We start from the raw sequence: 56,260 nt of genomic DNA, 5'->3' as shown, positions 1-56,260 counted from the left end.
GTTGCGGCAAATCGACATTGGCACGTTTATTGACCATGATCGAAGACCCGACGGACGGCGAATTGTATTACAATGGACAAAATTTTTTGGTTAATGACAGTGAAACTAAAAAATTACGCCGTAAGAAAATCCAGATTGTATTCCAGAATCCGTATGCCTCGTTAAATCCTCGTAAAAAAGTCGGTACGATTTTGGAAGAACCGCTGTTAATTAATACCGCATTAACGCCGGAGCAGCGGAAAGAGAAAGTATTGGCGATTATGGCACAAGTGGGTTTGCGCGCTGAATTTTATGATCGCTATCCGCACATGTTTTCCGGCGGGCAGCGCCAACGTATTGCCATTGCGCGCGGTTTGGTGCTGAATCCGGATATTGTGGTGGCGGATGAACCGGTTTCTGCACTGGATGTGTCGGTGCGGGCGCAAGTGCTCAATCTGATGATGGATCTGCAAAACGAACTGGGACTTTCCTACATCTTTATTTCGCATGATTTGTCGGTGGTGGAGCATATTGCAGATGAGGTGATTGTGATGTATTTGGGGCGTTGTGTGGAGCAGGGGACAACCGAGCAGATTTTCACTAATCCGCGCCATCCTTACACGCAGGCATTATTGTCCGCTACGCCGCGCCTTTCTGCAGAAAAACGTCGTGAACGGATTAAACTGAGCGGCGAATTGCCGAGTCCGTTGAATCCGCCGCAAGGCTGTGCGTTCAGTGGGCGTTGCCGTTTGGCGGAAGCGCGGTGTTTTCAATCAAAACCTGAGTTGCGGCAGTACCCTGACGGTAGTCAAATCGCCTGTTTCGTTGTCGAATAACCTGCTGTTTTTTTATGGCATAAACCGCACTTATTCTGTTCGAATAGGGCGGTTTTATTTTTTCATTAAAAAATATTGCATTTTTTTATATAAAATTTAAATCAATCGGCTTTTGTTTTGATTTTTTGTTTGTATATTGCATTAAATCTTGATGATTGTTCAAGTTAAGGTTTAAAATTATATCCAATTAACAACTAAAACTAATAAAAATTAGACGGAGTATAATTATGTGTGGATTCGTTTTCGCATCCGAACAACAAATGTCACAACCGGATTTTAAACGTGGTTACGATAACATTTTTCACCGCGGCCCGGATCATCAAAGCTTAACAACGGAAGAAAGCGGTTTATGGGGATTCCATCGCTTATCGATTATGGATTTGTCGAATAACGGCAACCAGCCGTTCAAACACAACGGCTATGAACTGATTTGTAACGGTGAAGTCTATAATTTTGAAGAATTGAAAGCGCTGTTAAAGGATAAATTTGAATTTAAATCCGACAGTGATTGTGAAGTATTGATTCCGTTATATGAGCGTGTCGGTTTTGAAGTTATGGTCAAAATGCTGGATGCCGAGTTTGCGCTAGTGCTATTTGATAAGCATGGCGATCAAGTGATGGCGGCTCGTGATCCTATCGGTATTCGTCCAATGTTTTATGGCTATGAGAAACAGAGTGGTAAAATTGCATTTGCTTCCGAAGCCAAAGCGCTGGTTGAATTTTGCCGTGATGTTCAACCGTTTCCGCCGGGTTATTATTATCAAGACGGAAAATTTACCCGATATAATGATATTGCGGATCCAAAAATGGTATATGACCATGATATTCCGACAATTGCCAAAAATATCCGGGAAAAACTGGAAAGTGCGGTTATCAAGCGTTTACATGCCGATGCACCGTTGGGCTTTTTATTAAGCGGCGGGTTGGATTCTTCATTGGTCTGTGCCATTGCGCAGAAGAATTTGAGTAAACCGATTAAGACGTTTGCCGTTGGTATGGAAACCGATCCGATTGACTTGAAATATGCCAAAGAAGTGGCTGATTTTTTGGGAACGGATCATACCGAAGTGATCATGACCAAAGATGATGTATTGAATTCACTGGAAAAAGTGATTTGGCATCTGGAGACTTGGGATATTACCACTGTCCGTGCCAGCATCGGTATGTATCTGGTGTGTAAATATATTCGAGAAAATACAAACTTGAAGGTGCTGTTGACCGGTGAAGTCAGTGATGAAATCTTCGGCTATAAGTATACTGATTTTGCACCGAGCGCCGAGGCCTTCCAGAAAGAAGCACAAAAACGTATTCGTGAGCTGTATATGTATGACGTGCTGCGTGCTGATCGCTGTTTGGCTGCGAATTCACTGGAAGCGCGTGTGCCGTTCGGTGATCTGGATTTTGTCGATTATGCGATGAGTATCAATCCCGAGAAAAAAATGAATGTGTACGGCAAAGGTAAGTATTTGTTGCGTCACGCTTTTGAAGGCATGGATTATCTGCCGGACAGTATTTTAATGCGTGAAAAAGCAGCATTCAGCGATGCTGTCGGACATTCAATGGTGGATTACCTGAAAGCCTATGCCGAAGAAAAATATACTGACCGGGATTTAGCGTCGGCGAAGAGTAAATATACTTATGGTACGCCGTTTACTAAAGAATCTTTGTTGTATCGTGATATCTTTGAAAAATTCTATCCTGGCAATGCCGGCTGGATTAAAGATTTCTGGATGCCGAATAAAGAATGGGAAGGCTGTAATGTCAACGACCCAAGTGCCCGAGTATTGGGAAATTATGGGGATAGTGGGAAGTAATAATATTGCTGGTGCAAAGAAAGGTTAGCGCTTTTTAGGGCGGTAACCTTTTCTTTATAAATTATTTTTTTAGTTTTCTGATAAATTGTTTATTATGCATAAAGCGATTAAATCGCGCTTTTAAGTTAAAGTATTCTCTTCTGAGTTTTGATATTAGAGTAAGGCTTTTCCCCTGCTTGCCTCGATTATCTTCACCAATTGTTGATGCTATATTACTGTCGCTAATACATGCCGGAGATATGGCAAGATTTTCAACACCATTTTCATAAAATCTAGCCATACTGTCATCAACCGGATATAACCATTCATCCATTGCCTCAAGAAATTTTTTGGCAGCTTTGGGGGATATTAAATATCCCGTGGCACAAATATAATCTTTGAAATATTTTTCAATCGAAAATTGCCCTACTTTACCGCATTGGATATGTTTCCCTCCACGACTTGATTTATGCAGCCAGATAAAGTCATATGAAGTTGATATTTCATCAGCTTGTATGTAAAACGCATTGAAATATTTTGTCAAATAGGCATCATCTTCTAAAATGATAATTGGATTATTATGTTGAACACATTTTTCCCAAAGTAAATAATGGCTGGCAAAACACCCTAGTTCTCCTTTGGATAAGGTTCTTCCTTTTATAAAAAAGTGTTTTTCTGCATTATATTTTTTGAATAAGGGATGAGGTTGATTTCCATTAATTGCCGGAAACAAATGGTAGTCAATATCCAGCTGTCGGAATTGCCGGGCAATAGATTGAGCTCTGTCTTTTGAACTTTCCAGATTAATCACATAAATAGGAATTGTCATGATTTGGTTACCATATGAATAGGTTGTCTGTAATGATAAAGCATAGCGTAAATAATTGCATTCAGCATATAATAAAACATCGCACTTTCTTTCATTGTTAAAAATACATCACTTAAATTATAGGAGAGAAATGTGAGAATATTTATAATGCCCAATAATGAGATTAGCTTCTCGTAAGATGAATTTGCTCTATAGAAATGAGCTGAGAAATGTATCAAAGGAATAAATAAAATAGCCAATAATGCAATCAATCCAATACTGCCGCGGAAGAACATCTGTTCAAGGAATTGATTATGTGCATGTGTTAAGTGCGGTGCAAGGGTATAAGGTATAACAATTCCTTGCGCTATCTGTTGTTTTTTCGCATCAAACATTCCCTCTTTTCCCCAGCCGAAGACAGGCTTTTCCAGAAAACCATACCAAGCGCTTTTCCATAGTTCAAAACGCATTCCGATAGAGGTGGTTTTTTCAGTTTGTTCGGTATAGTGAGTGATATCATATATCGCTTGGTGATATCGTTCGCTAATTCCTGTTTGCGGTGAGAGGGTTAATATAGCAATCCCAGTTAGAATACAAATACCAATGACTGGAATTAACTTTTTCAGTGATTTCCAATAAATAACAAATAATAAAAGAATAATAAATGGAAATATTAGCCAAGAGCCTCGGGAGCCGGTAAAAAAACCGGCTAAAATCCCCATTATTGCAGCAAATCCGCTAAATAATGCATTCTTATACTGCTGTTGGCTTAGATGATAGATTGAAATGGCACAACAAAGCATGGCGATTGTCATTATTATCCCTCCGGTAATAACAATATGTACTGCGCCATCGGATAGTGCTCTGAAAGTCCCTAGAAAAAATTTATCATAAATAGCATGGCAGCCGACTAAAATAGCACTGATAGACAAAGAGAAAGATAATATTTTGAAGTCAGGTCTGAAATATAAAAATAAGATTAAAATGGGAATAGTCAGTAAGGCTAACATTTCTGCTTTAAATGAAGTCGGGATTTTATCGTGATGAATAATGGCAATCATTAAAGCAACCAGAAAGTAACCGCTGCAGGCTATGACATAGGTTCTAATTTCAGGCGTTAGTTTAAAGATTTTATTTTTTTTAAAGACCAAAAATAATAATGCGATTATCAACAATATTAGTGGCGCAATATAGTAAGATTTTTTAATGAGTAATAAGGGAGTGAAGAAAAGGAAAATGAGAGAATTAATAATTATTGATAATCTAAGATTAGAATTATTTAACATTTTAAATCCTAATTATAATAATGCTACTTTGATTCTGGGATAAAAGTAGCATTTTTAATCACTAAATATCCAAATTCGCTTGTAAGGCGTTGCTTTCGATAAAGTCACGGCGTGGTTCGACCTCATCCCCCATCAGGGTGGTGAACAGTTGATCGGCGGCTACCGCGTCTTTAATCGAGACTTGTAACATATGACGGGCGTTCGGATCCATGGTAGTTTCCCACAGTTGATCCGGATTCATTTCTCCCAGCCCTTTATAGCGTTGGATACCGAGGCCGCGACGGGATTCTTTCACCAGCCACTCGACAGCCTGCTCAAAAGAGAATACCGCCGTTTGGCGTTCGCCGCGGACTATATAAGCGCCGGGTTCAATCAAATTGCGTAGTTGTTCGCCCAATTTGACGATCCGCTTATATTCTGAGCCTTCAAAAAACTGGAAATCAAGATGATAGTCAGTGTCGATACCATGGGTTCGTACTGTCAGCACCACTTCGTGCAAATGGCGTTCTTGATTGTAAACGGTGCGGATTGAATAATGACTGCCGCCGATTTCTTTACTTTGCAGTGTCGCCAGCAATTGTTGTGCCCAATAGCCGGCTTCCGTTTCATTTTTCAGTAATTCGGCATTTAAGGTTGGTGCGTACACTAATTCTTTCAAAAGTGCGGTCGGATAATGGCGAGCTAAGCGGTTGATCATTTTGTTGACGTTGTTATATTCGCTGATTAATTTTTCCAACGGCAATCCGCTCATGACCGGGGCGGAATCGGAAATATGCAGGCCGGCGCCGTCGAGTGCAATCGCCAGTTCATATTGAGTCATCGCTTCATCATCTTTAATATATTGTTCCTGTTTGCCTTTTTTCACTTTGTACAGTGGAGGTTGGGCGATGTAGACGTAGCCTTTTTCAATCAGTTCCGGCATTTGGCGATAGAAGAAGGTCAGCAACAAGGTACGAATATGCGCACCATCGACATCGGCATCGGTCATGATGATGATTTTGTGATAACGCAGTTTTTCCGGATTATATTCATCACGCCCGATCCCACAGCCAAGTGCGGTGATCAGCGTTGCAACTTCCTGTGAAGAAAGCATTTTGTCAAAACGGGCTTTTTCTACATTCAGAATTTTCCCTTTTAACGGCAAAATCGCCTGATTTTTGCGGTTACGCCCTTGTTTGGCAGAGCCGCCGGCGGAATCCCCTTCCACGATATACAGTTCAGACAGTGCCGGATCACGCTCTTGGCAGTCGGCCAGTTTGCCCGGCAAGCCGCCTAAATCCAACGCACCTTTACGACGGGTCATTTCACGGGCTTTGCGTGCGGCTTCGCGGGCACGGGCGGCATCAATGATTTTTCCGACAATAATTTTGGCATCATTCGGATTTTCCAACAGATATTCTTGCAATCGTTCGTTCATTGCCGATTCCACCGCACCTTTGACTTCCGACGATACCAGTTTGTCTTTGGTTTGTGAGGAAAACTTCGGATCAGGCACTTTCACCGAGATAATCGCCACCAATCCTTCACGGGCGTCATCACCGGAGGTGTTGATTTTCGATTTTTTATTGTAGCCTTCGTTTTCCATATAGTTGTTCAGGGTGCGGGTCAGTGCGGCACGGAAGCCGGCTAAGTGAGTACCACCGTCACGTTGTGGAATATTATTGGTAAAACAATATAAATTTTCTTGGAAGCCGTCATTCCATTGCAGCGCAACTTCAACACCGATGCCGTCTTTTTCATTTTCACCGGAAAAATAAAACGGTTGTTGGTGAATTGGGGTTTTATTTTTGTTTAAATGTTCAACGAACGCACGGATACCGCCTTCGTATTTGAAGTGATCCTGTTTATCGGTTCGTTTATCGATCAGCTTGATTGACACGCCGGAATTCAGGAACGACAGTTCGCGCAGGCGTTTTGCCAGAATTTCATATTGGAATTCGATATTGGTAAAAATGATCGGGCTTGGCCAGAAGCGTACTGCCGTACCGGTTTGTTCGGTTTCGCCGATCACGCCCAGCGGCGCTTCCGGTACACCTAAATGATAGGTTTGCTCGTGAACTTTACCTTCACGGCGAATAGTCAGCAATAATTTATCCGACAGCGCATTGACCACTGAAACCCCCACGCCGTGCAGGCCGCCGGAGACCTTATAGGAGTTGTCATCGAATTTTCCGCCGGCGTGTAACACCGTCATGATCACTTCTGCGGCGGAAACGCCCTCTTCGGCGTGGATACCGACCGGAATGCCGCGGCCGTCATCTTGTACCGAGACAGAATTGTCGGTGTGGATAGTGACGATAATATCTTGACAATGTCCGGCCAGTGCCTCATCAATCGAGTTATCGACGACTTCAAATACCATGTGATGCAAGCCGCTGCCGTCATCGGTGTCCCCGATATACATTCCCGGGCGTTTTCTGACTGCATCCAGCCCTTTCAGGACTTTGATACTGGAGGAATCATAGGCATTTGAAACATGATTATCAGACATAATTTTTCTCGGTTTTTTGTTCAAAAATTTCAATGATTATAACAGATTTTGAGGGGTTTAACACGGGCTAATTTATGGAGTAAAGTGCGGTCAGTCGTGTTGTTTCAATATGCCGTGTTGTAATTTAAACAATGTTCCGTCGGCCAGTGGCATTTGCTTGAGCTGCTCTCGGGTGATGGCGGTAACGAATACCTGCGAACCGCTCTTTTGCAGGCGTTCGGCAAGCAGGCTGCGTTTGTACCGGTCCAGTTCCGAGGCGAAATCATCGAGTAAAAACAAACAATTGCGCTGTGTGGTGCGGGTCAAATGTTCGCCTTGCGCTAGACGTAAGGCGCACATCATCAATTTCAGTTGACCGCGCGATAAAACATCGTCCACCGGCAAACCGTTGGCTTTAAAGCGGAAATCCGCTTTTTGCGGGCCGGATACGGTGTAACCGATATTTTTATCACGTTCAAAATTCTGCGCCAATAATTCGGCATATTCGGTATCTTGATCCCACCCTTGATGAAAACCGACTTGAATTGCCTGCTCAGGCAAAAACAGGCGGCAGCTCTGTTCTATCTCGGGAGAGAGCGTCTCGGCATATTCCCGCCGCCAGTCGCTGATTTGATGGGCGAGCAGCGACAGTTCGCCGTCCCAGATTTTTAGCGGGGCATAGTGAGCGGTTTGTTGTAGCGCAGCATTGCGTTGTTTCAGCAGGCGGCGCAATCTCGTCCATAACGTATAAAATTCGGCTTGGTGATGAAACAGCCCCCAGTCCAAAAAGGCGCGTCGAAAAGCCGGACCGCCGTTCAGCAAGGTCAAGCCTTCGGGTGAAATAATCTGTATCGGCAGTAATTGTGCCAAATCGGCGATTTTATTGCCGTCTTCGCCGTTGATTTTGACGACCGTATCACCCTGTCTGGTTTTTTGTAACCCCAATGCCCAGTCATGCTGTTGTTCGCTGATGCGGGCGTGGAGGGTAAAGTGCGGTTGATCATGGCGGATAATCCGTTGGCTGACCGCACTTTTGAATGAACGTCCGTGCCCGAGATAATAGACGGCCTCCAGCAGGCTGGTTTTGCCGCTGCCGTTATTGCCGACAATAAAATTGAAGCCGGGATTCGGTTCAATATCCACGGCTTGCAAATTGCGAAAATCGGTGACGATTAAGCGGGAAAGTGCCATGACAAAGGCTATCCGTTATAAACGCATCGGCATGATCACATATTCGGCGCTGGCTTCATTGCAGTCTTCGATCAGGCAGCTGGAATTGGAATCGCTGAAGCGGAACCGCACTTTGTCGCATTTCAGGGCATTGAGTACGTCCAATAAATAGCTGACATTGAAGCTGATTTCCATCTCGTCATTATCATACTGAATGTCGATCACCTCTTCGGCTACGTCTTTTTCGGCATTGCTGGAGGTGATGCCCATTTGATTCAGACTCAGTGCCAACCGCACGCCGTGAATGCGATCGCTGGAGAGAATGGCGGCACGGGAAAAGGCTTGTTTCAATGTTGCCCAATCGGCTTCGATAATGTGATCGGCATTGCGCGGTAAGACTCGGCGATAGTCGGGGAAACGACCGTCGATTAGTTTGGAGGTAAACACAGTGTGTTCAAATTGAATGCGAATATTACTGGTGCCGATCTGAATCCGGACATTCTGTTCCGGTTCGTTTAACAGACGGTTGAGTTCCAATACGCCTTTACGCGGTACGATCACCGCATGGTTCGGCAACGATTGTTCCAGTGCGATAGTGCAGACCGCCAAGCGATGACCATCGGTGGCGATGGTGCGTAACAGATTGCCTTCGGTTTCAAATTTCATGCCGTTCAGAAAATAGCGAGCGTCCTGATTTGCCATCGAAAATTGGGTGGCGTCAATCAGGCGGTGCAGGGTTTGCTGCGGAACGGAGAAATCCACTTCGGCGTGCCAGTCGGTCAAGGTCGGGTATTCGTTTGCCGGCAGGGTGGAAAGCGTAAAACGGCTGCGACCGCTGCTGACAATGGCGCGATCATCTTCAAAGGTAACGTTAATTTCCGCTTCGTCATTAAAGCTGCGGCAAATATCGAGAAATTTTTTGCCCGGAATAGTATAAAAGCCGTCTTGAACCGCACTTCTCAGTTGGGATTGGGTGGACAGTTCCACTTCCAAATCGGTTCCGGTCAGAATCAGGCGCCGGCCGTCCACTTGCAGCAGCAAATTATGCAAAACGGCCGTCGGTGGGCGGGAATTTAGCACGCCGCACACTTGCTGTAGTGGTTTAATCAGGTTTTCCCGAGTGATAGAGAATTGCATATCAACCTCTTTTCTTTTGCTGTTTTTGTCGATGATGATTATCTTGCTGTGATGATTCGGAATTATGCCGACAGCGTACGAATTAAATTGGAAAAATCTTCTTGAATATTATTGTCTTTTTCTCGTAAATCCGCAATGGTGCGGCAGGCATGCAACACGGTGGTGTGATCGCGATCGCCGAAAGCCTTGCCGATTTCCGGTAAACTGCGGTTAGTCAGCTCTTTTGCCAGCGCCATTGCCAATTGGCGCGGGCGGGTGACGGAGCGGGAACGGCTTTTTGATTTTAAATCGGACACTTTTATTTTGTAATATTCGGCGACGATTTTTTGGATATTTTCAATTGTGACTAATTTATCTTGCAGCGCCAGCATGTCTTTCAGTGCTTCTCGCACCAGATCAATGGTGATATGTTCCCCTTTGAAATTGGCAAATGCCCGCACACGGTTGAGCGCCCCTTCCAGTTCTCGCACATTTGTGCGTAGTTTTTGCCCGATAAAAAATGCGACTTCTTCCGGCAGTAACATGCCGCTTTCTTCCGCTTTTTTCATTAAAATGGCAACCCGGGTTTCCAGATCCGGCGGTTCGATAGCAATGCTCAAGCCCCAGCCGAAACGGGATTTCAGTCGATCTTCGATTTTGTCGATCTCTTTCGGATAACGATCCGAGGTTAAAATAATTTGGTGGTTACTTTCAAACAGCGCATTAAAGGTGTGGAAAAACTCTTCCTGCGTCCCTTCTTTATTGGCGAAGAATTGAATGTCATCGATCAGTAATGCATCCAGATTGCGATAGAATTTTTTGAAGTTGTCGATTTTATCGTTGCGCAGGGCTTTCACCATTTCTTGTACGAAGCGTTCTGAGTGCATGTAAACTACTTTGGCATCGGGATTGTCAGCTAAAATACCGTTGCCGATGGCGTGTAACAAATGCGTTTTGCCCAAGCCGGTGCCACCGTATAGATACAGCGGGTTGGAATCGGAGCTGCCCGGATTGTCCGCCACTTTTTGGGCGACGGCACGTGCCATCTGGTTGGATTTTCCTTCCACAAAATTATCGAAGGTATGTTTGAGATTCAGGTTGCTGCGAAACGGCTTGCTTTCGGTTTGTTCGGGCTTGCTCGGCTCGGCAACGGGATGTTGTGGCTTGAGATTGGTTTGCGGCTTACTGCCTTCTATCAGTCTGACGCTGAATTGCGGGTTGCCGGAAAGAAAGCGGCTAATCTCTTTGATTTGGCTCAGATAACGTTCTTGTACCCAGCTGATGACAAAGCGGTTCGGCGCATACAGTACCAATATTTCGTTGTCGAGATCTGCCTGCAACGGACGCAGCCAAGTGCTGAAATCGGTCGGGGATACTTTATCTTGTAAGTGCGAAAGGCAATCCTGCCAAAGAGAAGACACGCGTGACGCTCCAATAAATTGATTTCGGTGAAGAAACGGTATAATGATAAATAAGCGGTAATCATACAATAAACCACGGATAAAATCCGTAATCAATGTCGAAAAAATCCGAAAAAAACCGCTTGCATTTTGCGGACTTAATTTTTATCAATCGCTTGTGCTGTCCGAGGCGAAGTTGAACGAATTATTTTTGTACGATTTTGATGCGGACGGTCTAAGGCGGCTTAATCCTATTCGGCGGCGAATGCCGGTGGATAGGATAAGGTAAAAGTAGAGCGAAGCTGAATTTTCTTTCAACAGGGGAATTAATGACGACGATGAAGTCACTTAATGAAACTATCGGCTATTTACAGTCTGTAAACAAGCGCATACTGAATTTGGTGTAAACTATTTACCGCTATTCGTGACGGGAGCGGCATTGCGGGAAATAATTTACGCCTTTTTATGAATCGCAATTGACTTGGGCGTAATTTGTGATTAAAATTCGGTTCCTTATTTTTAGGTACTCGTCTTTCTTGTTGGGAATCGGTACGATGCCTGAATTACCGTTAAGAAACCTTTATTAAATAATAAGCAGAGATTAGTTATGAAACGTACATTTCAACCATCAGTATTAAAGCGTAGCCGTACTCACGGTTTCCGTGCCCGCATGGCGACTAAAAACGGCCGTCAGGTATTGGCACGCCGCCGTGCTAAAGGTCGTAAGCGTTTATCCGCTTAACCGACCGCACTTCCAGTGTGATTAAGCACAAATTTCTTCGGGAGTCGCGTCTGTTGACTCCCGAACAATTCAAATTCGTTTTCCAACAGCCTGTTCGGGCGAGTCGACCTGAAATCACCATTTTAGCCAGAGCCAACCAACTTGCCATTCCCCGCTTGGGATTGACCGTTGCCAAAAAACATCTGAAACGTGCCCACGAGCGCAACCGTATCAAGCGTCTTTGCCGCGAATATTTCCGTTTGCACCAGCATGATCTGCCGGCCATGGATTTTGTGGTGGTGGCGAAAAAAGGGATCGGTGAATTGGATAACCGCACTTTAACCGACATTTTAGGCAAGTTATGGCATCGTCATCGTCGTTTGGCGCAAAACTCTTAATTTTGCTGATTAAGTTTTACCGTTTGGCGATCAGCCCGATGTTGGGGCCTCGTTGTCGTTTTAACCCGACCTGCTCGCAATACGGGTTGGAAGCCGTTCAAATGCACGGCGCATTAAAAGGTGGTTGGCTTACGGTGAAACGTGTATTAAAATGTCACCCTTTAAGTGCGGGTGGTGACGACCCCGTTCCGCCGAAGTGCGGTGGCGGGAAAAGCCGCACACATTCGACATCTAACCAATACAGAGAAAAATAATGAATTCAAAACGCAGTTTATTAGTTATCGCTTTACTGTTTATTTCGTTTTTAGTGTATCAGCAATGGCAAATCGACTATGTATTGCCGAAACCAGCCGGGCAAGAAACGACGACAGTGAATAACAGCAGCGACACGCCGAGTGCCTCCGGTTCGGTAATGAGCGGTATTGACAGCCGGACAACAGGGCGTGTGATTACGGTCGAGAACGATGTATTGAGCCTGAGAATCGATACCTTAGGCGGTGATGTGATCGATTCCGATTTGCTGAAATACGATGCGGAACTGAATTCAAACACCCCGTTTTCACTGATGCAAAACGATGCCGATTTAGTTTATGTCGCTCAAAGCGGTTTGGTCGGTAAAAACGGCATTGATACCCCTGCCGGTCGTGCGCAATACCAATTAAACGGTGATAATTTCAAATTGGCAGACGGGCAAGATCAGTTGCAGATCCCGTTGACCTATGAAAAAGACGGGCTTCAGGTCATTAAAACCTTCACTTTGACGCGCGGCAGTTATGCCGTTGATGTCGATTATCAAATCACTAACCAAAGCGGACAAAACGTCGAGCTGCAACCGTATGCGCAAATCAAGCACACCTTGATCGATCATTCGACTAATCTGGCGATGCCGACCTATACCGGCGGTGCTTATTCTTCTTCTGAAACCAATTATAAAAAATACAGTTTTGAAGATATGCAGAAAGCCAATTTGTCGATTGCCACCAAACAAGGCTGGGTTGCTTTGCTGCAACACTATTTTGTGACCGCCTGGGTGCCGAATCAGCATGAGGACAATCAGCTTTATACCAGCACTAATAAAGATTTCGCCTTTATTGGTTTTCGTGCGCCGACAGAAGTGATTGCCGACGGTGCAAGCCAGACTATCAGCAGCAAATTGTGGACCGGTCCTAAACTTCAAGATCAAATGGAAACCGTTGCACCGAATCTGGATTTGACTGTGGATTACGGTTGGGCGTGGTTTATTGCCAAACCGCTCTTTTGGCTATTGCAATTTATCCAAAGCCTTGTATCCAACTGGGGCTTGGCAATTATCGGCGTTACGATTGTAGTGAAAGCGATTTTGTACCCCTTGACCAAGGCGCAGTACACCTCAATGGCGAAAATGCGTATGCTGCAACCGAGAATGCAAGAATTACGTGAACGTTTCGGTGATGACAGACAGCGCATGAGTCAGGAAATGATGAAAATGTACAAAGAAGAAAAAGTGAACCCGTTAGGCGGTTGTTTACCGATTCTGTTGCAAATGCCGATTTTCATCGCCTTGTACTGGACCTTTATGGAAGCGGTCGAGCTGCGCCATGCGCCGTTCTTCGGCTGGATTCAAGATTTGTCGGCACAAGATCCGTACTACATTCTGCCGTTATTAATGGGCGGCTCGATGTTCCTGCTGCAAAAAATGTCGCCGACACCGGTAGCGGATCCGACTCAACAAAAAATCATGACGTTTATGCCGGTGGTGTTCACTTTCTTCTTCCTGTGGTTCCCTGCCGGACTGGTGTTGTACTGGTTGGTTTCCAACGTGATTACGATTATTCAGCAGCAGCTGATTTATCGCGGACTGGAAAAGAGAGGGTTGCATTCTCGCGGCAAGAAATAGTTGATTTGTAGTTTGCAACAAAATTCGGCGTCCCTGAGTGGACGCCTTTTTGCTATACTCAATCCGTAACGGAAAGTGCGGTTTATGCAAGGAAAGAAGATGACAAAAGAAACCATCGTAGCGCAAGCCACTGCGCCGGGACGGGGAGGCATCGGCATTTTACGGGTGTCGGGGCCGAAAGCGGTTGAGGTGGCACAAACAGTATTGGGAAAATGCCCTAAGCCGCGTATGGCGGACTATCTGCCGTTTAAAGATAGTGACGGAAGCGTGTTGGATCAGGGGATTGCGTTGTATTTCAAAGCACCGAATTCGTTTACCGGCGAAGATGTGTTGGAACTGCAAGGACACGGCGGACAAGTTGTATTGGATTTGCTGTTAAAACGGATTTTACAAATCGACGGCATTCGGATTGCCCGACCGGGAGAGTTCTCCGAACAAGCTTTTTTAAACGACAAACTGGATTTAGCGCAAGCCGAGGCGATTGCCGATTTGATTGACGCCAGTTCAGAGCAGGCGGCACGTTCGGCGTTGAAATCGCTGCAAGGTGAATTTTCCAATAAAGTCAATCAGTTGGTTGATTCAGTGATTTATCTGCGAACCTATGTGGAAGCAGCAATCGATTTTCCTGATGAAGAGATTGATTTTCTGGCGGACGGCGTCGTTGAGACGCGCCTGAACGATATTATTCAACAGTTGCACCATGTACAGGCTGAAGCCAAACAAGGTTCGCTGTTGCGTGAAGGCATGAAAGTGGTGATCGCAGGGCGGCCGAATGCCGGCAAATCCAGTTTACTGAATGCCCTTGCCGGGCGGGAAGCGGCGATTGTGACCGATATTGCCGGCACGACGCGTGATGTGTTGCGTGAGCATATCCACATTGACGGTATGCCGTTGCATATTATTGATACCGCCGGTTTGCGTGAGGCAACCGATGAAGTGGAACGAATCGGGATTGACCGTGCTTGGGCGGAAATAGAACAGGCCGATCATGTGTTATTGATGATTGACAGTACGACGACTACCGAGCTGAATCCGCATAAAATCTGGGCGGAATTTATCGAACGTCTGCCGGCTTCAATGCCGATTACAGTGATTCGTAATAAAGCCGATCTCAGTGCGGAAAATGAGGGGATTGAACGGCATGACGGTTATACCACGATCCGTTTATCCGCCAAAACCAAGTGCGGTATTGATTTGTTGCGCGAACATCTAAAACAGTCGATGGGCTATCAAACCGTGACTGAAGGCGGTTTTCTTGCCCGCCGCCGCCATTTGGAAGCGTTGCACGCAGCCGCTGAACATTTACAGCGTGGCCATCTGCAACTGACACGGTTTTATGCCGGTGAACTGTTGGCGGAAGAGTTACGCATGGTGCAGGATGCCCTAAGTGACATTACCGGTCAATTTACGTCCGATGATCTGCTGAGTAATATTTTCAGCTCGTTTTGTATCGGTAAATAGCGTTAAAAGCAGGATTACAGTGATCACCGCACTGTATATGGTTAATTGATAGTTTCCACTTCGCGCCGGACAAAATCGGATTGACGGTGTTCAATCAACCATTGGTCATTTTGCTTGAGCAATTGATCTTGATAAATAACATACAGGGTGGTTTTGATCGGTTTTTCCCCTTTTGTGTTGATCAAAATGACACGGCAATACGAGGTCGCTTCGGCTTTATCACCGTTCAAGCGAATGGTTTGCTGCCCGTTTTGGTGATAAACCACTTGGAATTGTGCAAGAAAATCAGAAAACACCGTTTTCATTTGCTCTCGCCCCTGCAATAGTGATGTCCGCTCTCCGTCAGTAAAAGATTCGACAATTCCGTTCTCTGTGAATAGCAACACTTGCTTGTCGATTTCCTTACTATCCGCCAAATTAGAAAACTCATCGACAACCTGTTTAATGGTCATGCGATCCGCCATCATATCAAGTCGGGCAATTGTACTTTTTTGTACGAACCACATATAAATACACACCGTGAAAACAGCAAACAACAGAGTCATAAGTATGGTGTTTTTCATAGCTTTTTTCCTTATAAATCAATATGCATCGTAAAAGCGCAGATTTTGTGAATTTTATTGTTGTCTGTTTGTTATTTTGCCGTCATAACCGCAGACTAAATTCCATGATCGATTATAGCAAGCCAGCCATTATGGGAAGGCGATACGGCTGTATTATTTTGATAAAAGGCGATTTTGTATAAAATATAAGTATTATTAAATTTGGTAAAGCAAATTTTGTGGTAATACCTGATCTTATTTTGTTGGAAAAACCGTGAGTAGCGTTGATTATACAACAGAATATGTGCCATTAGTTCACACATATTTTATGCCGTAGCGGAAGTGGACAATGTATTTATGCTGATCGCATCATTGATTTTACCGAAAATCAGATTTCGGTTTTGTTGCCGTCGACTGATGTTAGCCAAGTGCGGTTTTCTGCCGATGCTGAGGTAAGGTTTTTGCATCTTTCGGTTGAATTGCTAAAAATTGCAACTTTTGCTATGTTTACCGCCTGACTTGTCTTGAAATAATCCGGTAGAGTATGAAATTGCTGATTTCCAACCAGCACGGGGCGATTGTGATGGCGTTATTGCCGTTTTTGTACGGCATGTTGTCGTCACATATTGTCTGGCAACACCTGTTTTTATTGGCGGCATGGTTTTGTCTGTATCTGCTCACATATCCGTTTTTCAATCTGTTGAAAGGGCGCAATCCGGCGCTCAATCTGCAGTGGTGCCGGCGCTATGGGTTGACCGCACTTGTATTGTCGTTGCCTGTCCTTTGGCATAATTGGCGGATATTGTATTTCCTGCTGGCGATGTTGCCGTTCGGTCTGCTGACTATTTATTATGTCAAACAAAAAGACGAGCGGGCGTTGGGCAATGACTTGGCGGCGATAGTGATTTTTGCTTTGGCCGGAATGGCGGCATATTATTTTGCCGACCGCACTTTTGATTTGCAAATCTGGCGGGTGTTTCTGTATCCGACGTTGTTTTTTATCGGTACGACACTGTATGTAAAAAGCGTCTTGCGCGAGCGTAAAAATCCGCGTTATTTACAGTGTTCAATCGGCTTTCATCTGTTACTGGTTGTGATTGTTGCCGGTTTCGACTGGAAAACCGCACTTTGTTTTGTGCCGTCGCTGTTGCGTGCGATTGTTGCGCCGCGTTATAAATTGTCGGTGATGCAGGTGGGATTATTGGAAATGGCGATTTCGGTATTGTTTTTGCTGGGGATATTGCTGGTGTGATACTTTAAGTGCGGTTGGTAAGGCGATTTTTTATGGCTGAGATTCTTGATTTTGAAGATATTTAAGCCGCCACCGTGCGCAGATAGGAGTCAAAGTGCGGTGGCGGTTTGAGTTTAAATCACCGGTTCGACTGTCATATTACCTTTGATTTGGCAGCTGCACGCCAGTACATAACCCTGCCGAACTTCTTCTTCGGTTAATGGGCCGTTGGTGCTGATCTCATATTCGCCCTGTAACACTTTGGTTTTGCAGGAACCACAAATGCCGGTGCGGCAGGCCGCGATCACCGGTACATCATTTTCTTCCAGTGCGCTTAACAGTGAAAGCCCAACCGGTACAGCTAAAGTTTGCTCGCCCAAAATACCATGGACAGTTAAACTGACTTGTTTACTGTTATCCGTCATGCAAACTTCGGTTGAGGAGTGGAATTGTTCTAAGAAAAACCGCGCTTTCGGCACGCCTAATGCTTCAGTGATGTCGCGAATATGTCGCATATAGCTTTCCGGACCGCAGGTCAGAACGGTGGCGTCAGCGATGTCCGGCACGAGTTCCTGTAACATATCTTGACTGATTCTGCCGGCGTAGAAACCCTCGCTTGCCCCTTGTGAGGAGTTCATGTGCAGCTTCAAGTGCGGGTATTGCACTTTCATCATCTCCCATTCACGTTTAAAAATGACATCTTTCGGCGAATGAACACTATAAAAAACGGTAAGTTTGGCGTGCGGACGATTGACACATAACCAGCGCACCATTGAAATGATTGGCGTAACACCACATCCGCCGGCAATCAGCAAGTAATTATCACTGGCAATTTGAGCGCAGGTAAACTCGCCTTTTGGATCAGATAACCATAAGGTATCGCCGACTTTCACATCACGAGTCAACCAAGTCGAACCGACTCCATTTTCAATGCGACGTACGGTTAATGTAATATAACGGCTGAGCCCCGGGGTAGAAGATAGAGTATATGCTCGCACAATATCAGGCGTATTTTTTATACTGACTAACGCATATTGTCCGGGCTCGTATGGATAAAAATCCTGTGCGATGAGTTCAAGGGTATAAACATCATCTGTTTCCTGAATAATATTATTTACCATCATTTCATTCAGGCAAAAGGAATTTGGGTTCGACATAAAAAATCCTACAATAGTAATAAACAAAAGTGCGGTCAGGTAAAATAGACCGCACTTTTCGTTAACGTGATAACATTTTGGCGAAGATTATCTCGCCAACGCTTCCTGCATATCTTGTTGTGGATTGGTTAATCCGCGTAAGCCGAATTTTTCATTCAGAATGGCAAGCAAGTTGTCATTCAGGAATGCCGGTGCGGTCGGGCCGGTGTAAATATCTTTTACGCCCAGCGCCAACAGTGTCAGCAGAATCACAATCGCTTTTTGTTCGAACCAAGACAGCACCAGTGTTAACGGCAGATCGTTGACGCCGCAGCCTAATTTTTCGGACAGATTGACCGCCAGCATAATTGCAGAGTAGGCATCGTTGCATTGTCCGACGTCCAATAAGCGCGGCAAGCCGCCTTCCAGTGTGCCGAATTCCAATTTGTTGAAACGGTATTTGCCGCAGCCTAATGTCAGCACCACGCAGTCTTGCGGCACGTTGCGTGCGAATTCGGTGTAATAGCTGCGTTCACCGACACTGCCGTCACAGCCGCCGACTAAAAAGACGTGGCGTAATTTTTTCTCGGCAACCAGATTAATAACGGCATCGGAAGCATCTAACAAGGTTTGACGACCGAATCCGACGGTAATATTGTGTTCGATTTCGCTATATGGAAAGCCCGCCATTTCTTTTGCTTGTTTGATCACTCGGCTGAAATCGCGATCGTCCAAATGGGTGACGCCCGGCCAGCCGACAATGCTGCGGGTGTAGATACGATCGGCATATTTGCCGACATTCGGATCGATAATACAGTTGGAGGTCATAATCACCGGCCCCGGGAATTTGGCAAATTCACGTTGCTGATTTTGCCAACCGCCGCCGTAGTTGCCGACCAAGTGCGGATATTTTTTCAATTCAGGATAGCCGTGCGCCGGCAGCATTTCACCGTGGGTATAGACATTAATGCCGGTTCCTTCGGTTTGTTCCAGTAAGGCTTTTAGATCTTTCAGGTCATGGCCGGAAATCAGGATGCATTTGCCGGCGATCGGTTTGACGTTGACCGTGGACGGTGCAGGGTTGCCGAATGCAGCGGTTTCGCCTTTATCCAGTAAGCCCATGACGTTGAAGTTCATACTGCCGATACCGAGCGCATTTTTCAACAGGGTGTCAATGTCGGTCGGATTTGTGCCTAACCATGACATATATTGGTGGAATTCCAGATAGACCTGATTATCGAACTGACCCAGAACATGAGCGTGTTCCATATAGGCTGCGGCGCCTTTTAAGCCGTACAGACAAAGCATTCTCAAGCCGTGAACTTCTTCGCTGATCTCATTGATATCTTTATTCAAGGCGAAATCATCGGCTTGTGCGGTCAGGGTGGCAATATCGTTGCCGTTTAGTTTCAGGTGCGCTAACGGATGTACGCTGTCGGTGCTCGGATTGACTTCACGGCAACGTTGAATCAGCTCATCACGAAAGGCTTCGGCTTGTTGGGCGTATTGTACGATACGTTGTGAATCAAAGTTCACATTGGTCAGGGTGGAGAAAAACGCCTGTGCGGTGAAGGCATCAATTTCATTATCGATAATCGACAGTTCGCGCGCTTTGATCGCCCAAGTGGACAGACTGTGCAGCACGGCGATCAGTAAATCTTGCAAATCGGAGGTTTCCGCTGTTTTGCCGCACATTCCCTGTGAATAGCTGCAACCGTTGCCGACCGGGGTTTTCATCGTTTGTTCGCATTGGATACAATACATAATTCAAATTCCTTATTGATAGCGTCAGTAGACATAGTGAGTAAATCAAATGTTAATTCGTTTTAACGACGGTTATCATAAATGGAACAATTTTATAAAAGAAGTATTTTATATGCCTATTTAAGTTTTCTTTGATTTAGATCGTATTTTGTTTTTAATGAGAATTGATACCGGCGGTATCAGATCAAAATGTATACTGAGACGAGGAAAATTTGTGGGATCATGCAAGAAAAACCCCTTAAAACAGATTGGTTTTAAGGGGCGTAAAATAGGGGATTATTGCGATGCACCCGGCGCAAGCACGTTCGGGACGACTAACTCGACATCGCCTTCAGGCACAGGGATTTGCGGGAATGTTTTGCCTTCTCCCTGTTTGATCAAATCGGCAATTTTGTCGGCCGGTTCGGTCAGGTTCATGGCTCGGTAAGATTGTTCCAACAGCGGTAATGCCTGATGGGTCGCTTCCGTATCAGGATAATTGTCCAATAAACCCAATACGCGGTTTACCGTGGCGACATAAGCGTTGCGTTTGAAATAAAATTCGGCGACACGCTGCTCGTGACGTGCCAGTGCGTTACGCAAATAATTGGCGCGTACTGCGGCATCGGCGGCATATTGGCTGTTTGGAAAATGCTGCTGTAAGGTTTCAAAATTGTGCAGGGCGTTGGTCAAGGTTAGGGGATCACGCAAGGCACGGTCGGTTCCGAAGGTTTTTTGCAGGAAATGATCGCCTAATTCGGTATTGATTAAGCCGGCCAGATACAGGACGAAATCCAAATGTTGGCTGTCGCTGTGCAAGCGCAGGAAGCGTTCCGCATTGGCGAGCGCCAGCGTGTATTCGGCATCTTTATAATTGGCATAAATCAGCCCCAATTGGGCTTGTTCGGCATAGGCGCCGAAAGGGTAGCGGCTATCCACGGCATCCAGATAGCGAATGGCTTCAGAATAGTTTTCATCTAAAAGATAGGTGTTGGCTCTGCTGTACAGCGCTTCTACCGGTAAATTGTCAACTTCTTTGCTGTCGGAAGAACAAGCCGTCACCGTAAATGCGGTCAATAACAGCAAGGCGAGTGATTTTAATTTATTCATAAATAACAATCCTGAATATTTTCTGGCGAAAACCGCAGGACTGAATCACAGAAGCGGTTTTCAAGCTAAGTTTGGTTACTTCACTGTCAACTTCAGTTACAATGACAGTCATAATCTTGTTGCGCCTTGTATTTTAACCATACTGGGCAAATAAGCAAATTAGAATTAAATGGATTCGATTTTTATTTATGACAAAACAACTACAATTAACCGCACAAATTCAATTACATCAACTGGGGCAGAGGCTGGATCAGGCGCTGGCGGAGTGCTTTCCCGATTATTCCCGTTCACGGATCAAAACTTGGATTGAACAGGATCTGGTGCGGGTCAACGGGCAAATCGTCAATAAACCCAGAGAAAAAGTCTATGGCGACGAACAGATTTTGATTGAGGTTGAGCTCGAAGAGGAAAACCGTTTTGTGGCGCAGGATATTGCCTTGAACATTGTGTATGAAGATGATGATATTCTGGTGATCAATAAACCGAAAGCGTTTGTAGTACATCCGGGGGCGGGCAATCCTGACGGAACAGTGCTGAATGCGCTGTTGTACCATTGCCCGCAAATCGCCGAAGTGCCGCGTGCCGGAATAGTTCACCGTCTGGATAAAGATACGACCGGGTTGATGGTGGTAGCGAAAACGATTCCGGCACAAACGCGTTTGGTATACGCCCTGCAAAAACGGCGAATTACCCGTGAATATGAAGCCGTAGCCTACGGCATCATGACCAAAGGCGGGACGGTGGATCAGCCGATGGCAAGACATGCCGCCAAACGTACTCAGATGGCGGTGCATCCGATGGGCAAACCTGCGGTTACGCATTACCGTGTCATGGAGCGCTTTCGCAATTATACCCGTTTGCGTTTGCGACTCGAAACCGGGCGAACCCATCAGATTCGGGTGCATATGGCTTATATTGCTCATCCGCTGTTGGGCGACCCTGTTTACGGAGGACGCCCGCGCCCGCCAAAAGGTGCCGATGAAGCATTTTTACAGGTTTTACGCCATTTTCAGCGCCAGGCTTTACATGCGGTAATGCTGCGTTTAGAGCACCCGATTAGCGGTAAAGAAATGGAGTGGCACGCGCCGGTGCCGGACGATTTTGTTGAACTGGTCAATGCGCTTAAGCACGATTATGAGCAACACAAAGACGAGTTGGATTATTAATGGAATGGATTAAAGCCGATTGGCGTTTGCCTGCCAATATTAAAACCTTATCAAGCCAACGCAGCGGCGGCGTGAGTGTTTCACCTTATGACAGCTTTAATCTGGGCAATCATGTCGGTGATGAGGCAAGTGCGGTGACGGCAAACCGACTTTTATTGATTCAAGAAGGCAGCCTGCCGCAAGCACCGCTTTTCCTGAACCAAATTCATAGTACCACAGTGATTGAACTGCCGACGGAAGAGGCACTGCCTGATGCCGATGCGGTTTACACCAATCAAGCGGAGCAGGTGTGTGTAGTGATGACTGCCGACTGCCTGCCGGTGTTGTTTGCGTCGGAAAACGGCAATGAAGTGGCGGCGGCACATGCCGGTTGGCGCGGTTTGTCCGATGGTGTGTTGGAAGCGACAATCGGCAAGTTTGCCGCTGAACGGTCGCAAATTCATGCCTGGCTGGGGCCGGCAATCGGCGCCGGTGCGTTTCAGGTCGGGCAAGAAGTGCGGTCTCGTTTCATTGCACAAGATCCTCAGGCTGAAACGGCTTTTGCCGCGGATCCGAACCAGCCGCAAAAATATTTGTGTGATTTATACCGGCTTGCCCGACAGCGCTTGATAAAGTGCGGTATCCGCCATATTTACGGGGGGGAATATTGCACGTTTACACAAAAAGAACGGTTTTTTTCCTATCGTCGGGACGGGAAAACCGGACGTATGGCAAGCCTGATTTGGTTTGAGTGAAACCGCTAATTTAGATTTGACTTTTTGCCTTATAGCCCTTATGGTTAGGGAATGTTTTAACAGCTTATTTATGACTTGGGAGAGAATAAATGCAACAACGAATTGTGACGGATGTCCGCCGTACTGAAGAATCGGTTCTGGCGACCAACAAAGTATTGCGCAATACCTATTTCTTACTGGCACTCAGTGTGACGTTTTCGGCGGTTGTCGCTTATATTTCGATGGCGATGAATCTGCCTTATCCGGGGCTGTTGGTGTTATTGGTCGGTTTTTACGGCCTGTTGTTTTTAACCAACAAACTGGCAAACAGCCCGTTGGGCATTTTGTCGACCTTTGCGTTCACCGGTTTTCTCGGATATACCCTCGGGCCGATTCTGAATATGTATGTCGGTGCCGGAATGGGTGATGTCGTCGTGTTGGCGCTTGGCGGCACAGCGGCGGTGTTTTTTGCGTGTTCGGCTTACGTATTGACCACCAAAAAAGACATGTCTTTTTTGAGCGGCATGATATTTGCGCTGTTTATCGTGTTGGTGATCGGCGTGATTGCCAATATCTTCCTGCAACTGCCGGGGCTACATTTGGCGATCAGCGCATTGTTCGTGGTGTTTTCTACTGCGGCAATTTTGTATGAAACCAGTAATATCGTGCATGGCGGGGAAACCAATTATATCCGTGCCACCATCAGTATTTACGTTTCGCTGTATAATTTGTTTATCAGCCTGCTGAGTTTGATTGGTGCATCACGCGATTAAAATTGGCGTTTGTTATCACAATAATTGCTTTAATCATTTTCTTATGCCCCTGAATAGGGGCATAATTGTATCTGTTGCGGAGGTAGAAAACGATGCAGATTGAAGGCAAAAATATTGCCACCGATAAAGACGGATATTTATCGGACATTGCCCAATGGAGCCCGCAGGTGGCGGAAGTGTTGGCTCGGCAGGAGCAGTTGACGCTGACCGAGGCGCACTGGGAAGTGATTTATTTTGTGCGCGAATTTTACCAAGAATATAAAACTTCACCGGCAATTCGCATGTTAGTGAAAGCGATGGCGGATAAACTGGGGGTGGATAAAGGCAACAGCCGTTATTTGCAGCGTCTGTTTCCGCAAGGGCCGGCCAAGCAGGCGACCAAACTCGCCGGCTTGCCGAAACCGGCAAAATGCCTATAAAGTGTCGGATAAACCGAATATCCTTATTAGAAAAAGGTGTAAAGAAATTAAAATCACATTAATTGATAATTATTATCATTTAAAAGGGGTGGCTTTATTGATATAGTTTGATTGGGGCAAACGGATTGCCTTGCACGTTTAACGATCTATCAATAAGGAGCAAAAAATGGATAAAAGCATGAAAAATTTTGTAGCCGGTCTGGCATTAAGTGCGGTACTGATATTTTCGGCACAGGCGGCAGAGAAGCCGTTTAAAGTGATGACCACCTTTACCGTGATTCAGGATATTGCGCAAAACGTTGCCGGAGAGGCGGCGATAGTCGAGTCGATTACCAAGCCGGGCGCGGAGATCCATGATTATCAAGTCACCCCGAAAGATGTGATCAAGGCACAAGATGCCGATCTGATTTTATGGAACGGCTTGAATCTGGAACGCTGGTTTGAGCGTTTTTTTGAAAATATGCCGCAGAAAGCGGTTGCGGTTGTAACGGAAGGGATCACTCCGTTGCCGATTTCCGAAGGGGCGTATCAGGGCGCGCCGAATCCTCATGCTTGGATGTCACCGAGCAATGCCTTGATTTATGTGGAAAATATTCGCCGTGCACTGGTTGAACATGATCCGCAGCAGGCGGCAATTTATAATCGTAATGCGGCGGCCTACAGTGAAAAAATTCGAGCGCTCGACAAGCCGCTGCGCGAGAAAATTACGGCAATTCCGACGGAAAAACGCTGGTTGGTCACCTCTGAAGGCGCATTCAGTTATTTAGCGAAAGATTACGGATTCAAAGAGCTGTATCTATGGCCGATTAACGCCGAACAGCAAGGCTCGCCGCAGCAAGTGCGGTTTGTCATTGATCAGGTTCGTCTCAACAAGATTCCGGTCGTCTTCAGCGAAAGCACGGTGTCCGATCGTCCGAGCAAACAAGTCGCCAAGGAAACCGGGGCGAAATACGGCGGCGTATTGTACGTGGATTCGCTGTCACAAGCCGATGGTGCCGTGCCGACGTATTTGGATTTACTCCAAGTGACCGTTTCAACCATTGTAAAAGGATTTGAATAACCATGTATCGATCGACCAGTACGGAGGCGGACAATAATAGCACGCTATTGGACGTCTGTGACGTGAGTGTGCGCTACAGTAACGGGCATACCGCACTTCATGATGTTTCTTTCCGTCTGCAAGGGGGAACAACCTGTGCTTTGGTCGGCGTTAACGGCAGCGGCAAATCAACGCTGTTTAAAAGTTTGATGGGCTTGGTGAAGCCGCTGCAAGGTTCGATTCGTTTACATGGGTTGCCGGTGAAAAAAGCCTTGAAACAGAATTTGGTGTCGTATGTGCCGCAAGCGGAAGAGGTCGATTGGCAGTTTCCGATTTCGGTTTATGACGTGGTGATGACCGGTCGTTACGGCTACATGAATTTTCTACGGATTCCGTCAGCGGCAGACAAACAAAAAGTCGAACTGGCGATGCAGCGGGTGGATATTTCTCATTTACGGGATCGCCAAATCGGCGAGTTGTCCGGCGGGCAGAAAAAACGGGTGTTTTTGGCGCGGGCGTTGGCGCAGGAAAGCCGAATTATTCTGTTGGACGAGCCGTTTACCGGCGTGGACGTCAAAACCGAAAATGCGATAGTCGAGTTACTCGGGCAATTGCGCAGCGAAGGCCATTTAATTTTGGTGTCAACCCATAATCTCGGCAGCGTACCGCACTTTTGCGATCAGGTGGTGATGATAAACCGAACCGTGATTGCGGCAGGGAGTACCGCAACGACATTTACCCAGAAAAACCTGCAATTGGTGTTTGGCGGCGTATTGCGCTATCTCACACTGGGGGGCGAGGTGCTGCATGACGATGAGGATAACCGCACTTTGACGGTCTTGACCGATGATGAACATCCGGTGGTGTTCTACGGTGAAAAAGATGCGGAATTAGCGCCGACCACATCTGCCGCCGCAAACAAAAAAGCGGATTGTTAGCCTATGTGGGAACTGTTATTACAGCCGTTCGGCTACGAATATATGCTCAAAGCGATTGTTATCAGCGCGATGGTGGGGGGCGTTTGTGCATTTTTATCCGCTTATTTGATGCTGAAAGGTTGGTCATTAATCGGCGATGCGCTGTCACATGCGGTCGTTCCCGGCGTTGCCATTGCCTATGCGCTGGCAACGCCTTATGCCGTCGGCGCTTTTTTATCCGGTTTATTGGCGGCGTTGGCGATTTTATGGGTAAAATCACTTACTAAATTACGCGAAGACGCGATTATCGGTTTTATTTTCACCACTTTTTTTGCTTTAGGGCTGTTTATCATCTCCCTAAATCCGACATCGGTCGACGTACAGTCGATCATTCTCGGTAATGTGTTGGGCATTGCCGATGAAGACGTGCTGCAAGTCGGCATCATTATTGCCGTTTGTGTGGCGTTTTTATTGGTTTTCTGGAAAGATTTGTTGTTGGTGTTTTTTGATGAAAGCCATGCGGTTTCGGTCGGTATTTCGCCGTTACGCTTAAAAATTCTATTTTTTACTTTACTGAGTGCGTGTGTTGTAGCGGCATTGCAAACCGTCGGTGCGATTTTGGTGATAGCCATGGTGATCACGCCCGGTGCTACCGCTTATTTACTGACGGATCGCTTTGGGCGGCTAGTCTGTATTGCAGTGTTTTTGGGCGTTAGTACAAGTGCGGTCGGGGCTTATTTGAGTTATTTTCTGGACGGTGCGACCGGCGGTTTGATCGTCTTTTTGCAAACGTTACTGTTTTTGGCGGCATTTTTCTTTTCACCAAAGCACGGCTTGCTGAGACGAGCGGGAACACGGAGGAAAAATCATGCTTAGCACGCTTGTTAACTGGTTTTACGAGCCTTTTTCCTTTCCGTTTATGCAACAGGCGCTGTATACCGCACTTTTAGTGGCGGTGGTTTGTGCGCTGTTATCCTGCTATCTGGTTTTGAAAGGTTGGTCGTTGATGGGCGATGCCATTTCACATGCCGTGCTGCCGGGTGTGGTGCTGGCTTTTTTGCTCGGCTTACCGTTAACCGTCGGTGCATTTTTTTCGGGCATTTGCTGCGCTCTGGCAACCGGATATTTGAAAGAAAACAGTCGATTAAAAGAGGATACCGTCATGGGGATCGTCTTTTCCGGCATGTTTGCTCTCGGGCTGATTCTGTTTGTGAAAGTGGAAACGGATCAGCACCTAAGCCATATTCTGTTCGGCAATCTGCTCGGGGTGACGAATGATGAATTTCGCCTGACATTCTGGATTTCGTTGCTGACGTTTGGGGTGGTTTTCCTTAAACGCAAAGATTTTTTGCTGTACTGTTTTGATCCGATTCAGGCATCGGTTGCGGGGCTGTCGGTTCGAACACTGCATTATTTACTGTTGGTTTTACTGGCATTGACCATCATCAGCGCCATGCAGGTGGTCGGGGTGATTTTAGTGGTGGCGTTGTTGATTTCCCCCGGCATTACGGCATTTTGCCTGAGTAAATCGTTCAATAAAATGTTGATGATTGCCATCGGCGTTTCGATTTTTTCAACCCTGATGGGGACGGTGTTCAGCTATCATCTCGATTCGGCAACCGGACCGACTATTGTGTTGATGCAATCCGTCTGTTTTATTTTCGCATTGGTTTATCGTGCTTTCCGCCAACACGGCAGTCAAGTGCGGTCGGCGGTTGTCGACAATAATGCCGCTTAATGCTCGATTTCGAAACGAGTGAAACGTTTCTTGCCTTGATAAGACTGTTCCAAAACACGGTCAACACGGGCGGATCGGGGGCCGCCTTGTTGTAGCCAGCGGCGTAGGGAATCGACTTGGGCGCCGTCCCCTTCGGCAATCACCAATACACTGCCGTCGGAGAGATTACGGACATTGCCTTTTAAGCCCAATTCGCACGCTTTGCGCCAAGTGAAATAGCGGAATCCGACTCCTTGTACGATTCCGTGCACATTAAATTGAAGCCGTAAACCCATAAGCCCTCCTTAATTTGGATAAAAATAACGGTTAGCTATTTTATTTTACAAGGTTTTGGCATAGGATAGGCACAACCAATTTGGGTTTTTGTAAAAAATTCGATATTCGTCGGTTTTTACGGATTTTTCTATCATTGAGGAAATAACATGAAATTAGCTCATTTAGCGATTAGCGCTGTGGCGTTGTTGACCGGCTTCAGTGCGGTGGCGGCTGAAATCAGCACATCATCTAATGTAGAAATTTTGGCATTGGACGGGCAAAAAGCCGGTGGCGGTTTATTGAAACAGAATAAAACGGCAACGGTTTCCGATAATGAAACGCATCAGGTTGTGGTGCAAGTGGCGGAAATTATCCGTTCAGGTTCCGATCGCCGTTTATTTGAATCGTCACCGGTTGTGGTTAAGTTTAAAGCGGGCAGCGAGAATATTCAAATTCAGGCGGCGAGTATTATTGATGAAGCGGGGGCAACCCGTTTTGAAAAAAATCCGACAGTGAGCGTGCGGACGGCGAGCGGGCAGGTGATTGCCAGCGAGCAGGAGCCTTTAGTGCAAGACGGGCTGTTCCCGGGCAGAAATCTCGCCGAGAATTTGTCTGCTTATAACAGCAGTGGCGGCAAAGCGGCCGTTGCCGGCTTTGCGACCGCCAGTATGCCGGTTGCAATGGGAATGTCGAACGTCGGCAAAGCCTCAAAAGGGCAAGTGACCGTACAAGGCGAAAACGTTGCCGAACAGCAATTGCAGTACTGGTTCCAACAAGCCGATCAGACGACGCAGCAACGTTTCCTGAATTGGGCGAAAAAACAATAATCGCCGTGTGAATTAAACGGATAAAAAAGTGAGCTTTGCTCGCTTTTTTATTTTCAAGCCGATTGCCGATATGGGAGATGTATTCGATGCAAAAAATGACCCGCCAGATTCCTGCCGAAAAAAATATTGCGCTGGTGGCGCATGATCACTGTAAACAAAGCTTGGTTGACTGGTGTCTGAAAAACCGCACTTTACTGGCTCGACACCGACTCTACGGTACGGGAACGACCGGTAATTTGATTGAGAAAAAGAGCGGTTTGAGTGTGGCGGCACTGCTGAGCGGCCCGATGGGGGGCGATCAGCAATTGGGCGCGATGATTGCGGAAGGAAAAATCGATTTATTGGTTTTTTTCTGGGATCCGATGAATGCGGTGCCGCATGATCCGGATGTGAAAGCGCTGATGCGTATTTCAACGGTGTGGAATATTCCGGTGGCAATGAATCCGGCAACGGCGGATTTTCTGATCAGTTCGCCCTGCTTTGGCGGCACGGTGGAAATCGAAATTCCGGATTATGCCGCGTATCTGGCGGAACGTTTGGGCTGACGGCATTCACTAGAGAAGGAAACCAATAATGAACGCAGCACTAAATATTTTCAACTTTGTTTTTTTCGGTTTCGGCACGGTAATCGGTTGGTTTTTGGCCACGATTCTCAGTGCGGTGTTGGTGATCACGCTGCCTTATACCCGCAGTTGCTGGGAGATCACCAAAATGGCGCTGTTGCCGTTCGGTAATGAAATTATCCATGTTAAGTATTTGCAGCCGACAAGTGCGGTTGCGAACAGCTTAGGCAGTGTGCTGAATATTATTTGGTTTGTGGCATTCGGCTGGTGGCTCTGTTTATTGCATATTGTTACCGGTATTGCACAATGCCTTACGATTATCGGTATTCCGAGCGGCTTGGCGCATTTTAAACTGGCCGGCATTGCGCTGTTTCCGGTCGGGCAGCGGGTAGTGCCGAGTGAGACGGCGCAGGCAGTCAAGCTTCAACAGTTCCAACAGCAGTTTAAAAACCGCACTTGAGCAAAATCGGGCGGAAGATAATACGTGAAAAAGAGCGGTTGGCTGAACAGTAAGATCATTGCTATCCTGCCGGTGTTCGTGGCGGTGAATATCGCTGCTGTTTTAGTATGGAGCCTGAATATCTCGGCGGTAGCGATGCCGTTCGTATTGGGTATTATTGCCGCCGGATTGGTTGATTTGGATCACAGTCTGAGCGGTAAAATCAAAAATATTTTGATCACCATTGCCGCTTTCGCCACTTCCGCCTTCGGGGCGCAAATTTCGCTGGATAATCCGATTTGGTTTGCGTTGATGATGACGCTGTTTACGTTCGTGTTCACCATGATGGGGGCGCTGGGGCAGCGTTACAGCACTATTGCTTTCGGCACGTTGATTGTGGCGCTGTATACTTCCCTGACCTATCTGCCGCAAACCGAATGGTACGTTAATCCGGTGATGATCATTTGCGGCACGTTGTTATACAGCGCATCTTCGGTGCTGATTTATTTGTTCTTTCCCCGTTATAAAGTCGATGAAAATCTGGCGAATGCTTATTTGGCGTTGGCGGATTATCTGGATTGTAAATCGATGTTTTTTGATCCCGATGAAAGCGACAGCGCCGAAGCATTGCAACTTGATCTGTCGCAACTGAACAGTCGGGTTATCGCCGCATTCAATCTTTGTCGGCAATCGTTGTTTTACCGTCTGGGTAAACAGCACCGCCATGCCAAGACCAGCCGTTTGATTCGTTATTATTATGCCGCTCAGGATATTCATGAGCGCGCCAGTTCCTCGCATTTTAATCATCGCAAATTGGTCACAAAGCTGAAAAACAGCGATTTGGTGTTTCGTATTCAGCGCCTGTTGGAACTACAGGCGGACGATTGCCGTGATATTGCCGCCGCAATACTGAACCGAGAGGCTTACCAGCCGAAAGTGCGGTTGCAAAGAGCGGTTGCAGGGATAGACCATTCATTCGAGCATTTTCTACGGCATTATCCCGACAGTTCGCAAGTGGAAAATTTGCGCACGGTAATTGCCAATTTAAAACATATTTTGTGGCAATTGCTGTTTTTGGGTAAAGAGAGCAATGATATTCAGCAGTCGTTTAGCCGAATTATCACCACCGACAGGATTCGCGGCTTACGTGAAATTATGGCGGCGGTAAAAAATCACCTGACTTTTGAATCACAGCTGTTTCGTCATGCGGTCAGGCTGTCGCTGGTGGTGCTGGTTTGCTGTATTATTGCCAACAGTTTCAATCTGGAACGGGGCTATTGGGTGCTGCTGACAGCGATTTTTGTTTGTCAGCCCAATTATTCGGCGACGAAAAAACGTTTGCGTGAACGGGTGATCGGCACGTTGATCGGGGTGTTGATCGGCTCGTTGCTGCCTTATTTTATGGCGACGCTGGAGGCAAAACTGGGGATTTTGGTTGCCGCCAGTACCCTGTTTTTCTTCTTTAAGAACAACCATTACAGCTTTTCGACCCTGTTTATTACCGTGCAGGTATTGGTCAGTTTCGACATTAGCGGATTTGATATTTACGGCGCAATGTGGCCGCGTGTCGCGGATACTTTAATCGGGGCGGCAGTGGCATGGCTGGCGGTTTCATATTTGTGGCCGGACTGGAAATACATGAAGATCATTCGGATTATCCGCAACAGCCTGAACAACAGTGCCCGTTATCTGTTGTACATTATGGTGCAATTGCAATTCGGCGAACGCAATCATGTCAATTACCGCAGTGTACGGCTGGCTGCGCATGAAAGTGCGGCGGCGTTGAACGCGGTTATCGGCAATATGAACAGTGAACCGGAAAAATACCGCACTTTTTTACCGAACGGCTTTCAGCTGTTGAAACAGAACTACTGTTTGTTGGGGTATATTTCCGCATTGGGCGCATTTCGCCATTCGATGGACGAACACGGTAACGATAAGTATTTTTTGATTGATCTTTATCCGGCGGCGCGGGCATTAATCGATGTTTTGCAAAACTTGGATCAACTGCCGCCGGCGCAATTACAACATAACATCGATGAAATCCGACAACGGCTGAACATTGATCCCGCTATGCCGTTCGGCAGTCGGAGCCTATTGCAGCAAGATCGGGTATTGCGCCAACAATTGACCATGATGACGCAACTGCTGCCTGAATTGTATCAAAGTATTCAACGACAATTAGTGCTGGAAGCGGGAAAATAACCCGTTATTCCGAATGTACGGCTTCTTCCAGCTCGTCCGCCATTGCCGCCAATGCATCGCGGCACAGTTGTGCCGTAGCCCGATAAAAGCCTTGATCATGCGCTTCTATTTTGCCTAAAAACTGCCCCATGACCGGCAGTAAAAAATCCTCAAACAAGGTTTGCTGTGCGATAAGCGATTCGACGTTGTCTTCCAGCCACGAAGCGCTCAACAGCAGGTGCGCAACGTGATCCGCCTGCGGCAGATCGGCCATGCCGCATTGTTTTCTGAAAGTAACAAATGCGTTTAGAGTATCGCTATAGGCGGAAATTCGACTGTCGACAGTGCCGTTTTCTCCGAACAGTTGCTGATAAGCATTTGCCAGTTTATCATCGGCTACCGCACTTTGCAGGTGTTGCAGCGCTTTTTCGCTTTGGCTGTCGGTGCTGAGTGCCCAAAGTGCGGTCAAATTGCCCTGTTGCAGCCAACCGAACAGCGGCGCAAGCACCTCGTCCTGCGGCGCGCGATAAAATAAGTTGCCGAACAGACGGCACAACATGGAGAAATCGTTGATGGTGGTTGTCATAATGATACCGATAGGTTTGTTAAATTTGCGGACAATGCTACCATAAATAGCCATCAAAAATCAGATCCAAAGGAAAATCGAATGAAATATATTGGGGCGCACGTCAGTGCAAGCGGCGGTGTGGAAAATGCCGTGGCGAATGCGTTACAAATTGGTGCGAACGCATTTGCATTATTTACTAAAAATCAGCGGCAATGGCTTGCCAAGCCGTTGAGCGAAAGCAGTATCAAGCGGTTTAAACAGGCGCTGTATCAAGCGAAAATCGATCCGAAACAGGTGTTGCCGCACGATAGCTATTTGATCAATCTCGGTCATCCGGAGGAAGCGGGGCTGGCAAAATCGCGCGCCGCTTTTATTGATGAAATGCAGCGTTGTGAGCAATTGGGGCTGTCGCTACTGAATTTTCATCCGGGCAGCCATTTACGCCAAATCTCCGAACAACAGTGTATTGCGCGGATTGCCGAATCAATCAATTTGGCGCACCGACAAGTGCCGAACGTGGTGGCGGTGATTGAAAATACTGCCGGACAAGGCTCCAATATCGGCTACCGTTTTGAGCATTTGGCCGAAATTATCGCATTGGTGGAGGACAAATCGCGGGTCGGGGTTTGTCTGGATACCTGCCATACCTTTTCCGGCGGCTATGATATTTCCAGTGCGGCAGGCTGCGAACAGGTGTTTACCGAGTTCGGGCGAGTGGTCGGCTTTGATTATTTGCGCGGTATGCATCTTAACGGTTCGAAAACCGCACTTGGCAGCCGTGTTGATCGCCACGACTGTTTGCGTGAAGGCACGATCGGTACCGCCGTGTTTGAACATATTATGCGGCACGACGAATTTAACGGAATACCCTTGATTTTAGAAACCGTCAAACCGGAAATCTGGGCGGATGAAATCGCGTGGCTGCGCAGTTTGGCGGCTTAAGTGTACTGAACGGGCAGTTTGCAATTAGATAATCTCTTGTTATTCGGCAAATCTGCTTACGATTTTTTGAAGTCCGTCAAAAAAATGCGTTTATCTTCGATGAAAAATCGGTTTTTACTGGAAAGGAGGTCAAGCTTCACGTAGAATCGAAACGTTTTTTGAAGATGAATATTAACTAATTGATAATGATGATGTTGCGTAAACTGATTTTAATTTTAGCGGTTGCCGCGTTGAGTGCCTGTAGCAATAGCGGGTCGCAAAGCGTTTCTCAATCGCAAGATACGAGCATTCGCACCAACCTGCCGGAAAATACCGGCAACGGTGTGACCCTTGATCAATTCGCCAAATTACATGATTTCTATAATAACTGGCAAGGGGTGCGTTACCGTTTAGGCGGGACGAGTAAAAACGGGATTGACTGTTCCGCATTCGTCCTGAACGCTTTTGAACGGGCATTCGGCATTGATATGCCGCGCAGTACCGCCGAACAACGCCATGTCGGCAAGAAAATCAATAAAAGTCAGCTGGAATTCGGCGATTTGGTTTTCTTCCGTAAAAACAACCATGTCGGCATTTACATCGGCGATAATCGCTTTATTCATGCCAGCACTAGTAAAGGCGTGACCACCAACTCCTTATCCGAAAGCTATTGGGCGAGAAATTACACCCAATCCCGTCGGGTGATCAATTAGCAAAGTGCGGTTACGATGGCAACGCCGATTCTTGGTTTTCATCATGTCGCCGTTATTGCTTCCGATTATCAGCGTTCGAAGCATTTTTATTGCGACATTTTGGGTGCTGAAATCATTGAAGAAAGTTACCGTGCCGAACGGCAAAGTTATAAATTGGATTTAGCTTTTGCCGACGGTAGCCGAATTGAACTGTTTTCTTTCCCTGAACCACCGCCGCGTCAAACCACCCCCGAAGCCTGCGGGCTGCGTCATTTGGCTTTTAAAGTCGCAGAGATCCAACTTGCCGTCCGCTATTTACAGCAGCACAATGTTTGTTGCGAGCCTGTTCGTCTTGATCCGCTGACCGGCAAACAATTCACCTTTTTCAAGGATCCGGACGGTTTGCCGCTGGAGTTTTATCAAATTTGAAGCGTGCCGAATGCGAAGTGCGGTCATTAGGTCACCATACCGCACTTGCGTTTGCGCTTAATGTTGCCGTTTAAATTCAGCAATACGCTGAAGATGATGCGAGATCTTTTTAAATTTGTGGCTTTCCGTTTCGTCCCAGACTATCTCATAAAACGGCGACAGTGTCTCGGCACTGTGTTGCGAATTCAAAATGCCGTCTTCGGTCGAAAGAAAGACTAAACATTTGCCACGATTTTTCTCACGGAAATTTTGTACGCATTTGGTCGCAATATCCTGATATTCTTCCGGACGGTCGATTTTGCCTTGCATATTGTCATACGGGAATAAGTTCGGATTGAAAATCGCTTGTTTGATGCCGCATAAAAAACCGATTCGCTCCGCCCAATATCCGCCCAAGCCGACACCGCAAATCATCGGCTGCGGATCTTGGCTTTCATTGATCAGTTTATGTACTTCGTTCAGCAGATGCTGCATATCGTGGCGCGGGTGCAGCGTGCTGTAGTTGACAAAGCGCACATCAGAGTCGATAAATTTTAATTGCAGGATTTTTTCATGGTTTCCCGGACTGTTGGAATCAAAACCGTGCAGGTAAATAATCATTTTTTTATTCCTATAGCATTATTATCAAGTGATATAACCATAAACAATTCGAGTGTATCAAGCAACCGTTCAAGCGTGAAATTATGCAGTATTTCGCATTTGCGTTTCCGTATGTTGTTGCTGTATCTGTTTCTCCAAATAGATCAACATTTGTAGGGCAATATCAATTTTGCTTGTTTTTTCAATCAGTTCAAGGCCGGGGCTGGCATTAACTTCCAAAATTAACGGCCCATGGTTGGAACGGATAATATCGACACCAGCAATATCAAGCCCCATTGTCCGCACCGCATTGAGTGCCAGTGTTTTTTCTTGACGGCTTAGCCGCACTGTTTCGGCACGTCCGCCGCGGTGGGCATTGGCGCGAAATTCTCCGTTTTGACCGCTGCGCTGCATACCGGCAACTATATTGTCGCCGATCACGAAACAGCGAATATCCGAACCGTTGGCTTCATGGATAAAATCTTGCAGTAACGAGGCGATATTCGCTTGCTTTAACGTTTCTAAAATGCTGACCGCACTTTGTCGTTTTTCCGCCAGCATGACGCCGATGCCTTGTGAACCGGACAAGGTTTTCAGAATTGTCGGCGAGGCGACCTGATTGACCGCATAGTTGGCGTCAAATTCGTTACCGCACAATGCACTCGGCGGAACGGCAAGACCGTGCTGTTGCAGCAGCATCAGGCTGTGCCATTTGTCGCGAGCGTTTAAAAAAGCCTGTGAGCCGTTGAGACAAGGAATCGCCATCGCTTCAAAGTGGCGCAGCAAAGCACAACCCATTGCGGTGCTGCCGGAGCCGAAGCGCGGAATAACGGCATCATAGTGCGGCAGCAGATACGGTGTTTGATCAAATCGGGGCTGATAATAGATTTTAAATTGTCGGGTCTGTTCTTGATCGAGTTTCAGCAAACAGCGATTGGGGTCGAGGATGTCCAGCGTATGGCCGCAAGTTTCGGCGGCTTCAAGTAAACGCCGGCAACTATACAGGCGCGGTTCACGGCAAAGCATTAACAGTTTCATCGTCGCCACCGATTATTTTTTGGCAAAACCTTGCCGTTGTAAATAATTCAGTATGTGGGGGCGCACCGGTTTATCCAGCGTTTTTATCACGTTGCGCGACCAATCCATCTCAATTTGGCTGCGCTGCCGGTAGTAATCGGCAACCTGACGATCGTAATCCTGTAAAATTTGCGGCTCAAGCGGGCGGTAATGATTTTCGCTGACCAAAACCGCACTTGGCAGTCTCGGTTTCAACGGCGGATCTTGATCGGGATATCCCAGACACAGCCCGACTACCGGAACAACATGCTCGGGCAACTTCAGCAAATCGCCGACTTCCTGAATTTTATTGCGGATTGAGCCGATATAGACGCCGCCCAGCCCCAATGATTCGGCACTCAGCAGCACATTTTGCGCCATAATGCCGCTGTCGACACAACCGATCATCAACACTTCGGTATAATCGGTTTGCGCTTGCGGCAGAATCCGGTGGTGGCGGTGAAAATCAATACAGAAAACCCAAAATTCGGCGGCGCTCGCCACATATTGCTGATCGGAAGCATAGTGCTTCAGTTGTTCGCGCACCGCTTTGTCGGTGACTCGAATGATCGAAATACATTGCAGATGGTTGGACGTTGAGGCGGCACGGGCGCATTCAATCAGTATTTGCCGTGTTTCCTCGTCTATCGGGCGGTCGGCAAATTTACGAATAGAGCGGTGTGCAAGTGCGGTTTTAACCGTCGAATTTTGAATTGGCATGGGGAAATCTCCAATAACTAAGCATGACTGTTAGGCAGAATAGATCAATATATTACACCAATCACAGTAATGCGGAAAAATCTTTTCTTATTTTTGATTGAATCGGCTAGAATAATAATGTTTTGTAAATTGACTAACTGTTCAGGAGTAATCATATGTTTACCGTTATTTTTGGTCGTCCGGGCTGCCCGTATTGTGTTCGTGCCAAAGAATTGGCTGAAAAATTGAAAAATAGCCGTGATGATTTCGATTATCGCTATGTCGATATTATTGCTGAAGGCATCAGCAAAGCCGATTTGTCAAAATCGGTCGGTAAAGAAGTCCAAACCGTGCCGCAAATTTTCATTGATGAACAGCCGATCGGCGGTTGTACCGATTTTGAAGCGATTGTCAAAGAAAAATTCGGTGTCGTGGCTTAATCGAATCGTTAACGACAAATGACTAAACGCTTTGTGCTTTCGGCACAAAGCGTTTTTTTATGCTATACTGCGCCCCGAATTTTATTAGAGGAAAAAATATGGAACAGATGCCGAATTGCCCTAAGTGTCACGGGGAATATGTTTACCACGATACCATTCAATTTGTCTGCCCCGATTGCGGCAATGAGTGGAGCGAAGAAGATGTTGCCGACAGCAGTGATGAATTTATCGTGAAAGACAGTAACGGAAATCGCCTGCAAGACGGGGATTCCGTGATTTTGATTAAGGATTTGAAAGTCAAAGGCTCTTCGCTGGTGCTGAAAAAAGGCAGCAAAGCGAAAAATATCCGTTTGGTCGATTCCGATCACAATGTGGATTGTAAAATCGATGGCGTCAGTCTGGCGCTGAAATCGGAATTTTTAAAGAAAGCCTAAACACAGGCGTTTCTTACGTGACTGTGAAAAGCCACCGCCCGATATTGCACGGGAAACGGTGGCTTTTTACAAATATAATGCCATCACCAGCGCATCTTCACGCCGGTTGTCGTTGGTCGGATAGTAATTCGGGCGAGTCGTCACCAAGTTGAAGCCCAAGCGGTCATACAGCTTTTGTGCCGCCAGATTGGAGCGGCGCACTTCCAACCACAGGGTCAAAACCGCACTTTGTCGCAGGTCGGCTATCAGCCGTAGCAATAATTGCTCGCCCAAGCCCTGTTTTTGATAAGCGGGATCGATCGCAATATTGAACAGCGTTGCTTCGTCCAGCACGGTTTGGCAAATTGCGAAACCGACGATATTGTTGTTTTTGAGCAGTTTTAAATTCAGGTAGCGCTCCCCCTGATTATTCAGCAGCGTACCTTTTGACCACGGCGTGATGTGCGCCTGTTGTTCGATTTGGTACAACCGTGCAAAATCGTCCGTTTGTAGCGGCAGAATGTCGATCATCGCTTTTCTTCTTGTAAGTGAAATTGTTGTAACTGCTGCCAGAGTTGGCGTTTGGCTTGCGGATTGTGCGACAGGGTTTGCCGATCGAGCGGCGTAAACAGCGTATTATGTTGTTCAAGTGCGGTCAGGATTTGTGTGTCGAGCGGCGGATTTTCACCCAGCACCCAGACTGCCAGCGGCTGCGGAATCGTCAAACGGGTCAGCTGTTCTCGGTTGACTGATAGGCAGTCTTGCGCCGAAATGCCGAGAGCACGGTAAATGTCTTGTAAAAATGGGGTGACGACAGGGGGATGTTCGCTCACCAGCAGCAGTTTGATATTGTCTGCCACCGCAATGGCCGCTGCACCTTTCAGGGTTTGCGGTCGACGTAAAACCCATTGGTCGATTCCCATTTGTTGTAACAATACGCTACGGCGCAACGGCATAAGGATCCTTAATAAACGGCGGAAAACAAGCTATAATGCCGTTAATTTTAACCAATAACCATCAGGATTTACAGTGATTTCAGTTGAAAGTCAAGTTTTGCAGCGCCATCTCGCCTTTTTCGAGGATAAATCGGTGTTGTTTGCCGGTTGTTTGACGGATGCTTTTCCGGCACAGCTAAAAAAAAGTCGCTCGGTAAAAGCGATCAGTTGTTATTATGATTATGTGCGCAACATGAAAAGTGCGGTCGAAACCGAATTTTGCATAGAAAACCGCCATGATGCCGATTTGATTGTCTATTACTGGAGTAAAAACAAACAGGAAGTGGTTTTTCAGTTAATGCAATTGCTGGCGCAGGCGCCGCTAGGGCAGGAGCTGTTGTTGATCGGCGAGAACCGTAGCGGTGTTCGTTCAGCAGAGAAAATTTTGCAGCCGTTCGGTGATATTCATAAAATCGACTCAGCCCGCCGTTGCGGGCTGTACCGTTTTCAGTTGCGACAAAAACCGCACTTCGACTTGTCGGCGTATTGGAAATCTTACCGCCACCCGCAATTACCGGAATTGACCGTTTACAGCCTGCCGGGCGTATTCAGCGCCGGTGAACTGGATCAGGGGACCGCACTTTTGCTTTCCACGCTGACAGACAAGATACAGGGACGCGTGCTGGATTTGGGGTGCGGCGCCGGTGTGATCGGTAGTTATCTGAAACGGCAAAATCCGTCATTGGAATTGGTCATGAGTGATATTCACGCCATGGCGCTGGCTTCCGCCGAACGTACGTTGGCAGAGAATCGGTTGGCGGCGGATGTGGTCGCCAGCGATGTATTTTCCGACATCAGCGGTAAATTTAATCTGATTATTTCCAACCCGCCGTTTCATGACGGGATTGATACCGCTTATCGTGCGGTGCAGGAATTGGTTCGGCAATCAAAATGGTTTTTACGGCAGGGGGGCGAGCTGCGTATCGTGGCAAATGCCTTTTTGCCGTATGCACAGTGGCTGGACGGTGAATTCGGCAGCCATCGGGTGTTGGCAAAAACCAATAAATTCAAGGTCTATGCGGTTTCTGCCTGATTGGGCGGGTGCGTAATCCGCTAAATCTTGTTATACTTTATAAAATTGATTACAAGGATTGATTATGAGCGACAGCACGGCAAATTCCAACGCACGAGCCGACACCAACACCATTATTATTGCCATTGCCGGCGCTTCGGCATCCGGTAAAAGTTTAATCGCTTCTACGATTCACAAAGAGTTGTGTGAGGAAGTCGGCGGTAGCGACATCGGTATTATTTCGGAAGATTCCTATTATAAGGATCAAAGTCATCTGTCGTTCGAACAACGGATCGAAACCAATTATGATCATCCCAGTTCGATGGATCATGATCTGCTGGTTTCACACTTACAGCAATTAAAGCGTGGCGAAGCGATCCAAGTGCCGGAATACAGTTATGTGGAACACACCCGCACCCCTAACAGTCGTGAATTCCGGCCGCGTCGAGTGATTATTCTGGAAGGGATTTTATTGCTGACGGACGAGCGCTTGCGTAGAGAGTTGAATGCTTCGATTTTTGTTGATGCACCGTTGGATATCTGCTTTATCCGCCGTTTACAACGGGATATGCAGGAGCGCGGCAGGAGTTTGGAATCAGTAGTATCGCAGTATCGCAAAACCGTGCGCCCCATGTTTTTACAGTTTATCCAGCCGTCGAAACAGTTTGCCGATATTATCGTGCCGCGCGGCGGCAAAAACCGGATTGCGATTAATATTTTGAAAGCGCAAATTTTACAAATGTTAAAACAGAAATAATGACAAGGAAACGGCATGAGATTATGTGATCGTGATATTGAATCTTATCTGGATCAAGGCATTATTGCGCTCGATCCGCGTCCGGCAAACGACAAAATTAACGGCGCAACGGTTGATGTGCGTTTGGGGAATTCGTTTCGGGTGTTCCGTGAATACAGTGCGCCTTATATTGATCTGAGCGGCCCGAAAGAAGAAGTGTCGGCACAGCTGGAACGGGTGATGAGTGATGAAATCGTACTGAACGACGATGAGGCTTTTTTTCTGCACCCGGGCGTATTGGCACTGGCGACCACCTACGAATCGGTGAAACTGCCGGCCAACGTAATAGGTTGGCTGGACGGGCGATCTTCGTTGGCACGCTTGGGATTGATGGTGCATGTCACCGCCCACCGTATTGATCCGGGTTGGGAAGGCAAGATCGTGCTGGAATTTTATAATTCGGGAAAACTGCCGCTGGCATTGCGCCCTAAAATGGTTATTGGGGCGCTGAGTTTTGAAATTTTAAGCGGCGATGCGGCAAAACCGTATAACAGTCGCAGTAATGCGAAATACAAAAACCAACAAGGTGCGGTTGCCAGCCGTATCGACGAGGATTAGCCTCGCATGTGGAAAAAGCGCGTGTTGTATTCTGTGGTTGTCGGAGCAGCCGCGCTGGGTTTTCTGCTGTACTCCCAAAGCGCACGCCTGGAACGTACACTCACCGAATCTTTGCAGCACATTCCGAATGTCCAGTTTCGACAGGCTGAACTGGCCTATTTTCCTATTCCGACTTTAATCTTATCGCAGCCGCAATATCACTATGGTGACTGGAGCGTTTCGGCAGAACGGGCGACATTACGCTTCGGCTGGTTCGCTTTACTCGGGTTTTCGCCGAGCATTAAACGGGCGGCGCTTGTCGGCGGGGTTGTCAGTGACGAAAAGCAGACGATACTGGATAAGATCGATCTTGAACTGACGGATATTGATTCCGTTTATCACGCCGCAACGCTGGCAATGGTAGCCGAGACGATCAATCGTGATAAGCTGCAATTCAGTGGTGCAGTGCGGCGTTTTGCCAATGGGATTGAATTGCACAATCCAGTGTTTCATGCGGAGATGGCGGCGGATTATTTTTTGAATAACCGCACGTTGGATTTCAAGGCGGACATGCTCTCTTTTTCACGGCAGCAGGCGCTTTGGCAAGTGGCGGCACGGCAGGCGCAGTTAAATCGGCTAATGATAAGCGATGCGATTGCACATATTGTTATCTCGGCGGAAGCGGGGACGCCGCGCTTGTACTTGCAGCTTGATCAGGCGGGCGGGCGTTTATCGATCACGTCGCTTTCGGAACCGCAAAAACAACATTTAACCCTGAGTGGAAAAAACGTGTTGTTGGCACCGTTATTGACATTTTTACAGCTGCCGGTATTGCTTGACGGCAAGACGGATTTTGACGGCAAGGCGGTATTTGAACAAGGCGTTTTAAGTGAGGGAACATTGCAGTTAAAGGTGATGGATACCGCACTTAACGGCTTGAATCTGCTTGAGATGATCAGCCAGTATTATCCGATTCGGCAAGGTGCGGCGCAATATGCCGATCGTGCGGTTACGCCGTTTAACCAAGTGAATGTGGCGCTGGACTGGAATCGCCAAACCGTCAAATTGAAGCGTATCCAAGCATTCGGAGATGATTTGAATTTAAACGGCAAAGGGGAAATGGCATTAACCGATTTCACGTGCCGTTTAGAATTACGTTTGTTACCGACAATGGAAGGATATGCACAATATCAGCTTCCGGTCAGTTTATTCGGCCCGTGCCGTTCACCGCAGTATCGAATCAACGTAGATAAAAAATTGAGCAACCAACTGAAGCAGCTGCTCAGAGAGAAATTGAAAGAAAAAAATTAGCGCGCAAAACCCGGTTAAACCGCACTTTAACCGTAACGGCGTAAAGTGCGGTATGGGCAACTACATTGCACCGATCCAGTTCGGCAGCGACAGTGAAATGGCCGGAATATAGGTGATGGCAATCAGGAAACCCAACATCAGCAACAGCCAAGGCGTTGCCGCCCGAATCACTTGCGGCAGGCTGAGATTGGTAATGGCCGAAGAGACGAACAGATTGAGCCCGACCGGCGGAGTAATCATGCCGATTTCCATATTGACCACCATAATAATCCCCAAATGAATCGGATCAATGCCTAACTGCATGGCGATCGGAAACAGAATCGGGACTAAAATCAGAATAATGGCGGAAGGCTCCATAAATGCACCGGCAATCAATAATACGATATTGACCACAATCAGGAATTGCCACGGCTGCAAATTCATTTCGGCGACCAATGCCGTGAGTTGCTGCGGAATTTGTTCGGTGGTTAAAACATGGGCGAACAACATGGCATTGGCAATAATAAACATCAGCATAATGCTGAGTTTGCCGGCTTCCAGCAAGACTTTCGGACACGCTTTCAGTTTGATGTCTTTGTAGACGAATACCGCAACGAAGAAAGAATATATCGCAGCGACGGCAGCGGCTTCGGTCGGGGTAAAGGCGCCGCTGTAGATACCGCCGAGAATGATGACCATCAGGATTAATCCCCACAGCGCCTTGCGGGCGGCACTGAACCACTCTTTGACGGAAGCGCGCGGCAGTGCCGGCAGATTTTTCAGACGGGCGATAATATAAATTGCCAGCATTAACGCTCCGCCCAAGAGCAAACCGGGCACAACGCCCGCCATGAACAGGCGGCCGACTGACGATTCGGTGGCGGCGGCATATACCACCATCACGATTGACGGCGGAATCAGAATGCCTAACGTGCCGGCATTGCAGATAATACCAGTACCGAATTCAATCGGATAGCCGGATCGTACCATGCCGGCGATGGCAATCGAACCGACCGCAGCAACCGTCGCCGGGCTGGAGCCGGAAAGTGCGGCAAACAACATACACGCCATCACTGAGGCAATCGCCAAACCGCCGCGGATATGACCGACGGTCGCATTGGCAAAGTCTATCAGTCGGCGGGCTACGCCGCCGGTCGTCATAAACGCCCCTGCCAGAAGGAAAAACGGAATGGCCAGCAGGGTGTAATGTTCCGATGTTTCAAACAGCTTGATCGCCACCGAGCTGATGGAATCCTGACTGAAAAAGATGATAATCAAGGAGCCGGATAAGCCGAGTGCGACCGCAACGGGAACGCCGATCAGCATTAAGGCGAATAGGCAAATAAACAGAAAGACGACAGTCATAACGGCTCCTTAATGATTCTCTGTTTCTTGTAATTTCATGGCATCTTTGGTTTCATCCGCCAATCCCAAATCATTTTGCTGTCCTTTCAGTAGGCGCACAAAAATTTCGGCAAAACGAATAAAGATCATGAGGTAGCCAATAGGCACAATCAAACCGATATGCCACAGCTGAATACCGAAATGTTGCAGATCTTCTGCGCCGATTTTTGCCTGAAACATCGCGCTGACCCATTCGATACTGGCATAGGCGATCATGGCGGCATACAGTAAACAGGCAAGACAGGCGACGATGCTGATACGGCGTTGAACCGGCGTGCTGAATTTTTTTACGGCCGCATCAATGCCGATATGTCCGGCGGTGCGCACGCCGTAAGATGCGCCGAAGAAGATCAGCATGGCAAAAAACAGTTTGGTCAACGCTACGCTCCAAGTCATCTCTTGGGCAACGGTAATGGAAAAATCGGCAATCGGCAGAAACAGGGATTCCATGGACGGATAGGCATCAGCCAAATCATAAAACGGGGAGTAGATATTATTAAACAATACATAGACAAAGGTGATAGTCGTCATTAACGCCAATGAAAAGGCGATCATGACCTCCTCCATCTTTCCCCACAAGAATTCAAGCAACTTCATAGGTTATTCCTTAAAACGAGATGCGGAGAAAGTGCGGTCGGAAACCGCACTTTGAACGGGAAGATTACGGTTGATTGGAGGCTTCGGCGGCTTGAATGAGTTCGGCACCGATAGACGCTTCGAATTTTTTCCAGACCGGACGCATCGCTTCACGCCATTGCGCCCTTTCTTCCGGGGTTAAATAAATGATTTTGGTTGTTTTGGCATCGAGAATTTTTTGTTTGTCGGCAAGATTGAATTCGTGAGATTTCTTGTTCACTTCATCACTGACCTGCATCATGATTTCGCTTAAGCCGGTGCGCAATTCAGCCGGCAAGCCTTCCCAGAATTTGGTATTGACGATAACCATGTAAGACAACAGCCCATGGTTGGATTCCGTAATGTATTTTTGTACTTCATGAATTTTTTGCGAATAGATGTTGGAATACGGGTTTTCCGCACCGTTAACCACACCGGTTTGCAAACCCTGATACATTTCACTGAATGCCATTTTACGCGGTACGGCGTTCAGCTGCTTGAACTGAGCATCCAGCACTTCCGAATTTTGTACCCGGAATTTCAGACCGCGGGCGTCTCTCGGCACTCTTAACGCTTTGTTGGCGGAAAGCTGTTTCAGATCGTTGTTCCAATATCCCAGTCCGGTAATGCCTTTGTCGCTCATACTGTTAAGCAGGCTTTTGCCGGCTTCGCTTTTTTCGAAACGTTCTACCGAATTGATGTCGTCAAACAGGAACGGCAAGTCGAATAACTGGATTTGCGGTGCATATTTGTCGAATTTCGCTAAAGACGGAGCCAACATTTGTACATTGTTCAATAATAAGGCTTCCATTTCTTTACCGTCACCGTATAGTGAGGAGTTGGAATAGACTTCGACTTTGACTTGGTTCGGGTATTTTTCTTCAACCAATTTTTTAAACAGCAGGGCACCTTGACCTTTTGGGGTTTCATCAGCCACTACATGCGAGAATTTGATCACAATCGGATCAGCCGCAAACGCATTTGCAGAAACCAGCAGTGCAAGTGCGCCGGCAGAAGAAAGGATTTTGAAGAGGGTATTCTGTAGTTTCATGGGATGATCCTCTGGTTTATCGTTGATGAAAGCGTGAAAACAGCCATTTCAAGATAAGCAATCATAACATGTTAGTAAAACGGTATTTTACGAAATGTTGATCTGCTTCACACAAATTAAACAATTTGTTTACATTTTTCAGAAGGTAATCTTTACCGGGAAAGAAAATACGCTTTCCTGCTTTTATAATAACTATTGTTACTATAAAATAATCGGACTATGTAGAAATGAGAGGAAGTATTTATGCGAAATTTTGCCGAGATAGAAGCGTCAATCAAACAATGTGCCCAATCGGAGCCGGATTTGCCGTTGGACAAAGTGTTATTAATCCGGTTATTGCTGCACTCTGCCAGCGGTTATTTGGAGCATCGCAGCCGTTTGCTGAAAGACTGGGATTTGAATGATACGCTGTTTATGGCGCTGGTGGTCTTGTATACCCAGCAGGAACATACGATTCAACCTTCGAAATTGAGCAGTATTTTGGGATCTTCGCGCACCAATGCTACTCGCATATCTGATGAACTGGTGAGTAGAAACTGGATTGAGCGGGTTGTCAGTGATGCGGATCGCCGTTGTTTCGAATTAAAATTAACCGACAAAGGTAAAGCGTTTATCAAAGAGCGGTTGCCGCAGCAGTGGCGCAATATTCATGCGGTTTTTGAGGGGATTTCTGAGGAGGAAATGCAACAATTATCGACGATTTTGTATAAAATTATTGCCAATGTCAGTAGTTGATTGATTTGCATGAGCCTGTTTCCAATCCTGCCGGAAAGCGCCGGCAGGGATTATGCAGTTACGACGACAGATTTTGTCGGGTTATTTCTGCCGCTTGCTGCAACAGCTTTTGTCGGGCGGCTTGATCGATAATGTGAATCTCGTCAAAAATCGTATGTTGAATATCGCTAATGCCGCAATAATTAAACAGCCCGTCCACCAGCATATCCTTGATTGATTTGTCGAAACCGCACTTTTGATATTCCGCCAGACGGCTGCCGATTAATACGAATTGGCACAGTCTTTTGCCATTGAGCAAGCCTTGTGAAATGCCGTTTTCGGTTTTATAGGCAAAGCCGTGGGTCAGCACCCGATCCAGATAGCCTTTCAGAATAGCGGGAAAACCCATCCACCATAACGGGTAAACCAGTGTGATCAGATCCGCTTGCCGAATCAGTTCCTGTTCATGGCGGATTTCTGCCGCCACAATGCCTTGGTAGGAGCCTTGCAACTCTTCGTATGACAAAATCGGGTCGAAACCCATGCGGTATAAATCGCGTATCGTGCAGTCATAACCGCACTTTTTACTTACTGCCGTGATTGAATCAACCACGGCTTTGGTGAAGCTGTGCAGATTGGGGTGGGCATAAATAATCAAATGCTGCATTTTGTACTATCCTGATATTTTTTCAACATTGAGGGTAATACCGTTGATTGAGGTGACTTTAACCACGTCGCCGTTTTGCAGGTTCTCCCCTTTAATGCGCCAAGTGGTATCGCCAAAGTGCGCACGCCCGATATGGTTTTGCTGTATTTCGGTAACAATGCCCTGCTGACCCAACATTGCAATGCCGCGCTGATTAAGTGCGGTATGCGGATCTTCCTGCTGATCTTTACGATGTTGGTAGCGCCACCAGATTAAACCGGCAATGACGGCCAGGCCGGCAAAGATAATCCAATCCCAAGCAACGGGAATGTTCAGCATACTGTTCAGTATCCCGACGATAAAAGCGGCGAGCCCCCACCAAAGCAGAAAAATACCCGGAATAACGGCTTCACCAATCAGCAGGACAAAGCCTAAAATCAACCAATACCAAAACACCCATGTGCTGAACCATTCCATTGACGACCTCGCTTGCCTGCGCTATTTGGTGGTTTTCAATAATTCGCTGATCCCTGCAATCGAGCCGATCAGATTGCCGGCTTCCAGCGGCATTAACACTACTTTGCTGTTTTCTGCTTGTCCGATTTTTTGTAGCGCTTCGGTATATTTTTGCGCAATAAAATAATTAATCGCTTTGGTGTCGCCCTGTGCAATAGCGTCAGAGACCATTTGTGTAGCTTTTGCTTCGGCTTCGGCGGCACGTTCACGGGCTTCGGCCTGTAAGAATGCTTCCTGTCTTTCCCCTTCGGCTTGCAGAATGCGTGATTGTTTGTCCCCTTCGGCACGTAAAATAGCTGCTTGGCGCACGCCTTCCGCTTCCAGAATATCGGCACGTTTATTCCGTTCTGCTTTCATCTGGGCGTTCATCGAATCGATTAACTCCTTCGGCGGGCGGACATCACGGATTTCAATACGGGTGACTTTCACTCCCCACGGATTGGTCGCTTCATCAACGATAGTCAGCAGACGGCTATTGATGGAGTCACGCTGCGACAACATTTCGTCCAGCTCCATCGAGCCGAGAACCGTCCGAATATTGGTCAGGGTCAGATTGATAATCGCTTGTTCCAGATGGTTGACTTCATACGCCGCATTACGCGCATCGACCACCTGTACGAAACAGACTGCATCAATCGAGACATTGGCGTTGTCTTTGGAAATAACTTCTTGCGACGGAATATCCAACACCTGTTCCATCATATTGATTTTGCGACCGACCCTGTCGATAAACGGCACGATAAAATTCAGACCCGGCGTTAAGGTACGGGTATAGCGACCGAAACGTTCGATCGTCCAGTGGTATCCTTGCGATACGGTTTTTAGGGCTGAAAACAGCGTAAAAATAATGAACAGTACAAAAAACAGGGCGACAAGCGGCAGTCCGTCCAGAAATTCCATGTATTGGTTCCTCCCTACTGGGTTATTGATAATTGGATTTATTGCGTCTCGCTTTGATAATAATCGTAAGTTTCACCATTTGCAATAAATTCAAAAGTGCGGTTAATGCATTTCGGTTGGTCTTCTAAGTGGTGTGAGACAAACAGCAACTGTGTTCGGCTATTGTCGATCAACTGCCCGATAAATGTCAGAACTAAATGCCGATTAATGCCGTCCAATCCCATCAACGGCTCGTCCAAAATCAAAACCGGCGGATGTTTCACCATTGCACGCACAATCAGCAGTAACCGTTGTTGCCCCCAAGAAAGCGAACGAAAAGGCTTATCGGCAAATTGCCGCATTTTGATTCGCTCCAACCATTGCAGTGCATTGATGCGGATACTGTCGGGGATTGTTTGGTAGATGCCGATGGAGTCAAAATAACCGGAAGCAATCACCGCTAATGCATTGCAGTTGACCCGATAATCGAGATGAAACTGATTGCTGAGAAAACCGATTTTTTGCTTGATTTCCCATACGGTTTCACCACTACCGCGCTGTTTACCGAAAATTTTCACCCGATTGCTGAATGCCTGCGGGTGATCACCGTTGATAAGCGCAAGTAAAGTTGATTTTCCGCAACCGTTCGGGCCTTTAACCCACCAGTTTTCGCCCGGTTTGACTTGCCAGTTTAATCCGTTAAGAATGATTTTGTCGCCGTAGCGTACGTTGATATTTTGCAGATCAAAAACCGTATTCAGCCCGTCAGGCAATTTCGGCGACGGCTCTGCGGCATCAGGAACGGGCTGCCGAACCGCACTTTCGGCGGCACGCAATTGCCGGAACACCGGGCTGGCGCTTATCTCGGCGGCATTTGCCTGCAACAGCAGGCGGCAATTATCCAACATCGCGATACTGTCGGCTTGCGCCGGAATATCGTCCAGTCGGTTAATGATCAGAATGACGGTCATCTGTCGGCATAAATCCGACAATAGCTGCTGCCAGTAACATTGCGAGGCGTGATCCAAACCTTCGAACGGTTCGTCCAGAATCAATAGCTGCGGACGGCTGAATAGGGCTTTGGCAAGTAATACTTTACGCCCTTCACCGGTGGACAGTAGTTTGAACGGTCGGTTCAGCAGGGCGGTTATCTTCAATGTTTGCGCCAGCGAATTCAAGCCGCTTGAATCCTGCCGCTCTTCCAAAATCAGTTCGGCGGCGGTTTTCCCGTGATAATCCGGATCAACGCAGTCATTATTCAGATCGCGATAAATTTGTTCGATAATCTGTTGCTGTTGTTCAAAAGAGAGCAGAGCGATGTGTTCAAAATGGTTGCGGTAGCCGCCTTGATAAGGCGCTTTGTTCTGCGCCAGAAATTTGGCCAATGTGCTTTTACCGCTGCCGTTATGTCCGACGATGACCGCAAATTCATTCGGTTTGATTTGAAAATCGGCGATTTTTAAAAACAATCGATTGGTAATTTTGATCTCGGCTTGCTGTAATTGAATGGCGGTTTGCATGGCTTTCCTTGTGTGTTTTGGGCGGATAAAAAAGCGAATCCGTTTTTCATGATCGGATTCGCTTGATAAATCGGAAACAGGTGGAAATTAACCGTTTTTGCGTTGTTCCGCAAGATCCGCTGCCGCCGTGAACACCACGTCGGTAGAGGAGTTCAACGCGGTTTCGACCGAATCTTGAATTACCCCGATAATAAAGCCGACACCGATAACCTGAACGGCAATATCATTCGGAATACCGAACAGGCTGCATGCCAACGGAATCAAAAGCAGTGAACCGCCGGCAACACCGGACGCACCACAGGCACAGATACTGGCGACGACACTCAGTAAAAGTGCGGTGCCGAAACTGACTTCGATGCCCAATGTGGCAACCGCTGCTAATGTCAGCACAGTGACGGTGATCGCAGCGCCTGCCATGTTGATGGTCGCACCGAGCGGAATAGAGACCGAATAAATTTCTTCATTCAGGTTAAGGCGTTTCGCCAAGTTCATATTGACCGGAATATTGGCGGCGGAACTGCGAGTGAAGAAAGCCGTCAAACCGCTTTCACGCACGGCGGTCCATACTAACGGATATGGGTTTTTACGGGTGTGCCAGAACACCAGAATCGGGTTGATAATAAAGGCGACAAACAGCATGGAGCCAACCAACACATACAGCAGGCGGGCATAAGCGCCCAATTCTTCCAGCCCTTTGTCGGCCATTGCCGCTGCAACCAGGCCGAATACCCCGAACGGTGCAAAGGCAATCACCACTTTCACAATCATGGTAACGGCTTCCGCCAACTCATGAATAATACGTTTGGTGCTTTCGGAAGCGTGGCGTAAAGCAATCCCCAGCCCGATGGCCCAAGCCAGAATGCCGATATAATTCGCATTGAATAGCGCCTGAATCGGATTGTCGACAATATTCATTAACACGGTGATGACGACGTCACTGACATTTTGCGGCGGGCTAAGCTCCGAACTGCCGGTAACCAGAGTTAAATGGGTCGGGAACAGGAAGCTGGCGATAACGGCAACGAGCGCTGCTAAAAATGTGCCGAGAATATACAGGATGACGATCGATTTCATCGCTTTGCTGCTGTGATCGGCATTACTCGGTTTACGGTTGGCAATGGCGGATAACACCAAAATGAAAACCAGAATCGGCGCGATGGCGCGCAAACCGCGAACAAACAGCGTTCCTAAAATAGTCACACTTTCGGCGAGGTTGAATCCTAAGGTTGGTGATAAAGGCTGAGCGATTAAACCGACGATGATCCCGAGCACAAGGCCGATCGCAATCTTGGTAATCAAACTTCCTTGAAACAAGAGTTTGGTTAAAAAGTGATTTGAGTTACTCATAGTGTTCTTCTTTTTATGGTGAATGAAATGGTAGTTTTACCGGTTAAATATGTCATCTCGGTCAGGAGATTCCGCCTAAGATTAGCGCAAAATTTTCAAGAATAAAACAGAAAATTAAAAAAAGCGTGATTTTAATATGGTTATATCTGTTTTTAGTGAATTTTTTTATCTATTCGTTAATAAAGTTGCAGAATAATCATGATGATATTCAAGGGATTTTATGATCACGGGATCTTTTTTCGGATCGGTATAAAAACAGCTTGAAAGCTGTATAAAAAAACAGTATAAATAACTGTATAAAAAAACAGTATTGTGCGGTGGCAGTTTCAAGTAAACGGAGGCAGCGAAATGTATAACAGTATAAATAAAAGTGCGGGTGGCGGTTACTCCTATCAGCCAATGCCGTTGTATGACGATTATCATCAGTCCAGTTTTCATTTTGATCAAAAAAGTGCGGTTCAATATAAAATGGACTTGAATTTATATTGTATTAAAAAACCTAAACACACTTTTTTTATGCGAGTGAAAAATCCTAACCTGACATCATGGGGTATTGAACAGGGGGATATGCTGGTGATCGAAGAAAATTCTTCGATTAACCCCGGCGATCTGGTGGTGATTGAACAGGACGGCGGTTTGCAGCTGTATGAGTTTTTTTCGGTACAGCAGAATAAATTGGTCTTTTTTTCGCTCGATTCCAGATGCGGTAATTTGCAGGTGGATTCCTTAGACGAACTGGCATTACGCGGCGTAGTGACCAATACAATCCACCAATTGCGCGGTAAAAACGCAGCTTGATATTATCGGCAAAAAGAGTAAACAATCGGTTTTTAATATCAGCATACTTTATGTGATTTCGGCTCAATCCGTGTTGGCTTCTGTGATATAGTAAAGCAGCAAAAAGCAGAGACAAGGAGCAGAGTATAATTATGGAGTTTTGGGCGCGGATTTTACCCGTTAATCCACAGTTGTCGTGGGTGTTGCTGCTGTTATTGATTGCAGTTTGGCAATTTATGACAAATAAATTGCGCATTGATGCGATTGCATTACTGGTGATGATTGCATTCAGTCTGAGCGGTATCCTGACGGTGCAAGAAATTTTAGCAGGTTTCAGCGATCCGAATATTATTCTGATAGCGCTGTTGTTTGTTGTCGGGGAAGGGCTGCTTCGCACCGGGGTGGCTTATCAGGTCAGCGAATGGCTGATTAAAGTCGCCAACAACAACGAGGTCAAAATTCTTATTTTGTTAATGGTGGCGGTTGCAGGACTAGGGGCATTTATGAGTTCGACCGGCATTGTCGCCATTTTTATCCCGGTGGTGCTTGCGATTTGCAGCCAAATGAATATCTCCCCTAAACGTTTGATGATGCCGCTCAGTATTGCCGGTCTCATCAGCGGTATGATGACGTTGATTGCCACACCGCCGAATTTGATTGCTAATGCCGAATTGGTACGGGCGGGGCAGCCGGCACTGAGCTTTTTTACTTTTACGCCGATTGGATTGATGGTACTGGTGTTGGGAATCGGGTATATGCTGGTCGTACGCCGTTTGTTGGATAGCAGCGACAGCGCCGATAAAACGAAAGCCAACTATAACCGCACTTCGATGAACGATCTTATCGTCAATTACCGGCTGCAAGGGCGCTCCAAACAGGCGTTGATTATGCCGGATTCTCCGTTAATCGGTAAAACGCTGGACGAACTGCATCTACATTCAAAATATAATATTTTAGTCGTTGCGGTCGAGCGTTGGCGCCGAATCCGCCATATTGTGGTAACGGCTTCCGCGTTGACGGAATTGCGTGAAAAAGACATTCTGCTGTTAGATATTGCCGATAAGGAGTTGGACTGGCTCTCTTTTTGTGAAGAATACAAATTAAAACCGATGGCGGTGCGCGGCAACTATTTCAGTGAAAAATCCAAATCGGTCGGTATGGCGGAGATATCGCCGATTCCGGAAAGCCCCAATTTGGGCAAAACCATTCGCAATATTCAGTTTCAAAATAAGTACGGGTTGATTGTCGCCGGTGTCAAACGCGGCAACAAGCTGATTAATACCGAATTGGGAGACGTGGAAATCAGCACCGGAGATCAATATCTGGTGATCGGGGAATGGAAGCAGATTAATGAATTGCGCAGCAGCAATCAGGATTTTTTTATGCTGAATTACCCGAGTGAAATTGATCAGGTGGCGCCGGCGTTAACACAAGCGCCGCACGCAATTTTATCGGTTATCACCATGGTGGCATTAATGGTGACGGGAATGGTACCGAATGTTATTGCGGCACTGATTGCCTGCATGATGATGGCGAAATTCCGCTGTATTGATGCGCAAAGCGCTTATAATTCGGTACATTGGCCCAGCCTGATTTTGATTGTCGGCATGATGCCGTTTGCCATTGCATTGGATAAAACCGGTGGAATCGGTTTGGCGGTTAGCGGATTATTGGATCTGGTCGGCGATTGGGGGATTCATGCGATTTTAGTCAGCCTGTTTATACTGTGCGCCTCGGTCGGTTTATTTATTTCCAATACGGCGACTGCGATTTTGATGACCCCGATTGCAGTTGCTTTGGCACATGAGTTGAATGCTTCACCGTTGCCGTTTGTGATCACGGTTGCGGTTGCCGCCTCAGCCGCTTTTATGACGCCGGTTTCTTCACCGGTGAATACCATGGTGCTTGGCCCGGGCGGTTATAAATTCTCGGATTTTCTAAAAATCGGCGTGCCGTTTACGGTTATCGTAATGATCGCCACTGTGTTGGTAGTCCCGATTTTATTCGGCTGATGAACCGCAAAAATAGACAGTTATAAACAAGAAAAACCCGATAATGATTGCATTATCGGGTTTATTTCATCGGCTGAAAGTGCGGTTTATTACATCATGCCGCCCATTCCACCCATGCCGCCCATTCCGGCACCCATATCAGGCGCTTCGGCTTTCGGCAGTTCGGTGACCATACATTCGGTTGTGATCATCAGACCGGCAATCGAAGCGGCGAATTGCAGCGCAGAACGGGTTACTTTGGTTGGATCCAAAATACCCATTTCAACCATATCGCCGTACACTTCGGTTGACGCATTGTAACCGTAGTTGCCTTCACCGTCTTTCACGTTACGTGCCACAACAGAGGCTTCTTCGCCGGCATTGTTGACGATTTGACGCAATGGCGCTTCCATTGCACGCAGTGCCAGTTTGATTCCCACATTTTGTTCTTCGTTGTCACCGGTCAGTTCGGCCAGTTTTGCCGCAACACGCACCAGTGCCACGCCACCGCCGGCAACCACGCCTTCTTCTACCGCAGCACGGGTCGCGTGCAGGGCATCTTCAACACGGGCTTTTTTCTCTTTCATTTCGACTTCGGTTGCCGCGCCGACTTTGATTACAGCAACACCGCCGGCCAGTTTGGCGACACGTTCTTGTAATTTCTCACGGTCGTAGTCTGAAGAAGACTCTTCGATTTGTTGGCGAATTTGTGCCACACGGCCGCTGATTTGAGCTTGATCACCGATACCGTCGATAATCGTGGTATTGTCTTTGGTGATGACAACACGTTTAGCTTGACCCAATTCTTCGATAGTGGCTTTTTCCAGTTCCATGCCGATTTCTTCGGAAATCACAGTACCGGCAGTCAATACCGCAATATCTTGCAGCATGGCTTTACGGCGATCACCGAAGCCCGGCGCTTTCACTGCAGCAACTTTGACGATACCGCGCATGGTGTTGACCACTAAGGTCGCCAGTGCTTCGCCTTCCACATCTTCCGCCACGATAAACAGTGGTTTACCGGCTTTAGCAACGGCTTCTAAAATGGGTAATAATTCACGGATATTGGAGATTTTTTTATCAACCAGTAAAATATACGGGTTTTCCAGCTCGGCGCTGCCGGTTTCCGGTTTATTGATGAAGTAAGGGGAGAGGTAACCACGGTCGAACTGCATACCTTCAACCACATTTAATTCATCTTCCAGCCCGCTGCCGTCTTCGACGGTGATCACGCCTTCTTTACCTACTTTATCCATCGCTTCGGCAATCAGTTTACCGACAATCGTGTCAGAGTTGGCAGAGATCGTGCCGACTTGTTCGATTGCTTTGGAATCGGCACAAGGGACGGATAATTTTTTCAATTCTTCTACGGCGGCGACAACGGCTTTGTCAATACCGCGTTTTAAATCCATCGGGTTCATACCGGCGGCAACGGCTTTCAGGCCTTCATTGACAATGGCTTGCGCCAGTACGGTTGCGGTGGTGGTGCCGTCACCGGCGGCATCGTTGGCTTTGGATGCGACTTCTTTCACCATTTGAGCGCCCATGTTTTCGAATTTGTCTTCCAATTCGATTTCACGTGCAACGGAAACCCCGTCTTTGGTGATGGTCGGTGCGCCGAACGCTTTGTCCAATACGACATTACGGCCTTTAGGCCCCAGTGTGACTTTTACGGCGTCTGCCAATACGTTCACCCCTTGTAACATTTTTACGCGGGCGTCGTTACCAAATTTTACATCTTTTGCTGCCATGTTATATTCCTTTTATTACAAATAGTTATACTAAAAATAAAAACGCTTATTCGACAATTGCCAGAATATCGTTTTCAGAAATAATCAAGACTTCTTCGCCATCGATTTTTTCGTTTTTCACACCATAGCCTTCATTGAAAATCACGGTGTCACCGACTTTGACATCTAACGGCTGTACGCTGCCGTTTTCCAGAATGCGACCTTTGCCCACGGCCAGAACTTTGGCACGGGTAGATTTGGTTGCAGCCGAGCCGGTCAGCACAATGCCGCCCGCAGAACGGGTTTCAACTTCTTCGCGTTTGATAATGACACGATCATGTAACGGACGAATATTCATCTCATTTTTCTCCTGATTTATGGTTGGTAGAACAATCAAAAACAGCCCTTGAACCTGATTAAAAAAGCCAAGTGCGGTTTAATAAACAAGTGACATCTTTATATGGGCAAGCCGTTTCGGTTTCAAGGGGGTAAAGCGCAATTTTTTTACTCGAAAAGCAGAATCAGCCCGCTAGT

Annotated in this window: 60 protein-coding genes (1 of these 60 only partly in view); 32 read left to right on the top strand and 28 right to left on the bottom strand. The window is 46.9% G+C overall.

Translation table 11 applies throughout. The features are described from left to right. Positions 1 to 815 carry the 3' portion of a peptide ABC transporter ATP-binding protein gene (locus OA57_RS05340; protein ID WP_034614415.1) on the top strand. 154 nt of this gene lie to the left of the window's left edge, so the window shows 815 of its 969 coding nt (coding positions 155-969); its start codon lies beyond the left edge, outside the window; the stop codon is at positions 813 to 815. Between the two features lie 227 nt (positions 816 to 1,042). Further along, positions 1,043 to 2,629, top strand: coding sequence for an asparagine synthase B (gene asnB, locus OA57_RS05335; RefSeq protein WP_034614413.1), 1,587 nt, complete (start codon positions 1,043 to 1,045; stop codon positions 2,627 to 2,629). A gap of 61 nt (positions 2,630 to 2,690) precedes the next feature. Here the strand turns inward: asnB and OA57_RS05330 are convergent, their stop codons facing one another. The 6 genes from OA57_RS05330 to dnaA all read right to left on the bottom strand — a co-directional run bounded on the left by OA57_RS05330 (position 2,691) and on the right by dnaA (position 10,879). Further along, the gene (locus OA57_RS05330) at positions 2,691 to 3,437 is read right to left on the bottom strand and encodes a glycosyltransferase family 25 protein (protein WP_034614410.1); all 747 of its coding nucleotides are present in this window, start codon (positions 3,435 to 3,437) and stop codon (positions 2,691 to 2,693) included. Then, positions 3,434 to 4,702: an O-antigen ligase family protein gene (locus tag OA57_RS05325; protein ID WP_052122384.1), complete on the bottom strand. Its 1,269-nt coding sequence runs from the start codon at positions 4,700 to 4,702 to the stop codon at positions 3,434 to 3,436. Before OA57_RS05325 ends, OA57_RS05330 begins: the two co-directional genes overlap by 4 nt. Before the next feature lie 61 nt (positions 4,703 to 4,763). Next, on the bottom strand, positions 4,764 to 7,193 hold the full coding sequence (gene gyrB / locus OA57_RS05320; protein WP_034614406.1) for a DNA topoisomerase (ATP-hydrolyzing) subunit B: 2,430 nt from the start codon (positions 7,191 to 7,193) through the stop codon (positions 4,764 to 4,766). A gap of 90 nt (positions 7,194 to 7,283) precedes the next feature. Then, positions 7,284 to 8,363, bottom strand: a complete 1,080-nt coding sequence (gene recF, locus OA57_RS05315; protein WP_034614404.1) for a DNA replication/repair protein RecF — start codon at positions 8,361 to 8,363, stop codon at positions 7,284 to 7,286. A gap of 15 nt (positions 8,364 to 8,378) precedes the next feature. Beyond that, positions 8,379 to 9,479, bottom strand: a complete 1,101-nt coding sequence (gene dnaN, locus OA57_RS05310) for a DNA polymerase III subunit beta (protein WP_034614400.1) — start codon at positions 9,477 to 9,479, stop codon at positions 8,379 to 8,381. Positions 9,480 to 9,541: 62 nt separating this feature from the next. Continuing rightward, positions 9,542 to 10,879, bottom strand: coding sequence for a chromosomal replication initiator protein DnaA (dnaA, locus tag OA57_RS05305; protein WP_407637072.1), 1,338 nt, complete (start codon positions 10,877 to 10,879; stop codon positions 9,542 to 9,544). 586 nt (positions 10,880 to 11,465) lie between these two features. On the opposite strand from dnaA, the gene rpmH reads away from it, so the two are divergent. From rpmH to mnmE, 5 genes are all read left to right on the top strand, one after another. Further along, the gene (gene rpmH / locus OA57_RS12375; protein ID WP_084255372.1) at positions 11,466 to 11,600 is read left to right on the top strand and encodes a 50S ribosomal protein L34; all 135 of its coding nucleotides are present in this window, start codon (positions 11,466 to 11,468) and stop codon (positions 11,598 to 11,600) included. A 17-nt stretch (positions 11,601 to 11,617) separates the two neighbouring features. Further along, complete coding sequence (gene rnpA / locus OA57_RS05300) at positions 11,618 to 11,977, top strand: ribonuclease P protein component (protein WP_034614397.1); 360 nt, start codon at positions 11,618 to 11,620, stop codon at positions 11,975 to 11,977. Further along, positions 11,941 to 12,231, top strand: coding sequence for a membrane protein insertion efficiency factor YidD (gene yidD / locus OA57_RS12370; protein WP_084589873.1), 291 nt, complete (start codon positions 11,941 to 11,943; stop codon positions 12,229 to 12,231). The genes rnpA and yidD overlap by 37 nt, the downstream gene beginning before the upstream one ends. Continuing rightward, complete coding sequence (gene yidC / locus OA57_RS05295) at positions 12,231 to 13,853, top strand: membrane protein insertase YidC (protein WP_034614393.1); 1,623 nt, start codon at positions 12,231 to 12,233, stop codon at positions 13,851 to 13,853. Before yidD ends, yidC begins: the two co-directional genes overlap by 1 nt. A 99-nt stretch (positions 13,854 to 13,952) precedes the next feature. Next, the gene (gene mnmE, locus OA57_RS05290) at positions 13,953 to 15,314 is read left to right on the top strand and encodes a tRNA uridine-5-carboxymethylaminomethyl(34) synthesis GTPase MnmE (RefSeq protein ID WP_034614390.1); all 1,362 of its coding nucleotides are present in this window, start codon (positions 13,953 to 13,955) and stop codon (positions 15,312 to 15,314) included. Positions 15,315 to 15,355: 41 nt separating this feature from the next. On the opposite strand, the gene OA57_RS05285 is transcribed toward mnmE, so the two are convergent. Beyond that, positions 15,356 to 15,877, bottom strand: coding sequence for a nuclear transport factor 2 family protein (locus OA57_RS05285; RefSeq protein WP_034614386.1), 522 nt, complete (start codon positions 15,875 to 15,877; stop codon positions 15,356 to 15,358). Positions 15,878 to 16,182: 305 nt separating this feature from the next. Then, positions 16,183 to 16,323 (bottom strand): hypothetical protein, encoded by a 141-nt coding sequence (locus OA57_RS12685; protein WP_161788333.1) that lies wholly within the window; start codon positions 16,321 to 16,323, stop codon positions 16,183 to 16,185. A 77-nt stretch (positions 16,324 to 16,400) separates the two neighbouring features. On the opposite strand from OA57_RS12685, the gene OA57_RS05280 reads away from it, so the two are divergent. Then, positions 16,401 to 17,108, top strand: a complete 708-nt coding sequence (locus OA57_RS05280; protein WP_034614384.1) for a YwiC-like family protein — start codon at positions 16,401 to 16,403, stop codon at positions 17,106 to 17,108. A 113-nt stretch (positions 17,109 to 17,221) separates the two neighbouring features. Here OA57_RS05280 and hcr read toward each other — a convergent pair whose 3' ends face one another. From hcr to OA57_RS05265, 3 genes are all read right to left on the bottom strand, one after another. Continuing rightward, positions 17,222 to 18,244, bottom strand: coding sequence for an NADH oxidoreductase (hcr, locus tag OA57_RS05275; protein ID WP_034614381.1), 1,023 nt, complete (start codon positions 18,242 to 18,244; stop codon positions 17,222 to 17,224). Between the two features lie 87 nt (positions 18,245 to 18,331). Continuing rightward, entirely contained in the window at positions 18,332 to 19,987 is a 1,656-nt protein-coding gene (gene hcp / locus OA57_RS05270) for a hydroxylamine reductase (protein WP_034614379.1), read from the bottom strand. 276 nt (positions 19,988 to 20,263) lie between these two features. Then, positions 20,264 to 21,076 (bottom strand): outer membrane protein assembly factor BamD, encoded by an 813-nt coding sequence (locus tag OA57_RS05265; RefSeq protein WP_034614377.1) that lies wholly within the window; start codon positions 21,074 to 21,076, stop codon positions 20,264 to 20,266. 188 nt (positions 21,077 to 21,264) lie between these two features. Between OA57_RS05265 and rluD the strand changes: the two genes are divergently transcribed. From rluD to OA57_RS05225, 8 genes are all read left to right on the top strand, one after another. Beyond that, complete coding sequence (gene rluD, locus OA57_RS05260) at positions 21,265 to 22,242, top strand: 23S rRNA pseudouridine(1911/1915/1917) synthase RluD (RefSeq protein ID WP_034614374.1); 978 nt, start codon at positions 21,265 to 21,267, stop codon at positions 22,240 to 22,242. Then, positions 22,242 to 22,976 (top strand): peptidoglycan editing factor PgeF, encoded by a 735-nt coding sequence (pgeF, locus tag OA57_RS05255; RefSeq protein WP_034614370.1) that lies wholly within the window; start codon positions 22,242 to 22,244, stop codon positions 22,974 to 22,976. Before rluD ends, pgeF begins: the two co-directional genes overlap by 1 nt. An 89-nt stretch (positions 22,977 to 23,065) precedes the next feature. Continuing rightward, complete coding sequence (locus OA57_RS05250; protein WP_034614369.1) at positions 23,066 to 23,728, top strand: Bax inhibitor-1 family protein; 663 nt, start codon at positions 23,066 to 23,068, stop codon at positions 23,726 to 23,728. Positions 23,729 to 23,820: 92 nt separating this feature from the next. Then, positions 23,821 to 24,147, top strand: a complete 327-nt coding sequence (locus OA57_RS05245; RefSeq protein WP_034614368.1) for a TusE/DsrC/DsvC family sulfur relay protein — start codon at positions 23,821 to 23,823, stop codon at positions 24,145 to 24,147. A gap of 178 nt (positions 24,148 to 24,325) precedes the next feature. Next, a complete protein-coding gene (locus OA57_RS05240; RefSeq protein WP_084589875.1) occupies positions 24,326 to 25,207 on the top strand; it encodes a metal ABC transporter substrate-binding protein in 882 nt (293 codons plus the stop codon). Positions 25,208 to 25,209: 2 nt separating this feature from the next. After that, a complete protein-coding gene (locus OA57_RS05235; protein ID WP_052122382.1) occupies positions 25,210 to 26,124 on the top strand; it encodes a metal ABC transporter ATP-binding protein in 915 nt (304 codons plus the stop codon). Between the two features lie 3 nt (positions 26,125 to 26,127). Next, complete coding sequence (locus OA57_RS05230) at positions 26,128 to 26,979, top strand: metal ABC transporter permease (protein ID WP_034614366.1); 852 nt, start codon at positions 26,128 to 26,130, stop codon at positions 26,977 to 26,979. Beyond that, positions 26,972 to 27,841 carry a metal ABC transporter permease gene (locus tag OA57_RS05225; RefSeq protein ID WP_034614365.1) on the top strand — a complete coding sequence of 290 codons (870 nt, stop codon included), beginning with the start codon at positions 26,972 to 26,974 and terminating at the stop codon, positions 27,839 to 27,841. Before OA57_RS05230 ends, OA57_RS05225 begins: the two co-directional genes overlap by 8 nt. Here the strand turns inward: OA57_RS05225 and OA57_RS05220 are convergent. After that, the gene (locus OA57_RS05220; RefSeq protein ID WP_034614363.1) at positions 27,838 to 28,116 is read right to left on the bottom strand and encodes an acylphosphatase; all 279 of its coding nucleotides are present in this window, start codon (positions 28,114 to 28,116) and stop codon (positions 27,838 to 27,840) included. The genes OA57_RS05225 and OA57_RS05220 overlap by 4 nt on opposite strands. Before the next feature lie 147 nt (positions 28,117 to 28,263). Here OA57_RS05220 and OA57_RS05215 point away from each other — a divergent pair, with 147 nt between their 5' ends. From OA57_RS05215 to yccS, 4 genes are all read left to right on the top strand, one after another. Beyond that, a complete protein-coding gene (locus tag OA57_RS05215) occupies positions 28,264 to 28,923 on the top strand; it encodes a curli polymerization inhibitor CsgI-related protein (RefSeq protein ID WP_034614360.1) in 660 nt (219 codons plus the stop codon). 86 nt (positions 28,924 to 29,009) lie between these two features. After that, complete coding sequence (locus OA57_RS05210; RefSeq protein ID WP_034614357.1) at positions 29,010 to 29,468, top strand: methylglyoxal synthase; 459 nt, start codon at positions 29,010 to 29,012, stop codon at positions 29,466 to 29,468. Positions 29,469 to 29,496: 28 nt separating this feature from the next. Continuing rightward, on the top strand, positions 29,497 to 29,946 hold the full coding sequence (locus tag OA57_RS05205) for a YccF domain-containing protein (protein WP_034614354.1): 450 nt from the start codon (positions 29,497 to 29,499) through the stop codon (positions 29,944 to 29,946). A gap of 24 nt (positions 29,947 to 29,970) precedes the next feature. Further along, positions 29,971 to 32,130, top strand: a complete 2,160-nt coding sequence (yccS, locus tag OA57_RS05200; protein WP_034614352.1) for a YccS family putative transporter — start codon at positions 29,971 to 29,973, stop codon at positions 32,128 to 32,130. A 4-nt stretch (positions 32,131 to 32,134) separates the two neighbouring features. On the opposite strand, the gene OA57_RS05195 is transcribed toward yccS, so the two are convergent. Further along, entirely contained in the window at positions 32,135 to 32,698 is a 564-nt protein-coding gene (locus OA57_RS05195; RefSeq protein ID WP_152596720.1) for a TorD/DmsD family molecular chaperone, read from the bottom strand. A gap of 78 nt (positions 32,699 to 32,776) precedes the next feature. On the opposite strand from OA57_RS05195, the gene nfo reads away from it, so the two are divergent. The 3 genes from nfo (at position 32,777) to gloA2 (ending at position 34,719) form a co-directional block, all read left to right on the top strand. After that, entirely contained in the window at positions 32,777 to 33,619 is an 843-nt protein-coding gene (nfo, locus tag OA57_RS05190) for a deoxyribonuclease IV (protein WP_034614350.1), read from the top strand. A gap of 191 nt (positions 33,620 to 33,810) precedes the next feature. Then, positions 33,811 to 34,311 carry an NlpC/P60 family protein gene (locus tag OA57_RS05185; RefSeq protein ID WP_034614528.1) on the top strand — a complete coding sequence of 167 codons (501 nt, stop codon included), beginning with the start codon at positions 33,811 to 33,813 and terminating at the stop codon, positions 34,309 to 34,311. Positions 34,312 to 34,326: 15 nt separating this feature from the next. Beyond that, the gene (gene gloA2 / locus OA57_RS05180) at positions 34,327 to 34,719 is read left to right on the top strand and encodes an SMU1112c/YaeR family gloxylase I-like metalloprotein (RefSeq protein WP_034614347.1); all 393 of its coding nucleotides are present in this window, start codon (positions 34,327 to 34,329) and stop codon (positions 34,717 to 34,719) included. A gap of 57 nt (positions 34,720 to 34,776) precedes the next feature. On the opposite strand, the gene ycfP is transcribed toward gloA2, so the two are convergent. The 3 genes from ycfP to nfsA all read right to left on the bottom strand — a co-directional run bounded on the left by ycfP (position 34,777) and on the right by nfsA (position 37,074). Further along, positions 34,777 to 35,319 (bottom strand): alpha/beta hydrolase YcfP, encoded by a 543-nt coding sequence (gene ycfP / locus OA57_RS05175; RefSeq protein WP_034614344.1) that lies wholly within the window; start codon positions 35,317 to 35,319, stop codon positions 34,777 to 34,779. Between the two features lie 81 nt (positions 35,320 to 35,400). Continuing rightward, positions 35,401 to 36,336, bottom strand: coding sequence for a RimK family alpha-L-glutamate ligase (locus tag OA57_RS05170; protein ID WP_034614341.1), 936 nt, complete (start codon positions 36,334 to 36,336; stop codon positions 35,401 to 35,403). A 12-nt stretch (positions 36,337 to 36,348) separates the two neighbouring features. Next, the gene (gene nfsA, locus OA57_RS05165) at positions 36,349 to 37,074 is read right to left on the bottom strand and encodes an oxygen-insensitive NADPH nitroreductase (protein ID WP_084589872.1); all 726 of its coding nucleotides are present in this window, start codon (positions 37,072 to 37,074) and stop codon (positions 36,349 to 36,351) included. 155 nt (positions 37,075 to 37,229) lie between these two features. Here nfsA and OA57_RS05160 point away from each other — a divergent pair, with 155 nt between their 5' ends. Then, positions 37,230 to 37,493, top strand: coding sequence for a GrxA family glutaredoxin (locus OA57_RS05160; protein WP_034614330.1), 264 nt, complete (start codon positions 37,230 to 37,232; stop codon positions 37,491 to 37,493). 98 nt (positions 37,494 to 37,591) lie between these two features. After that, entirely contained in the window at positions 37,592 to 37,927 is a 336-nt protein-coding gene (locus OA57_RS05155) for a zinc ribbon domain-containing protein YjdM (RefSeq protein WP_034614328.1), read from the top strand. 66 nt (positions 37,928 to 37,993) lie between these two features. Here the strand turns inward: OA57_RS05155 and rimI are convergent, their stop codons facing one another. After that, positions 37,994 to 38,437 carry a ribosomal protein S18-alanine N-acetyltransferase gene (rimI, locus tag OA57_RS05150; protein ID WP_034614324.1) on the bottom strand — a complete coding sequence of 148 codons (444 nt, stop codon included), beginning with the start codon at positions 38,435 to 38,437 and terminating at the stop codon, positions 37,994 to 37,996. After that, positions 38,434 to 38,862: a DNA polymerase III subunit psi gene (locus tag OA57_RS05145; protein ID WP_034614322.1), complete on the bottom strand. Its 429-nt coding sequence runs from the start codon at positions 38,860 to 38,862 to the stop codon at positions 38,434 to 38,436. Before OA57_RS05145 ends, rimI begins: the two co-directional genes overlap by 4 nt. A 73-nt stretch (positions 38,863 to 38,935) precedes the next feature. Between OA57_RS05145 and rsmC the strand changes: the two genes are divergently transcribed. The 4 genes from rsmC to OA57_RS05125 all read left to right on the top strand — a co-directional run bounded on the left by rsmC (position 38,936) and on the right by OA57_RS05125 (position 42,557). Continuing rightward, complete coding sequence (rsmC, locus tag OA57_RS05140; RefSeq protein WP_034614318.1) at positions 38,936 to 39,934, top strand: 16S rRNA (guanine(1207)-N(2))-methyltransferase RsmC; 999 nt, start codon at positions 38,936 to 38,938, stop codon at positions 39,932 to 39,934. Between the two features lie 64 nt (positions 39,935 to 39,998). Further along, positions 39,999 to 40,670, top strand: coding sequence for a uridine kinase (gene udk, locus OA57_RS05135; protein ID WP_034614315.1), 672 nt, complete (start codon positions 39,999 to 40,001; stop codon positions 40,668 to 40,670). Positions 40,671 to 40,685: 15 nt separating this feature from the next. Then, positions 40,686 to 41,267 (top strand): dCTP deaminase, encoded by a 582-nt coding sequence (gene dcd / locus OA57_RS05130; protein ID WP_034614312.1) that lies wholly within the window; start codon positions 40,686 to 40,688, stop codon positions 41,265 to 41,267. A 6-nt stretch (positions 41,268 to 41,273) separates the two neighbouring features. After that, complete coding sequence (locus OA57_RS05125; RefSeq protein WP_034614309.1) at positions 41,274 to 42,557, top strand: hypothetical protein; 1,284 nt, start codon at positions 41,274 to 41,276, stop codon at positions 42,555 to 42,557. A gap of 60 nt (positions 42,558 to 42,617) precedes the next feature. Here OA57_RS05125 and OA57_RS05120 read toward each other — a convergent pair whose 3' ends face one another. From OA57_RS05120 to OA57_RS05110, 3 genes are all read right to left on the bottom strand, one after another. Next, positions 42,618 to 43,901, bottom strand: coding sequence for a TRAP transporter large permease (locus OA57_RS05120; protein WP_034614307.1), 1,284 nt, complete (start codon positions 43,899 to 43,901; stop codon positions 42,618 to 42,620). Positions 43,902 to 43,910: 9 nt separating this feature from the next. Further along, positions 43,911 to 44,537: a TRAP transporter small permease gene (locus OA57_RS05115; protein ID WP_034614304.1), complete on the bottom strand. Its 627-nt coding sequence runs from the start codon at positions 44,535 to 44,537 to the stop codon at positions 43,911 to 43,913. 64 nt (positions 44,538 to 44,601) lie between these two features. Further along, positions 44,602 to 45,606: a TRAP transporter substrate-binding protein gene (locus tag OA57_RS05110; protein ID WP_034614301.1), complete on the bottom strand. Its 1,005-nt coding sequence runs from the start codon at positions 45,604 to 45,606 to the stop codon at positions 44,602 to 44,604. Positions 45,607 to 45,849: 243 nt separating this feature from the next. Between OA57_RS05110 and mprA the strand changes: the two genes are divergently transcribed. Further along, complete coding sequence (gene mprA / locus OA57_RS05105) at positions 45,850 to 46,341, top strand: transcriptional repressor MprA (protein WP_034614298.1); 492 nt, start codon at positions 45,850 to 45,852, stop codon at positions 46,339 to 46,341. 58 nt (positions 46,342 to 46,399) lie between these two features. Here the strand turns inward: mprA and OA57_RS05100 are convergent, their stop codons facing one another. From OA57_RS05100 to sstT, 5 genes are all read right to left on the bottom strand, one after another. Continuing rightward, complete coding sequence (locus tag OA57_RS05100) at positions 46,400 to 46,987, bottom strand: NAD(P)H-dependent oxidoreductase (RefSeq protein ID WP_034614296.1); 588 nt, start codon at positions 46,985 to 46,987, stop codon at positions 46,400 to 46,402. A gap of 6 nt (positions 46,988 to 46,993) precedes the next feature. Next, complete coding sequence (locus tag OA57_RS05095; RefSeq protein ID WP_034614293.1) at positions 46,994 to 47,443, bottom strand: NfeD family protein; 450 nt, start codon at positions 47,441 to 47,443, stop codon at positions 46,994 to 46,996. Positions 47,444 to 47,464: 21 nt separating this feature from the next. Next, entirely contained in the window at positions 47,465 to 48,382 is a 918-nt protein-coding gene (locus tag OA57_RS05090) for an SPFH domain-containing protein (protein WP_034614291.1), read from the bottom strand. A gap of 38 nt (positions 48,383 to 48,420) precedes the next feature. After that, positions 48,421 to 49,881 (bottom strand): molybdate ABC transporter ATP-binding protein ModF, encoded by a 1,461-nt coding sequence (gene modF / locus OA57_RS05085; protein ID WP_034614288.1) that lies wholly within the window; start codon positions 49,879 to 49,881, stop codon positions 48,421 to 48,423. An 87-nt stretch (positions 49,882 to 49,968) separates the two neighbouring features. After that, positions 49,969 to 51,228, bottom strand: coding sequence for a serine/threonine transporter SstT (gene sstT / locus OA57_RS05080; protein WP_034614276.1), 1,260 nt, complete (start codon positions 51,226 to 51,228; stop codon positions 49,969 to 49,971). 348 nt (positions 51,229 to 51,576) lie between these two features. On the opposite strand from sstT, the gene OA57_RS05075 reads away from it, so the two are divergent. Continuing rightward, positions 51,577 to 52,026 (top strand): LexA family protein, encoded by a 450-nt coding sequence (locus OA57_RS05075; RefSeq protein WP_052122381.1) that lies wholly within the window; start codon positions 51,577 to 51,579, stop codon positions 52,024 to 52,026. Between the two features lie 131 nt (positions 52,027 to 52,157). Next, positions 52,158 to 54,017, top strand: coding sequence for an SLC13 family permease (locus tag OA57_RS05070; RefSeq protein ID WP_034614274.1), 1,860 nt, complete (start codon positions 52,158 to 52,160; stop codon positions 54,015 to 54,017). A gap of 89 nt (positions 54,018 to 54,106) precedes the next feature. Here OA57_RS05070 and groL read toward each other — a convergent pair whose 3' ends face one another. After that, on the bottom strand, positions 54,107 to 55,747 hold the full coding sequence (gene groL / locus OA57_RS05065) for a chaperonin GroEL (RefSeq protein WP_034614271.1): 1,641 nt from the start codon (positions 55,745 to 55,747) through the stop codon (positions 54,107 to 54,109). Positions 55,748 to 55,793: 46 nt separating this feature from the next. After that, on the bottom strand, positions 55,794 to 56,084 hold the full coding sequence (locus tag OA57_RS05060) for a co-chaperone GroES (protein WP_034614268.1): 291 nt from the start codon (positions 56,082 to 56,084) through the stop codon (positions 55,794 to 55,796). Positions 56,085 to 56,260 lie beyond the last annotated feature (176 nt).

Origin of the sequence: Chelonobacter oris (genome assembly GCF_000772535.1) — a bacterium.
Taxonomy (GTDB): Bacteria; Pseudomonadota; Gammaproteobacteria; order Enterobacterales; family Pasteurellaceae; genus Chelonobacter; species Chelonobacter oris.
Note: the sequence above shows the minus strand (reverse complement) of the source record. Positions and strands in the feature narration are given on the sequence as shown.

Excerpts from the sequence above, each read along its gene's own strand:
- groL (WP_034614271.1), bottom strand. The coding sequence starts at position 55,747 with ATGGCAGCAAAAGATGTAAAATTTGGTAACGACGCCCGCGTAAAAATG.
- OA57_RS05110 (WP_034614301.1), bottom strand. The coding sequence starts at position 45,606 with ATGAAACTACAGAATACCCTCTTCAAAATCCTTTCTTCTGCCGGCGCA.
- OA57_RS05235 (WP_052122382.1), top strand. The coding sequence starts at position 25,210 with ATGTATCGATCGACCAGTACGGAGGCGGACAATAATAGCACGCTATTG.
- OA57_RS05230 (WP_034614366.1), top strand. The coding sequence starts at position 26,128 with ATGTGGGAACTGTTATTACAGCCGTTCGGCTACGAATATATGCTCAAA.
- rpmH (WP_084255372.1), top strand. The coding sequence starts at position 11,466 with ATGAAACGTACATTTCAACCATCAGTATTAAAGCGTAGCCGTACTCAC.
- modF (WP_034614288.1), bottom strand. The coding sequence starts at position 49,881 with ATGCAAACCGCCATTCAATTACAGCAAGCCGAGATCAAAATTACCAAT.
- OA57_RS05145 (WP_034614322.1), bottom strand. The coding sequence starts at position 38,862 with ATGCCGTTGCGCCGTAGCGTATTGTTACAACAAATGGGAATCGACCAA.
- OA57_RS05075 (WP_052122381.1), top strand. The coding sequence starts at position 51,577 with ATGTATAACAGTATAAATAAAAGTGCGGGTGGCGGTTACTCCTATCAG.
- recF (WP_034614404.1), bottom strand. The coding sequence starts at position 8,363 with ATGGCACTTTCCCGCTTAATCGTCACCGATTTTCGCAATTTGCAAGCC.
- OA57_RS05205 (WP_034614354.1), top strand. The coding sequence starts at position 29,497 with ATGAACGCAGCACTAAATATTTTCAACTTTGTTTTTTTCGGTTTCGGC.
- OA57_RS05120 (WP_034614307.1), bottom strand. The coding sequence starts at position 43,901 with ATGACTGTCGTCTTTCTGTTTATTTGCCTATTCGCCTTAATGCTGATC.
- OA57_RS05225 (WP_034614365.1), top strand. The coding sequence starts at position 26,972 with ATGCTTAGCACGCTTGTTAACTGGTTTTACGAGCCTTTTTCCTTTCCG.
- OA57_RS05115 (WP_034614304.1), bottom strand. The coding sequence starts at position 44,537 with ATGAAGTTGCTTGAATTCTTGTGGGGAAAGATGGAGGAGGTCATGATC.
- nfo (WP_034614350.1), top strand. The coding sequence starts at position 32,777 with ATGAAATATATTGGGGCGCACGTCAGTGCAAGCGGCGGTGTGGAAAAT.
- mnmE (WP_034614390.1), top strand. The coding sequence starts at position 13,953 with ATGACAAAAGAAACCATCGTAGCGCAAGCCACTGCGCCGGGACGGGGA.
- hcr (WP_034614381.1), bottom strand. The coding sequence starts at position 18,244 with ATGTCGAACCCAAATTCCTTTTGCCTGAATGAAATGATGGTAAATAAT.
- udk (WP_034614315.1), top strand. The coding sequence starts at position 39,999 with ATGAGCGACAGCACGGCAAATTCCAACGCACGAGCCGACACCAACACC.
- sstT (WP_034614276.1), bottom strand. The coding sequence starts at position 51,228 with ATGAGTAACTCAAATCACTTTTTAACCAAACTCTTGTTTCAAGGAAGT.
- pgeF (WP_034614370.1), top strand. The coding sequence starts at position 22,242 with ATGGAATGGATTAAAGCCGATTGGCGTTTGCCTGCCAATATTAAAACC.
- OA57_RS05100 (WP_034614296.1), bottom strand. The coding sequence starts at position 46,987 with ATGCAGCATTTGATTATTTATGCCCACCCCAATCTGCACAGCTTCACC.
- OA57_RS05070 (WP_034614274.1), top strand. The coding sequence starts at position 52,158 with ATGGAGTTTTGGGCGCGGATTTTACCCGTTAATCCACAGTTGTCGTGG.
- OA57_RS05210 (WP_034614357.1), top strand. The coding sequence starts at position 29,010 with ATGCAAAAAATGACCCGCCAGATTCCTGCCGAAAAAAATATTGCGCTG.
- OA57_RS05240 (WP_084589875.1), top strand. The coding sequence starts at position 24,326 with ATGAAAAATTTTGTAGCCGGTCTGGCATTAAGTGCGGTACTGATATTT.
- OA57_RS05245 (WP_034614368.1), top strand. The coding sequence starts at position 23,821 with ATGCAGATTGAAGGCAAAAATATTGCCACCGATAAAGACGGATATTTA.
- rluD (WP_034614374.1), top strand. The coding sequence starts at position 21,265 with ATGACAAAACAACTACAATTAACCGCACAAATTCAATTACATCAACTG.
- nfsA (WP_084589872.1), bottom strand. The coding sequence starts at position 37,074 with ATGCCAATTCAAAATTCGACGGTTAAAACCGCACTTGCACACCGCTCT.
- OA57_RS05330 (WP_034614410.1), bottom strand. The coding sequence starts at position 3,437 with ATGACAATTCCTATTTATGTGATTAATCTGGAAAGTTCAAAAGACAGA.
- rimI (WP_034614324.1), bottom strand. The coding sequence starts at position 38,437 with ATGATCGACATTCTGCCGCTACAAACGGACGATTTTGCACGGTTGTAC.
- OA57_RS05060 (WP_034614268.1), bottom strand. The coding sequence starts at position 56,084 with ATGAATATTCGTCCGTTACATGATCGTGTCATTATCAAACGCGAAGAA.
- OA57_RS05185 (WP_034614528.1), top strand. The coding sequence starts at position 33,811 with ATGTTGCGTAAACTGATTTTAATTTTAGCGGTTGCCGCGTTGAGTGCC.
- OA57_RS05280 (WP_034614384.1), top strand. The coding sequence starts at position 16,401 with ATGAAATTGCTGATTTCCAACCAGCACGGGGCGATTGTGATGGCGTTA.
- OA57_RS05155 (WP_034614328.1), top strand. The coding sequence starts at position 37,592 with ATGGAACAGATGCCGAATTGCCCTAAGTGTCACGGGGAATATGTTTAC.
- OA57_RS05285 (WP_034614386.1), bottom strand. The coding sequence starts at position 15,877 with ATGAAAAACACCATACTTATGACTCTGTTGTTTGCTGTTTTCACGGTG.
- OA57_RS05095 (WP_034614293.1), bottom strand. The coding sequence starts at position 47,443 with ATGGAATGGTTCAGCACATGGGTGTTTTGGTATTGGTTGATTTTAGGC.
- ycfP (WP_034614344.1), bottom strand. The coding sequence starts at position 35,319 with ATGATTATTTACCTGCACGGTTTTGATTCCAACAGTCCGGGAAACCAT.
- dnaN (WP_034614400.1), bottom strand. The coding sequence starts at position 9,479 with ATGCAATTCTCTATCACTCGGGAAAACCTGATTAAACCACTACAGCAA.
- OA57_RS05215 (WP_034614360.1), top strand. The coding sequence starts at position 28,264 with ATGAAATTAGCTCATTTAGCGATTAGCGCTGTGGCGTTGTTGACCGGC.
- mprA (WP_034614298.1), top strand. The coding sequence starts at position 45,850 with ATGCGAAATTTTGCCGAGATAGAAGCGTCAATCAAACAATGTGCCCAA.
- asnB (WP_034614413.1), top strand. The coding sequence starts at position 1,043 with ATGTGTGGATTCGTTTTCGCATCCGAACAACAAATGTCACAACCGGAT.
- OA57_RS05125 (WP_034614309.1), top strand. The coding sequence starts at position 41,274 with ATGTGGAAAAAGCGCGTGTTGTATTCTGTGGTTGTCGGAGCAGCCGCG.
- OA57_RS05220 (WP_034614363.1), bottom strand. The coding sequence starts at position 28,116 with ATGGGTTTACGGCTTCAATTTAATGTGCACGGAATCGTACAAGGAGTC.
- gloA2 (WP_034614347.1), top strand. The coding sequence starts at position 34,327 with ATGGCAACGCCGATTCTTGGTTTTCATCATGTCGCCGTTATTGCTTCC.
- OA57_RS05170 (WP_034614341.1), bottom strand. The coding sequence starts at position 36,336 with ATGAAACTGTTAATGCTTTGCCGTGAACCGCGCCTGTATAGTTGCCGG.
- hcp (WP_034614379.1), bottom strand. The coding sequence starts at position 19,987 with ATGTATTGTATCCAATGCGAACAAACGATGAAAACCCCGGTCGGCAAC.
- yidC (WP_034614393.1), top strand. The coding sequence starts at position 12,231 with ATGAATTCAAAACGCAGTTTATTAGTTATCGCTTTACTGTTTATTTCG.
- dcd (WP_034614312.1), top strand. The coding sequence starts at position 40,686 with ATGAGATTATGTGATCGTGATATTGAATCTTATCTGGATCAAGGCATT.
- OA57_RS12685 (WP_161788333.1), bottom strand. The coding sequence starts at position 16,323 with ATGCAAAAACCTTACCTCAGCATCGGCAGAAAACCGCACTTGGCTAAC.
- OA57_RS05265 (WP_034614377.1), bottom strand. The coding sequence starts at position 21,076 with ATGAATAAATTAAAATCACTCGCCTTGCTGTTATTGACCGCATTTACG.
- OA57_RS05090 (WP_034614291.1), bottom strand. The coding sequence starts at position 48,382 with ATGGAATTTCTGGACGGACTGCCGCTTGTCGCCCTGTTTTTTGTACTG.
- gyrB (WP_034614406.1), bottom strand. The coding sequence starts at position 7,193 with ATGTCTGATAATCATGTTTCAAATGCCTATGATTCCTCCAGTATCAAA.
- OA57_RS05250 (WP_034614369.1), top strand. The coding sequence starts at position 23,066 with ATGCAACAACGAATTGTGACGGATGTCCGCCGTACTGAAGAATCGGTT.
- OA57_RS05325 (WP_052122384.1), bottom strand. The coding sequence starts at position 4,702 with ATGTTAAATAATTCTAATCTTAGATTATCAATAATTATTAATTCTCTC.
- OA57_RS05160 (WP_034614330.1), top strand. The coding sequence starts at position 37,230 with ATGTTTACCGTTATTTTTGGTCGTCCGGGCTGCCCGTATTGTGTTCGT.
- yidD (WP_084589873.1), top strand. The coding sequence starts at position 11,941 with ATGGCATCGTCATCGTCGTTTGGCGCAAAACTCTTAATTTTGCTGATT.